Source organism: Sulfitobacter sp. 1A12056, assembly GCF_043558125.1.
GTDB classification, from domain to species: domain Bacteria; phylum Pseudomonadota; class Alphaproteobacteria; order Rhodobacterales; family Rhodobacteraceae; genus Sulfitobacter; species Sulfitobacter faviae.
Map to the genome: position 1 here is coordinate 222,043 of NZ_JBIFFY010000001.1, position 57,421 is coordinate 279,463.

Below are 57,421 nucleotides of genomic sequence, written 5' to 3' on the forward strand. Positions count from 1 at the left end.
CGCGCGCAGCAGGATCATCTCGCCGCGCACGGCACGCAAACCGGGCAGAGCGTCGCGGGCCACCATGCCGCGGCAGTCGATCACCGGGCCTGTGACCTCCGAAGGGGTGAGGGCCGTGGTCTTAACCGTCACGCCCTCGGCGGCCAGCGCATGGGTCAGGTCTTGCAGCGCTTGGCGCGGGTTCAGATGCGCTTCCTCGGCAAAGAACAACCCGCGGCGATGGCGCCCGGCGAGGTCCGGCTCACAGGCCGCGATGGCTTCGGCGTCGCAGGGGCTGTGGCTTTCGGTGCGGGCGGCGAAACGCTGCAATTCCGCGCGGTCCCGTTCGGGGGCGAGGACCAGCGTGCCCCGATGGGTGACTTCCGTGATCTCCCCCCATAGCGCCGCGGCACGCCGCCCATGGGTTACCACCGCAGGCTCGCTCAGCGCGCCTTCGCAAAAGGGGGCGAGCATGCCGCCCGCCCACCACGAACAGCCATGCGGCCCGGGCGGGCCTTTGCGGTCAACGAGCCGGGGCCGCAGCCCCTGCGCCAGACAGGCCCGCGCGGCCCAAAGCCCTGCCACGCCCGCGCCGATGATGGTGACATCACTCATGGGGCCAAACGCCGTGAAAATGATGGACCGGCCCGTGGCCATGGCCGATGTTGAGGGCGTCCGCCGCGGCAATGGCGCGTTGCAGATAGCTATGAGCGGCTCCCACCGCCTGCGGCAGAGGCAGGCCCCGCGCCAGACCGGCGGCAATGGCGGCAGAGAGCGTGCAGCCGGTGCCATGGGTGTTCGCCGTCTGCTGGCGGGGCGCGGAAAGGCGCAGGGTGTCGGTCTTGGAAATCAGCAGATCGACACAGGTCTCGCCCTTGCCATGGCCGCCCTTCATCAGCACCGCGCGCGGACCGAGCGACAGCAGCGCGCGGCCCTGCGCGAGCATCGTGGCCTCGTCGGTGGCTTCTTCTGTGTCCAGTAGCCGTGCGGCCTCGGGCAGGTTCGGCGTCAGCACATGGGCGCGGGGCAGCATCCGGGCGCGCAGGGTTTTGACCGCTTCGGCAGAGAGCAGCGCATCGCCGGATTTCGCCACCATCACCGGGTCGAGCACAATGGGCGCGGGGCAGTCGGCCAGCCCCTCGGCCACGGCGGAGATCGTGGCCGGATCGCCCAACATGCCGATCTTGATCGCGCCGATGGCCAGATCGTCAAAGACCGCCGCCATCTGCGCGCGGATCATCGCAGGCGCGATCATGGCGACCGCGGCGACGGCGCGGGTGTTCTGGGCGGTGACGGCGGTGAGCACGCTGGCCCCATAGACGCCAAGCGCGCTAAAGGTCTTGAGATCGGCCTGAATCCCCGCCCCGCCGCTGCTGTCGGACCCCGCAATCGTCAGTGCTTGAAACGCCATTCGGCCCCCCATTCGTTAGATGGGCCGAGGGCATGGAGATACGGGGTAAACGACCGCCCGGATGGGGCTGATGCTTGCTTCCGTTCCCTACGCCGGTACGACCCGGATCAGGTTCGATGGGTCGGTTTTCACCTCTCAGCCTTGCGGCACCCCAACGGATTTCCGGCAGGCTAGCGAGGGGCGTTCAGAGGGTCAACAGGGGATCGGTTATTTATTTGTTTACTTTTTATATCAAGTAGTTGTGGTTCGTACCTCATGCATTGCATGAGGATTCGTTAATGAAAATCCCGCGATTTGGGGATCACCTTGGCATCGCGCGGGTGGCCGTGCATGGCCACCTGACCGGGCAGCGGATGGGTCGGGTGATCGCCGCGCGTCGTGATGCCGGGCATCGGTGCTTCCGATAGTGCTGCCAGCCGGTCGGAGCGGTTCTCGAGCCGGTCTGCCACGACATGGATCACCCGCCCGTCGGTCTGCACGCGCCCCTCCACGACCAGAAGCCTCGCCGACATGATCGTGGGGCGGTAGAGCTTGAACATGTTTGGCCAGATCACGAGGTTGGCGACGCCAAACTCATCCTCCAGCGTGATGAAACAGACCCCCTTGGCGCTGCCGGGTTTCTGGCGCACCAGCACAAGCCCCGCCAGTTTCACCCGCCGCCCGTGGCCCATGCGTGAAAGGTCCCGCGCTGAGGAGAACCCCTGCGCGGCAAGGCTGGCGCGGTAGAAGGACATCGGATGCGCCTTCAGCGACAGGCGCAGCGTCTGGTAATCGGCCACGACCTGTTCCGCCTTCGGCATCACCGGCAGATGCACCTCTGGTTCCGGGCCGCGGGCCGAGGCTTCGGCATGATCGAAGATCGGCAAGGCGGGCGCGTCGCGCAGCCCTTGGGCCTGCCAGAGCGCTTGGCGCCGGTCGACCCCCATGCTGCGCATCGTGTCGGCGGCGGCGAGCTGGCGGATCGCCTTGGCATCGAGACCCGCGCGGGTCTTGAGGTCTTCGACATCGGCGTAAGGCGCGTCGCGCCGGTCCATGATCCGCGCGCCGGCCTTTTCCTGCAGCCCGTCTACCATGCGCAGCCCCAGCCGCAGGGCAAAGCCATCGCCGCAGGGCTCCAGCGTGCAGTTCCAGTCCGAGAGGTTCACGTCGACGCCGCGCACCTCGACCTGATGCTCGCGCGCGTCGCGCACGATCTGGGCGGGCGCGTAAAACCCCATCGGCTGGGAGTTCAAAAGCGCACAGGCAAAGGCCGCCGGGTAGTGGCATTTCATCCATGACGAGACATAGACCAGCTTGGCGAAGCTCGCCGCATGGCTTTCGGGAAAGCCGTATTCGCCAAAGCCCTTGATCTGGTCGAAACAGCGCTGCGCGAAGACCGGATCGTAGCCGCGTTTGGTCATCCGGCCCACCATCTTGTCCTGCAGCTTTTCGATGGTCCCGCGCGAGCGGAAGGTGGCCATGGCCTTGCGCAGCTCGTTGGCCTCGGCGGGCGAGAACCGCGCCGCGTCGATGGAGATTTTCATCGCCTGTTCTTGAAAGATCGGCACGCCCAATGTTCGGCTGAGGATGCTGAACAGCTCGTCCTGCGGATAGGCCGGGCCGGGGGCGGGGTAGACGACGCTTTCCAGCCCCTGACGGCGGCGCAGGTAGGGGTGCACCATGTCGCCCTGAATGGGGCCGGGGCGGACGATGGCGACCTCGATCACCAGATCGTAGAAGACGCGCGGGCGCAGTTTCGGCAGCATCGCCATCTGCGCCCGGCTTTCGACCTGAAACACGCCAAGGCTGTCGCCCCGGCAGAGCATGTCGTAGGTGGGCCGCCCGGTGGCATCGTCCTCGTGATCCTCCACCGGGACCGTGGCCAGTTCCAGCGGGCGGTCGTAATGCGCCTCGATTAGGTCGAAACATTTGGCGATACAGGTCAGCATGCCGAGGGCGAGGATATCGACCTTGAAGATTTGCAGCGCGTCGATGTCGTCCTTGTCCCATTCGATGAAGCTGCGCTCGGGCATGGCGCCATTGCCGATGGGGACGATCTCGGTCAGGGGGCGTTCGGTGAGGATAAAGCCGCCGACGTGTTGGCTCAGGTGCCGCGGCATACCGATCATCTGGGAGGCGAGTTTCAGCACCATGCGGAGGTAGGGGTCCGACAGGTCCAGCCCCGCCTCGCGGGCGCGGGCGTCGTCCATCTCGCCCTCGAAACTGCCCCAGATCGTGCCCGCGAGTTTCGAGGTCACGTCTTCGGAAAGCCCCATCGCCTTGCCGACCTCGCGAATGGCCGAGCGCGGGCGGTAGTGGATCACCGTGGCGCAGAGCCCGGCGCGGTGGCGGCCGTATTTGCCGTACATGTACTGGATCACCTCCTCGCGCCGCTCATGCTCGAAATCGACGTCGATGTCGGGCGGCTCGTCGCGTTCCTCGCTGAGGAAGCGCTCGAAGAGCAGGTCATGCACCGCCGGGTCGACCGAGGTGATGCCGAGACAGAAGCAGACGGCGGAATTGGCCGCCGAGCCGCGCCCCTGGCAGAGGATCGGCGGCTCGGCCTCCTCGCGGGCGAAGCGGACGATGTCATAGATGGTCAGGAAATAACGCGCGATCTTCTTGGAGGAGATCAGCGCGAATTCCTTCTCGATGGTCTTTTTCACCGCCTCGGGCACGCCTTCGGGGTAGCGCCGGGCGGCGCCTTCCCATGTGAGGCGCGCCAGTTCCTCCATCGGGCTGCCGCCCTCGGGGACGATCTCATGGGGGTATTCATAGGCCAGATCTGTGAGGCGAAATTCGATCCGGTCGGCAAGGCGGCGCGTCTCGGCGATGGCATGGGGCCAGTCGGCGAAGAGGCGCATCATCGCCTCGGGGGATTTCAAGTGGCGTTCGGCATTGGCGGCCAGAAGATAGCCCGCCTTGGGCACGATCACCCCCTCGCGGATCGCCACCATCACGTCCTGCAACGGGCGGCGGTGGCGGGCGTGGTAAAGCACATCGTTGGTGGCAAGCAGCCTCAGCCCATGGGCACGGGCCAGCGCATCCAGCCGGTTGATCCGCGCCCGGTCGTCGCCCCGGTAGAGAAAGCTCGCGCCGATGTGGCGCATCCCCGGCAGCGCTTTCAGCAGCCGCGGCAGGCCCGCGGCGAAGAGGTCGAGGTTCTCGGGCGGCATGACGATGAGGTGCAGCCCTTCGGCATGGCCCTGCAGCATCTCCAGCGTCAGATGGGTCTCGCCCTTTTGCTGCCACTCGCCGTCGACCGATTGCATCTTGCCCGCCGACAGAAGCGTCGAGAGCCGGGCATAGGCGGCGCGGTCTTGCGGGTAGGCGAGGATCTCGGTCCCGCAGAGCAGCACCAGACGCGCGCCGATCAGGGGCCGGATATGCGCCTTTTCGGCCTCTACATGCAGCCGCACCACGCCCGCCAGCGTGTTGTGATCCGCGATGCCGAGGCTGTCGTAGCCGTGGTGATGCGCCGTCTGGACCAGATCGACGGCGTCGGAGGCAGCGCGCAGGAAGGAAAAGCAACTGGCCAGCCCGAACTCCACATATTCTGCGCGGGCGGGGGCGGCGAAACCGTCCTCGCCTAAGGTGCGGCGTTTATGTCCCTCCTGCTGCGGCATCAGGCGAACATCCCGTGCAGGAACCAGCGCGGCTCGGCCCCGCGTCCGTCGTGGATCACGCCCTCGCGGTAGAGCCAGAAGCGCTGGCCGCCCGCGACCTCCACTTTATAGTAATCGCGCAGCCGGGTGCCGGGGCGGTCGCGCCACCATTCCGGCGCGATGCGCTCAGGCCCCGCGTGGCGGGTGGTCTTGTAGGTGACGCGGCGCCAGTTGAACTGCGAGGGCGGGCCTTCGGGCACGGCGTAGATCACGCGCACCTCCTCGGGCGGGGTGAGCAGACGCAGTGGGCGTTCGCGCAGCAGCGCGGGGGCGGCTGTGGGGCTGGCCTGCAGGGCCGGGGCGCGTTCCTCTACCGCCTCGGGCTTGTGGGTCTCGCGCCACTGCGGCCAACTCACCTTTTCGGGGCCGAGCTTGGCGACCAGACGGTCCAAGAGCCCGGCCACGTCCGCCGAAGGATCGCGCTTGCCGTCGAGGTGGTCCTGCATCAGCGGCAGCGGCTCGCTGTCGGTGGCCTCCAGCGTCAGCAGATCGAAACCAAAGCCGCTGTCGATATTCTCCAGCTTGCCATCGAAAAGCCTGCGCAGATGCGCCGGGTCGCGGCTGGCCCGCGCTGTGGCGACCCCGAGGGTGCGCCAATCGCCGTCGATGCGGTAGACCGTCAGCCGCAGCCGTCGCGCGCCGAGCTCGGCCCGGGCCAGTTGTGTGCAGAGGTCTTCCACCAGCGCGGGCAGATGCGGGGCGGGGTCGAGCACCGGCTCAGCCAGGCGGCTGCGGGCCATGAAATGGCGATGGTCGGGCGGGGCGTTCAGCGGATCGGCGGCCTTGCCGAGCGCTTTGTCGAGCAGGATCAGCGGGTTGCGCTCGGGCTTCAGGCTGGCGAAGCGGCGCATCAGCGCGGCGCGGGGCAGATCGCTGAGCGCGCCGATGGCCTTGAGGCCAAGCCGGTCCAGCAGCCGCGTGGTCTGGGCATCGAGCCGCAGGGCGGCGACGGGCAGGGGGGCAAGGGCGGCACCCACGTCCTCGGCACCGCAGATCTGCGCGCCGGAGCCGAAACGCGCCAGCGCCTGCGCGGCACCGGGGGTGGGGGCCATGGCGCAGCGCGCGGTCAGCCCCTGCAGGGCAAAGCGGCTGCGGATGTCGCGCAACATCGCCGCCTCGCCGCCAAACAGATGCGTGCAGCCGGTCACGTCGAGCAGCAGGCCGTGGTCCTGATCCCGCGCCGTCCAGGGGCACCAGCGCCGGGCCCAATGCACCAGCCGTTTGACCAGCGCGGTGTCGCCGTCGAGATCGGCGGGCTCGACATGCAGATCGGGGTGGATCGCCTGCACATCGACCACCCGCGCGCCCACCTCGATGCCGCGGGCGCGGGCGGCGGCGCTCAGCCCATGGACCACCGGCCCGTGCGTCCCGTCACGCGACAGGACCACCGGCACCTCATCCCCCGGAACGCTGCGGTATTGGCTGATCACCCGGCGCCAGCGCTCCATCGTCAGATCGGGGAACCAGACGGAGACGATCCGCGGCGCGGGGGCTGTGGCGTTTGTCGGGCTCATAATCGGCCACCCATCGGCCGGGCGCATGGCCGCGCGCGCGAAACAGTTCCAGATCCCAGCGGGCCGCGCCCGGGGCCTGCGGATCGTCGGGATGCGCCTGCGCGGGCAGGGAGGCGATACGCCAACGCATTCGCGCCGCACTCAGGCCCCCGGGGTCGCCACTGCGGATGAGGTAGAGCGGCACGCCCGAAGCCTCGGCCCGCAGCGATAGCCGCTTGGTGACGGTGAAATCCAGCACCTCCGGCCCGCCATGCACCTCGCCCACCACGGCGGAAAGACCCGCGCAGGCGGCCCCTTCCTCCATCGCCCAAAGCACGTCGCGCGGATGGCTGGCGGTGACCAGCAGCACCGGCTGTTCCAGCCCGAAGGCCGCGAGGCTCGGGGTATAGGGCGCGCCGTTTTCGCGCCGCGACAGGAAGTCCTGCACCCAGAGCACCGGCCCCTTGCCGCGCGGCAAGAGCGACAGCACGAAGCCACTCGCCGAAGCACTGGCGAAGGCCCCGGGAAAGACATCCGTCAGCGGCGCATGCGTGGCCAGAACCCCCGGCTCGGGCGGTGTCGACGGCCGTCGCCGCGGCAGGGTAAGGACCTGCCCATATGTAGAATCGGTTGTCATGCACGACTCCATATGTTCACATTTTGTTCTATTCATAAACGATGAACTGCGCTGCTGTCAAAATTTTGAGCGGCACCGCGAAGCCCTTGTCGGGGCGCGGAAAACCCGCATTTACTGGGCCAAGGGCTGCGACAGGAGGCGACCGATGTGCAATCTTTACTCCCTCACCAAGGGGCAAGACGCGATCCGCGGCTGGTTCGACGGGATCGACGACCAGGCGGGCAATCTGCCGCCGATGCCCGGCATTTACCCCGACTACCCGGCCCCGGTGGTGCGCAGTAGCGACGGCGGCCCGATCTTGCAGATGATGCGGTGGGGGATGCCGTCCCCGGCCTTTGCGCTCAAGGGCAAGAAGACCGACCGCGGCGTCACGAACATCCGCAACATCGCCTCACCGCATTGGCGGCGATGGCTGGGGCCTGCGCATCGCTGCGTGGTGCCCTTCACCGCCTTTTCCGAGCCGCTGAACCGCCCCGGAGAGCGTTCGCGCCCGATCTGGTTCGCGCTTGGCGAGGACCGCCCGCTGGGGTTTTTTGCTGGGGTCTGGACGAACTGGACGAGCGTGCGAAAACTGAAAGACGAGGAGACGACCGACGACCTCTTCGGCTTTCTAACCACCGAGCCCAATGTTGAGGTCGGTGCCGTGCACCCCAAGGCCATGCCGGTGATCCTGACCACGCCCGACGAGGTGCAGACGTGGCTCAGCGCCGAGACCGCCGAGCTTGCGGCGTTGCAGCGCCCGTTGCCCGACGGTGCCCTGCAGGTGATCGACCCCGAGGACTAGGCCGCCTCGGCCATCATCCGCGCCGCCATCGCGAGGTCCGAGCGGAACTGCGCCTCCGCCTCCTCGCGCAATGCGGGGTCGGGGACGCGCAAGAGGTAGGAGGGGTGCAGGGTGATCAGCACCGGAATGCCCTCCGGCCCCGCCTCGATCGTGCCGCGGCGTTTCAGGATGCCCGCGCCCTTGCCGGTCAGGCTTTGCGCCGCCGTGGCGCCCATGGCGAGGATGAGTTTCGGTTGAACCTGCGCCACCTCGGCGTTCATCCACCAGCGGCACTGGTCGATCTCCGGCGTCTCGGGGCGCTGGTGAATGCGGCGTTTGCCGCGGGCGGTGAACTTGAAGTGTTTGACCGCATTGGTGACGAAGGCAGCGTCTCGGTCCAGCCCCGCTTCGCCGGCGATGCGGTCGAACATCTGCCCCGCCGGCCCGACGAAGGGGCGGCCCGCGAGGTCTTCTTGATCGCCGGGCTGTTCGCCCACGACCATGAGATCGGCATGCCTCGACCCTTCACCCGGCACGGCCTGCGTGGCGTGGCAATGCAGCGGACAGCGGGCGCAGGCGCGGATCGCGGCGGGAAGCTCTTCCATTGGACCGTCCCAAGCAGATGAGAAGGCCGAAAGCTGCGCCTGCACCCGGTCCATGCGCGCGGGCGGCAGGGTGGGGGCGGCCTCGGCCATGGCCCGGGCGCGGGCCGGGGCCTCGGCGATCATCTGGGGAATGAAGGCGGCCTCGGGCATGTTCTTCCAGTATTTCTTGGGCATCTCCGACTGCATCGCCTTCACCATCAGGCGGGCGGGGTTGAAGATGTTCTGGAAGTAGGTGATCCACAACTGCTCGCCCGCGTCCTCGGGCAGGTCAGGCTTGGCGTGGCCTTCTTGAAAGCTGAGCTTGCCGCCCTCGAAGATGGCCGAGACGTCGGGCGTGAGAATGCGCCAGTCCATGTCGGAAAACCGCCGCACGAAGAAATCCGCCGTGGGCTCAACCGTGTGATGCGTGGGCTCGAACCACGCGGCGAAGCTGCGGCGCGGGGCGTTCGGATCGCCAATCTCGCGGAAGCGGACGAAGGCCTTCATCTTATGCTGGCAGCGGCGGACGTTCTTCTCCATCCCGCGCAAGACGGCGAGGTCGGCATCGCCCCGGTCGGCCATTAGATGCGGCGCGTCCTTCACGCGCCAGAGGAAGGCATAAAGCCGCGCGAAACGCTCCGGGTCGCTGTGCCAGACCGCCGTCTCGGCCATCGACACGAAGCTGCGCGGCACCGCGACGTGGCCCGTGGCCACGGGCGCGGACTCCCCGCCGAAAAGGTCGGGAGCCGCGGCATGATCGCCCCAGAGGATCTGCTCGGGCGGCACGCCCGCGGCCAGAAAGCCGCGCGCAGCCTCGCGCCATGCCTTGGCGGTGCCGATCGGGGGCAGGGAGACGCGGTGCATCAGAACAGGGTCAACTGCTCGGGCGGCGGCGCGAAGCGCGCGCGCAGGTCGGCGCTGTCGGTGAGGCCGCCGGGGGTCCAGCCCCCCGCGGTGACGAAGGCGCGGGCCTTTTTCATCGAAGCGCCCATGCGGGTGAGGTCCTCGTAGCGCAAGCTGCGATGCCGACGGGCGGCGAGAATGCGGTTCACGGTCTTCACCCCAAACCCCGGCACCCGCAGCAGCATCTCGCGGCTGGCGCGGTTGACGTCGAGCGGGAAGTGTTCGCGGTGCACCAGCGCCCAGGCGAGCTTGGGGTCGACCTCAAGATCAAGGTTGCCGTCGCGGGTGACGGAGGTGATCTCATCCAGTTGAAAGTCGTAGAACCGCAGCAGCCAGTCGGCCTGATAAAGCCGGTGCTCACGTTGCAGGGGCGGGCGGATCAGCGGCAGTTTCGAGGAACTGTCGGGAATGGGCGAGAAGGCGGAGTAATAGACCCGCTTGAGCTTGTAGCTGGAATAAAGCCGCGTCGATTGCCCCAGCACGGTAGCGTCGTTCGACCCATCCGCGCCGATAATCATCTGCGTCGACTGGCCCGCGGGGGCGAAACGGGGCGGGCGCTTGCCGGAGAAGGACTTTTCTTTGCTCGCCTCCTTGGTCATCCGCACGTTGGCCATGGCGCGGCGGATCTGCTCGGGCTTTTTCTCGGGCGCATATTGCTGCACCGCCGTGTCGGTGGGCAGTTCCACGTTGATTGACAGTCGGTCCGCCAGACGGCCCGCTTCCTCGATCAACTCAGGGGAGGCGTCGGGGATCGTCTTGAGGTGGATGTAGCCGCGAAAATTCTCCTCGTGGCGCAGCTTGCGGGCGATCTGCACCATGTCGGACATCGTGGCATCGGGCGAGCGGATCACGCCCGAGGAGAGGAACAGCCCTTCGATGTAATTGCGGCGGTAGAACTCGATGGTGAGCTTGACCACCTCGTCCACGCTGAAGCGCGCGCGCTCCACGTTCGAGGAGACGCGGTTGATGCAATAGCTGCAATCGTAGATGCAGAAATTCGTCATCAGGATCTTGAGCAGGCTGATGCACCGCCCGTCCGGGGCATAGGCGTGGCAGATGCCGCTGCCTTCGTTGGAGCCCAGCCCCTTGCCGTCGCGCGAATCGCGCTTGGTGGAGCCCGAGGAGGCGCAGGAGGCGTCGTATTTCGCCGCGTCGCTGAGAATCGCCAGTTTCTGATCGAGGGTTTGTCTTGCCATGCGTTCTATATATGTTCTCAACGGGGCGGCGTCATTAATCTATCTTAATGCCGCGACAATTTGCGCGGGGGCAGGCAAGGGGGGCGGGGTGGCCCCGTGGCGCCGAGATTAAATTGACGTAGGGAAATCTAGTCGCTACCAATTACATGCAGATACATATTATGCATTTGCATGCGAGAGCACCGGGGCAAAGATCGCGGGCTTTTGATCACAACTGGGAGACGACCATGAAAACAACAACCACGCTTAGCGCGGCGGTCTTTGCCGTCAGCACATTTGCCACCGGCAGCATCGCTCAGGCCGAAGAAGTGACCCTGCGCGCCGTTTCGGCCTTTACCCTTGGCACCGCCTTTAGCCGCGAGTTTGAGTCCTTTGTCGAGTGGATCAACGAGAACGGCAAAGGGGTCGTGCAGATCAATCTGGTCGGCGGTCCTGAGGCCGTGCCGCCTTTTGAACTGGGCAATGCGGTGCAGTCCGGTGTCGTCGACATCGCTAATAACACCACGGCCTATTACCCCAACCTGCTGCCCACCGGCGACGCACTGCATCTGGCCGAGAACACCATTCAGGACCAGCGCGCCAATGGCTGCTATGAACTGGTCGACCGTATCCATCAAGAGCAGATGAACGTGAAATACCTCGCCCATGCGGGCGACGGGATCGGCTATCACCTTTATCTCACCAAACCGGTCGAGGGGCCGGATCTGAGCGGTCTGACCATCCGCACCACGCCGGTTTACCAAGCGATGTTTACGCAGCTTGGTGCCAACCTCGTGCGGACCGCGCCGGGCGAGGTCTACAGCGCGCTGGAGCGTGGGGCGATTGACGGCTACGGCTGGCCCTCGCAGGGGGTGCTGGACCTTGGTTGGGACGAGCAGACGAAGTACCGTGTCGACCCGAGCTTTTACAACGTCGACGTCAACGTTCTGGTGAACCTTGATACTTGGAACGGGCTAACGGAGCAGCAGCGCGCCAAGCTGGCCGAAGGTGCCGCTTGGATGGAAGAGCTGAACAACGACAACGCGGATCGGAACGCCTCGGAATATGCGGCGCAGGCCGAGGCGGGTATCGAGACGATCACCTTTGGCGAGGCCGATGCCGAGACTTGGATCGCTGCCGCCCGCGATGCCGGTTGGGCCGCGGTGGAAGAGGTCGATGCCGATCTTGCGCAGCAGATGCGCGCCTGCATGACCAAGTGATCCTCCAATGATCTCTAGAATGTTTGACCGGACACTCCGGGGGCTGGCCGTCTTTTCGGCTAGTATCCTCGGGGTGATCGCGGTGTTCATCGCTCTCAATGTTGTGCTGCGCAATCTTGGCCTGCCGGTGGTCTATGGCGCGCTGGATGCGATCCAATACGCGCTGATGATCGCCACCTTCCTTGGCGCGCCTTGGGTGCTGTCGATCGGTGGCCATGTGAAGGTCGATCTGATCACCAGCAATCTTGCGCCACGCACGGCCCATGTGCTCACCCGTCTTACCAGCGCCATCGGCGCTGTCACGGCGGGGGTGTTGGGGTGGTACGGATTGCAAGCGGTGCTGGCGTCGGCCGCGCGGGGGTCGATGATCCGCACGTCATTCGTCATCCCGGAATGGTGGATGCTGGCCTTTGTGCCGCTGTCATTGGCGCTTTGCACGATTATTTTTATCCGCCGCCTTTTCTATCCGGAAACGGCCGAGCGTAGTCTGAGTGGTCTTTGAGATGGATTGGGCTTTGATCCTGACGCTCATGCTGGGCAGCCTCGCGGTGCTTTTGCTGATCGGCTTGCCGGTCGCCTTTGCCTTTATCGCCGTGACCACCGTGGGCGCATACTTCGTGCTGGGTGGCGAACGTGGCATTCTGCAACTGGCGCGCAACTCTGCGCAGTCGGTGGCGAATTTCCAGCTTGCCCCGATACCCCTGTTCATCCTGATGGGGGAGATCCTCTTCCAGACCGGGGTGGCGCACCGCGCCATCGACGCCATTGAGCGGGTGGTGACCCGCATCCCGGGCCGCATGTCAGTGGTGACGATCTTCGGCGGCACGATCTTTGCGGCACTCTCCGGCTCGACCATCGCCAATACCGCGATGCTGGGCGGCACGCTGCTTCCGGGGATGCTGAAACGGGGCTACCACCCGTCGATGGCCATGGGGCCGATCATGGCTTCGGGGGCGATTGCGATGCTGATCCCGCCTTCGGCGCTGGCGGTGCTGGTGGGCTCGCTCGCCGGTATTTCCATCGCGGGGCTGCTGATCGCGGGGGTACTTCCGGCCCTGCTGCTGGCGGTGCTTTTCGTGGCCTATGTGGTGGGGCGCAGTGTATTGGACCCAAAGGTCGCGCCGCCCGATGTTTACGAGGATATGTCGCTGCGCGAACGGTGGACGCCCTTTGCGATCTATGTCTTGCCGCTGACGGTACTTTTCGCGGTGGTAATCGGCTCTTTGCTGGCAGGGATCGCCACACCCACGGAGAGCGCTGCGCTGGGCAGTATCACGGCGGTGATCATCGGGGCAGCCTATCGGGCCTTGAGTTGGGAGAAGATGGGCCGTGCTCTGATGGAGACGCTGAAACTGTCGGTGATGATCCTGTTCATCATTGCGGCCAGCCAGTCCTTTGCGCAGGTGCTGAGCTTTTCGGGCGCGACCAACGGGTTGATCAATGCGATCAACGCGGTCGATCCGACGCCCTTGATGGTGCTTTTGGGGATGATCGCGATCCTGCTGTTTCTGGGGTGTTTCATCGATCAAGTGTCGATGTTGATGGTGACGGTCCCGGTTTTCGTGCCCTTGGCGGGCGCGATGGAGATCAACGAGCTGACCCTCGGCGTGGTTTACCTGTTGACCATGGAGATCGGTCTGCTGACACCGCCCTTCGGGCTGCTTCTCTTCGTCATGCGGGGCGTGGCGCCCGAAGAGATCCGGATGCCGCAAATCTATGCCTCGGTGATGCCCTTTTTGTTAATCAAGCTCTTCGTGCTGGCGCTGGTCGTCTGGCTGCCGGGCATCGGTACGTGGTTGCCGGGCTTGATGGGCCGCTAATCCGCAGGGCGACGCGTCCGAGCGTCGCCCTACAAGCTATTGCCTCGGTTCAACATTTCCCCTCACCGCAGCCGCACGCAGCCCTCCGCCTGCTTGCATTACCCTGCGTAATACGGTTGTAATTCCGCGAGGAGCCAATCGGCTTTCCCAAGAACAACACGTGAGGAGCACCGTGATGGCAAACCCCCTTTATGACACTCTGTTTGGCCGTCACGCGGGCAAGACGACCGCCTTTTTGCACCTCGACGGCGGGGTGACGCTGACCCATGCGGGCTTTCTGAGCCGGGCGGGCCGCTTTGCCAATGTGCTAACCGAGCTGGGGGTGAAGCCGGGTCACCGGCTGGCGGTGCAGATCGACAAATCCGCGGATGCTCTGGCGCTCTATGCCGCTTGCGTGCAGGCGGGGGTGATCTTTCTGCCGCTGAACCCGGCCTATACGGCGGATGAGGTGCGCTATTTCGTGACCGACAGCGGGGCGGCGGCTTTCGTCTGCCAGCCTGCGCGGCGCAATGAGATGGCGCCGCTGGCCAAGGACACGGGCTGCCAGCTTGAGACGCTGGGCACCGAAAACGATGGCAGTTTTGCGGACCGCGCAGCCTCGGCCCCCGATCAGTTCGAGACCGTCGCGCGTGAGGCTGATGATCTGGCGGCATTCCTCTATACCTCCGGCACGACGGGGCGCTCAAAGGGGGCAATGCTAACGCAGGCGAACCTTTTGTCCAACGCGCAGACGCTGGCCGATCTGTGGCGTTTTACCAATGCAGACGTGCTGCTCCATGCGCTGCCGATCTTCCATACCCACGGGCTGTTCGTGGCGACCAATGTGACGCTGGTGGCGGGGGGCGCGATGATCTTTATGCCCAAGCTCGACATCGACCGACTGATCGACCGGATGCCCCATGCCACCGCGATGATGGGGGTGCCCACCTTCTACACCCGGCTGTTGGACGACGCGCGTTTTACCAGTGAGACGGCGGCGAATATGCGGCTGTTCATCTCGGGCTCCGCCCCGCTGCTGGCGGAAACCCATGTGGATTTCGAGACCCGGACCGGCCACCGTATCCTTGAGCGTTACGGCATGACCGAGACCAATATGAACACCAGTAACCCCTATGAGGGCGAGCGCCGCGCCGGCACTGTGGGCCTGCCGCTGCCGGATGTGGAGTTGAAGATCACCGACCCCGAAACCGGCGCGACCCTGCCGGATGGCGAGATTGGCAGCATCGAAGTGCGGGGGCCGAATGTCTTCAAGGGCTATTGGCAAATGCCCGAGAAGACTGCCGCCGAATTGCGCGAAGACGGGTTTTTCATCACCGGCGATCTGGGGCGGCGCGATGCGGATGGCTATGTCACCATCGTGGGCCGCGACAAGGATCTGATCATCTCGGGCGGTTATAACATCTACCCCAAAGAGGTCGAACTGCTGCTCGACGACCAACCGGGCGTGTTGGAAAGCGCGGTGATCGGCGTGCCGCACCCCGATTTCGGCGAAAGCGTGGTGGCGGTGCTGGTGGCGCGCAGGGGGGTGGAGCTGGACGTGGAGCAGATCGCTGAGGGCGTGGCCGGATCGCTGGCCAAGTTCAAACAGCCCCAGAAGTTGATCGTGCTGCCGGAACTGCCGCGCAACACGATGGGTAAGGTGCAAAAGAACGTGCTGCGCGAAAACTACCGGAACCTCTTCCAGCCGGGGTGACGCGGCCCGAGGGGGACTGTCGGACGGGCAAAGGCACGGGCATCTCCCTCCCACGGGGTAGGGCGGGGGCGTAACCTGCGACAATCTGGCGTTTAATGCCCGGTTTCGCTTGAGGTGCCGGGAAAATTTCTACAGAACGTGGTGACCTTTCAGTCCGCTAGATCAGGAGTTCGCGTGTCCCTCTTCCTTATCGTTGCCTTGCCTTTCCTTGGTGCGTTGCTACCCGGACTGATGAATTCCGCAGGGCGCCAAGCCTGCGCCGGGGTCACCTTCATGGTTACCCTCGTGGCCTTTGTCGGCCTGCTCACCCATCTGCCCGCCGTATTGGCCGGAGAGGTGCTGACCGCGCGGGTTGACTGGATCCCGCAGCTTGGTCTGAACCTGACCTTGATGCTCGACAGTCTTGGCTTTTTCTTTGCCTGCCTGATCCTTGGCATCGGTCTGCTCATCATCGCCTATGCGCGCTCTTACCTGTCGCGCGACGATCATATGGGTGAGTTTTTCACCTATCTATTGCTCTTCCAAGGCGCGATGGTCGGCATCGTTCTGAGTGATAACGTACTGATCTTGCTGATCTTCTGGGAGCTGACCTCGCTGTCGTCCTTCCTGTTGATCGGCTATTGGAAGCATCTCCCCGAAGGCCGCCAAGGGGCGCGGATGGCGCTGACCGTGACGGGCATGGGCGGGCTTGCGATGATCGGTGGCATGTTGCTGCTGGGGCAGATCGTCGGCAGCTATGACCTGAGCGTGATCTTGGAAAACCGCGAGGCGATCCAAGCCTCGCCGCTCTATCTGCCTGCGCTGATCCTGATCCTTCTAGGCTGTTTCACCAAATCGGCGCAGTTCCCATTCCACTTCTGGCTGCCCCACGCCATGGCCGCGCCCACGCCGGTCTCGGCCTATCTGCACTCCGCCACGATGGTGAAGGCGGGGATCTTCTTGATGGCGCGGATGTGGCCGGTGCTCTCGGGCACGCCGGAGTGGTTCGTCATCGTCACCACGGCGGGGCTGATCACCATGGTGCTGGGCGCGGTGATCGCGCTGTTCAAACATGATCTGAAGGCGCTTTTGGCTTTCTCGACCGTCAGTCACCTTGGTCTGATCACCATGCTTCTGGGCACTGGCACGGCCTTTGGCGCGCTGGCGGCGGTGTTTCACATCCTGAACCACGCGACCTTCAAGGCCGCGCTCTTCATGTCAGCGGGGATTGTGGATCACGCGGTGCATACGCGCGATATCCGCCGTTTGGGCGGGCTGCGGCATCTGATGCCGGTAACCTTCGTGATCGCCACGCTGGCATCGCTTTCGATGGCGGGGATCCCGCTGTTCAATGGCTTCCTGTCGAAAGAGATGATGCTGGAAGAGACGCTGCACACTACGCTTTTCGATCTGCCGTGGCTGGTGCCTGCGCTGGCGACCTTTGGCGCGCTCTTCTCGGCAGCCTATAGTTTCCGGCTGATCGGCCACACCTTCCTTGGCAAAGAGCGCGACGACTATCCCGACCATCCGCATGACCCCAAGCCCGGCCTCTGGCTGCCGCCGGCGCTGTTGATCATCCCCGTGGTGGTGATCGGCCTCGCGCCGTTTCTGGCCGAGCCTTTCGTCAAGCTGGTGACCGCCTCTGTCCTTGGCGACGCGGCCGAGATGTCTTCTGCGCATTTCAAAATCTGGCACGGGCTGGGTCCGGCGCTTTATATGTCGATCATCGCGGTCGTGGGCGGGCTGATCCTGCTGGCGCTCTTCCCCCCGTTGCTGCGCGTCTGGGATGCCGCACCACGGCCCGAGGCCAAGCGTATCTTTGACCGGATCATCGCGGCCTCTGTCGGCCTGTCGCAGGCGGTATCGCTGCGGCTGCACAATGGGGCCTTCTCGCGCTATGCCGCCGTGATGGCGGTGACCGTCGTGGGCGTGGGCTATTACGCTTGGGCCACCGGCACGGTGGGCGCGGCGAGCCGCGCGCTGCAACCGACGAATGCCGTGCAGATCGCGGGCTGGCTGATGCTGGTCGCGGCGGCCTGCGGCCTTGTCTTCCTGCACCGCAACCGCCTGTTGTCGCTGATCCTGATCGGCATCGTCGGGCTGATCGTCTCGGCTGGTTTCGTCTTCTTCAGCGCGCCTGACTTGGCGATGACCCAGCTGACGGTCGAGGTGGTGACGATCATCCTGCTGCTTTTGGCGCTGAACTTCCTGCCCAACCGCACACCGATCGAAAGCAGCGTGCTGCGTCGGACGCGGGACGTTGTCGTCTCCCTCGCGGCGGGGGCGGCGACCATGGCGCTGTCCTATCACTATCTGCTGCGCGACACCGTCGCGCCGAGCATTTCCGAATTCCACCTTGCCAACTCCTACAAGGGTGGCGGCGGTACCAATGTGGTGAACGTGATCCTCGTCGATTTCCGGGGCTTCGATACCTATGGTGAGATCATCGTGCTGGGCATTGCCGCCCTGCTGATCTACGCGCTGACCGAGACGCTGCTCTCGGGCCCGGTGCGGGCGCGTTTGCTGAACCGCAAGCCCGACCAGCCGCGCGCGGGCGACCGGCATCCGATGATGATGGTAGTGATGACCCGCGTCATCATGCCCGTCGTGCTGATGGTGGGTTTCTACATCTTCCTGCGCGGTCATAACGAGCCGGGGGGCGGTTTCATCGCCGGTCTGATCGTCTCCATCGCCGTGGTGATGCAATATATGGCCAGTGGCTTTGCCTGGGCCTCGGCGCGGCTGCGTTATCCCTATCATGGGATCATCGGCACCGGCGTCTTGATCGCGGGGCTGACGGGGATCGGATCGTGGCTCTTTGCCAAACCCTTCCTCACGTCGGACTTCACCTATGTGCGCATCCCGCCCTTCGACAAGTTCGAACTGGCGACGGCGGCGCTGTTCGATCTGGGCGTGTTCCTTGCCGTGGTCGGGGCGGTGATGCTGTCGCTTGAAAGCTTCTCGCGGCTGGCGCGCCGGGCGCATGTGCCCGAGGCCGATCATCCGATGGACATCGACCCATCGCGCGAAGACAACACCAAGGCGGAGGCATAAACATGGAACTTCTCGTCGCGTCCGCCATCGGCATCCTGACGGCCTCTGGCCTCTACCTCGTGCTGCGCTTGCGGAGCTTTCCGGTCATCATGGGCACGTCGCTGCTGACCTATGCGGTGAACGTCTTTCTCTTTGCTTCTGGCCGTTTGACCGTGGGCGCGCCGCCGATCCTGAGCGATGCCGCGCGCTATACCGATCCGCTGCCCCAAGCGCTGGTGCTGACCGCCATCGTGATTTCCTTTGGCATGACCGCCGTGGTGGTGATGATCGCCCTCGGGGCCTATCTGGGCAATAAGGATGATCATGTGGACGAGCCGCTGACCGATACCAAGGCGGAGGACTGCACATGACCCATTGGCTGATCCTGCCCATCGTGCTGCCCGCGTTTATCGCGCCTTTCATCATTCTGGCCGCACGCTATCACATCACCATCCAGCGGGTGCTGTCGCTGTTTGGCGCGCTGGCGCTGGTCGTCGTGGGCCTTGGCCTCTCGGTCGAGGCGGCGAGCGGCAATGTCATGCTCTACCGTCTCAGCGATTGGGCCGCGCCCTTTGGCATCGTGCTGGTCGGCGACCGCCTGTCGACGCTGATGGTGACGCTGACGGCGGTGCTGGCGCTGTTTGTGCTGCTCTACGTCATCGGGTCGAAATGGGACGAACGCGGGCGGCATTTTCATGCGCTGTTCCAGTTCCAGCTGATGGGGATCATGGGCGCCTTTCTGACGGGCGACCTTTTCAACCTCTTCGTCTTTTTCGAAGTGCTGCTGATCGCCTCCTACGGGTTGATGATCCACGCCGGTGGCACGCCGCGTCTGCGGGCAGGGGTGCAATATGTGCTCTATAACCTGCTGGGCTCGACGCTGTTCCTCTTTGCGCTTGGTGCCATCTATGCCGAGACGGGAACGCTCAACATGGCCGATCTGGCGCAGCGCGTTGCCCTGATCGACGCAGGCGCGACCGTGGGTATCCGCATCGCGGCGGTGCTGCTCTTGATGGTCTTTGCGGTCAAAGCCGCCGTGGTGCCGCTGCATTTCTGGCTCCCGTCGAGCTATGCCGAAGCGCCCGGCCCGGTGGCGGCGCTTTTCGCCATCATGACCAAGGTCGGCGCCTATGCGATCATCCGCGTCTATACGCTGATCTTCCCGCCCGAACTGGCCGTGACGGCGGATCTGCACACCACATGGCTGCTTCCTGCCGCGCTGCTGTCGCTGGCGCTTGGCATGATCGGCGTGCTGGCGGCCAAGCAGTTGGACCGTATGGTGGCCTTCTCCGTCATCGGCTCCATGGGCATGGTGATGATCTCGATCGCGCTGTTCACGCCCGAGGGGATCGCCGCGGCGCTTTACTATATCGTGCATTCGACACTGGCCGCGGGCGCGCTGTTCCTGATTGCCGATCTGGCGCGGGCCGGGCGCGACAATCTTGATCTGACGGCGCAGCCGCAGGTGGCGGGGGCCAAGCTGACCTCGGCCCTGTTCTTTGTTGCCGCTATCGCCATGGTCGGCGTGCCGCCGCTTTCCGGCTTTCTGGGCAAGCTGCTGATCATGGATGCCGCCGCCGCCAGCGATGCTTGGGTCTGGATCTGGGCCGTGATCTTGGGCGCGAGCCTTTTGAGCCTCGTGGGCTTTGGCCGCGCGGGCAGCGTGGTCTTCTGGAAGGCGCGCAGCGTCACCCCGGAGGAGGGGGCGACCCCGGCCGAGCGCCCCTCGGCGCTGAGCTATGTCGCGGTGGGCGGGCTCTTGGCCCTGCTGGTGGCACATACCCTGCTGGCCGGACCGGCCACCCAATATGCCACCGCGATTTCAAAGCAATTGTTCGGGCCGGAACGTTACCTGACCACCGTGTTGGAGACCCCCGGCAAACTGTCGGACGGCAAAGAGGAGGCCCATTGACATGATGCGACCGATCCGTTGGCTTTTGCCGCACCCGTTTCTGACCCTGCTGCTGACGGCGGTGTGGATCCTGCTGCAAAACAAGTTCAGCGCCGGCATGCTGGTCTTTGGCCTGATCCTTGGCGTCGTGATCCCGATCTTGACCGCGCGTTGGTGGACCGACCGTGCGCAGGGCATCCGCCCGCTGCGGACGTTGGCCTATGTGCTTTTGGTGATCTGGGATATCGTCATCGCCAATATTCAAGTGGCTTGGATCATCCTGACCAAATCCAACGCCAGCATGTCGCCCGCTTGGGTCGTCGTGCCGCTGGACCTGAAAGAACCCGAGGCGATCACGATCCTGATGGGCACCATCACACTGACCCCCGGCACCGTCTCGGCGGACCTGTCGGACAACGGGCGCTACCTTTTGGTACACGCGCTGGACGCGAGCGACCCCGACGCCGTGCGTGATGAGATCAAAGACCGCTACGAACGCCGCTTGAAGGAGATTTTCGTATGACCCAAGCGACCGACCTTTTGACGCTGGCACTTTATGGGGCGCTGACCCTCGTCGCCATCGCGCAGTTCATGGCGATGATCCGTCTGTGGATCGGCCCCGGCACCGGGGACCGTATTCTGGCGCTGGACACGATGTTCATCAACGCCATCGGCATCATCGTACTTTTGGGCGTTTTGCAAGGCACGCAGATCTACTTTGAGGCCGCGCTGATCATCGCCATGCTTGGTTTCGTCTCGACCGTGGCCTATGCCCGTTTCGTCCTGCGCGGAGATATCATCGAATGAGCCCTGAGATCATCGCCACTTACTTCGTTATCGCGCTGCTGGTGATCGGCAGTTTCTTCGTGCTTGTTGCCGGGATTGGCTTGCTCAAGCTGAACGACCCGATGACGCGTCTGCACGCGCCGACCAAGGCCGCGACGCTGGGGATCGGGGCCTATCTGCTGGCCGCCGTGGTGAACTCCTTCGTCTCTGGCGCGGGGTCGCTGCATGAGCTGCTGATCATGGCATTCATCTTTGTCACCGCGCCGGTCTCGGCCAATTTCATGGCCAAGGCGAATATCCACCGCCGCGATTGCCTGCCAAACCCGCCGGAGCTGCCGGATGGCGATACTTGGGCCACGCTGAACGTGCCTGAAGAAGACCGCGAGATCGAAGAGACTTCGCCCAACGCCTGAGGCGCGGGGCCAAGGTCGGATTCATTTCAAACTGTTACGATGGTGGAAACCTTTTCCTGCCAGCATAGGTTAATGGGCGGCGCTGCCCAACCGAAGCTGACCGAAAGGATCCTGCCATATGCGTCTGACCGCGCTTCTGCTGATGTTGTTCCTGCCCTTCGCCGCGGCAGCGCAAGACCGTGTGGCGATGGTCATCGGGAACTCCGCCTATGAGGATGCCGCCACGCTCGACGGCCCGCGCGCGGATGCGGCGCGGCTGACCAAGGCGCTGGACGGGCAGGGCTTCGACGTCACCACGCTGATCGACGCCGAGAGCGCAGCGTTCAAACAAGCGCTATCCGACTTTGCCTTTCAGGCCGAAACGGCGGACATCGCCCTGATTTACTACGCAGGCCGCCGTGTCGCCTCCGGCGGGCAGAGCTACCTGATCCCGGTCGACGCGCCCTTGGCCCCAGCCTCGGCGCTGCGGCGCGAGGGGGTGGCCCTGCCTGCGCTGCTGCGTGCGGCGGGCAAGGCGCGGCAGATACGGCTTGTTCTGCTCGACAACTGTCACGCCGCCCCGCAGCAAGCCACCGCGCCCTTGCCACCGCCTGAGCCACGCCTTGGCACGTTGGTCGTGACTTCTGGCGAGGTGGGCGCTTGTGATGAGGGTGGTGAAAACGCGGGCCTTTTCGCCGCAACGCTGGCCGAGGTTTTGGCCCAGCCGGAGGTCGAAGTCGGGGCCATGCTGGATGATTTCCGCGCGGCTTTGCGCAGCCGCAGCGGTGGCAGCCTCTCGGCGCGGCGCTATGGGCGGCTGAACCCCATGCCATTCTTCCTCGGCAGCGGTGACGGGGAGGCGGCCCCGGGGGGCTGGGCCGATTTGAACGAGACGCAGGGCCAGCGTTTGGCCGAATTGGCGGGGCAGGGCGATACCCGCTCGCAACTCGGCCTCGCCGCCCTGCAAAGCGATCCCGACGATCCGCGCTATGATCCGCAGAATGCGGCGGCGCAGCTCATGCGCGCGATTGAGACCGGCTCAGCCGAAGCGCGCTATCAACTGGCCCAGCTCTACGAAGAGGGCCGGGGCGTGGAGCAGGACGAGGCCCGCGCGATGCAGCTTTATCGCGACGCTGCCGAGCGGGGCCATGCCGGGGCGTTGAACGATCTGGGCTTCATCCATTTGCAGGGCGAATTGGGGCAAAAGGCCGACCCCGAACTGGCGCTTGATTACTTCCGCCGCGCAGCCGACAGGCGACACCCTGCTGCGATGTTCAACTTTGCCGCGATGATCGACGATGACAAAGTGCCGGGGCGCGGGGCTGCGGATGCCGCGCTCTACCTCTATCGCGCGCTGCGGGCAGGGGATGGCACCTTGCTGGGGCTGATGCAGGAAGAGCCGCGTTTGTTCGACAGCGACACCCGCAAAGCGCTGCAACGCAAGCTGTCGGATTTCGGGTTTTATGACGGTGCGATCGACGGGCTTTATGGCGATGGCACCCAAGCCGCGATCCGCGCGGCGTTTGGGATGGAGGCGGGCGCGCTTCCGGGTGAAGCCACTGAAACAATTGAGGAAACGGCGGAGGGCGAGACGTCGGAAACGTCTCCGATAGAATCCGAGACGCCGCAGGAGGAGCCTGACCAAGAGACGACAACCCAAACCGAAGACGCCCCCGAAATCGATGCCGAGCCAGAGCCCGGCGCGGGTGAAAATGTCACCCCGGTTCTACGCCCCAAACAGGCCGCGCGGGAGTGAGTTTTGAAACAAGTAGTATTGCATTTTGCCCTCCAGTAGGTTGGCAAAATTAATCCGGTTGCAATATCGCGGCCGATGGCTTTTGATTGGCGCATCAGTCAATAAAAACTTCTCTGGGGAGAACACCAATGAAAAAACTGCTTATGACATCCGTTCTGGCGACGGTCGCCGCGACCTCGCTGGCCGCTGCCGAGTGTAGCGAAGTCACCTTCTCCGACGTCGGCTGGACCGACATCACCGCCACCACCGCCGCTGCCTCTGTTGTGCTCGACGCGCTCGGCTATGACACCGAGACCAAAATTCTCGCCGTGCCGGTGACCTATACCTCCATGGCGTCCGGCGACATCGACGTGTTCTTGGGCAACTGGATGCCCACCATGGAAGGCGATATCGCGAAATACCGTGAAGAGGGCAGCGTTGACACCGTGCGCGCGAACCTTGAAGGCGCGAAATACACGCTGGCCGTTAACAAGGCCGCCGCCGATATGGGCATCATGACCTTCGCCGACATCGCTGCCAATGCCGACGCACTCGAAGGCAAGATCTACGGCATCGAGCCGGGCAATGACGGCAACCGCCTGATCCAGTCGATGATCGACGAGAATGCCTTTGAACTGGGCGATTTCGAGGTCGTCGAATCCTCCGAACAGGGGATGCTCGCTCAGGTACAGCGCGCCAGCCGCAAGGAAGAGCCTGTTGTCTTCCTTGGTTGGGAGCCGCATCCGATGAACGCCAACTTCGACCTGACCTATCTTGAAGGTGGTGACGATTACTTTGGCCCCGATCTGGGCGGTGCGACGGTTTACACCAACACCCGCGCCGGTTTCGTCGAAGAATGTCCGAACCTTGGCAAATTCCTCCAAAACCTCGAATTCAGCCTTGAGATGGAGAATGAGATCATGGGCGCGATCCTCGATGACGGCGAAAAGCCGGAAGAGGCCGCCGCCGCTTGGATCAAGGCGAACGCCGACGTGCTCGACACATGGCTGGACGGTGTGACCACCGTCGATGGCGGCGATGCGATGGAAGCTGTCGCTTCGCTGAAGTGATCCTCACGCTATGATGGACAAGACCCGCTCCAGATCGATGGGGCGGGTCATTCTCATGCGCAATTCTCCAATCCTGAAGGACTGACATGGACTGGCTGACAGAAAACAAGATCCCCGTGGCCGATGTGGCCGAAGACGCGCTGGATTGGTTGCAAACGAACGGGGCGTGGTTCTTTGACGGGCTGTCGGACCTGATGGAACGGCTGATTGAGGCGATCCTCTGGGTGCTGCAAACCCCGCATCCGCTGATCCTGATCGCCGTCTTTGCCGCGATCACCTGGGCCATTCAGCGCAACTGGAAAACCGTGGCCTTTGTGGTGCTGGGCTTTCTGTTCATTCTGAACCAAGATTACTGGGAAGAGACGATGGAGAGCCTGACGCTCGTGCTCTCGGCCTGTGTGGTCTGCATGGGCGTGGGCGTGCCGATTGGCATCGCCGTGGCGCATCGGCCCCGGCTTTACGCATGGGTGGCCCCGGTCTTGGACCTGATGCAAACGCTGCCGACCTTCGTCTATCTGATCCCCGCGATTGTCTTTTTCGGCATCGGCATGGTGCCCGGGTTGATCGCTACGGTGATCTTCGTTTTGCCCGCCCCGATCCGGCTGACGCAGCTTGGCATCTCCTCGACCCCCAAGGCGCTTCTAGAGGCCGCGCAGGCTTTCGGCGCCAAGCCGCGCCAGACACTGTGGAAGATCGAGCTGCCCTATGCGTTGCCGCAGATCATGACGGGTCTGAACCAGACCATCATGCTGTCGCTGTCGATGGTGGTGATCGCGGCATTGGTGGGTGCAGACGGTTTGGGCGTGCCGGTGGTGCGTGCCCTGAACCAAGTCAACACAGGCTTGGGATTTGAATCCGGGTTGGTGATCGTTGTCGTGGCGATCATGCTCGACCGTATCCTGCGGGTGGGACGGAAATGACGAAAGCAGTAGAATTCGATAACGTATCCATCGTCTTTGGCGACAAGCCGGAGAAGGCGCTGCCGCTGATGGACGAAGGCCAAAGCCGCGCCGAGATCGAAGCGGCGACTGGGCAGGTGCTGGGCGTGCATGATTGCTCGCTCACCGTTGAGAATGGTGAGATCCTTGTGCTGATGGGCCTGTCGGGCTCGGGCAAATCAACGCTGTTGCGGGCGGTGAACGGGCTGAACCCGATGGTGCGCGGCACCGTGCGGGTCCATGCCGAGGGCTGGTCCTGCGATGTGCATGAGAGCAACGCGGCAGAGCTGCGCCGGGTGCGCCGTGAAGGCGTGTCGATGGTGTTCCAGCAGTTCGGCCTGCTGCCATGGCGCACGGTGCGCGACAATGTGGCGCTTGGGCTGGAGCTGTCCAATGTGCCCAAGGGCGAGCGGTTGGAGCGGGCCGAGCGGCAGTTGAAGCTGGTGGGGCTCAGCGATTGGGCTGACCGCAAGGTGGGGGAGCTTTCGGGCGGGATGCAGCAGCGTGTGGGCCTTGCCCGTGCCTTTGCCACCGAAGCGCCGATCCTGCTGATGGATGAGCCTTTTTCGGCGCTCGACCCGCTGATCCGTACGCGCTTGCAGGATGAGCTGTTGGACCTGCAACGCGATCTTAACCGCACGATCATTTTCGTCAGCCATGACCTTGATGAGGCGTTCAAACTGGGCGGGCGTATTGCCATCATGGAAGGGGGACGTATCGTGCAGATCGGCACCCCGCGCGAAATTTTCTCGAACCCCGCTTCGGACTATGTGGCGGAATTCGTGGCCAATATGAACCCGCTGGAGGTTCTGACCGCGCGCGACGTGATGGGCGCGGATGATGGTGCTGCCACCCAAGGCGAGACCACAGCCGAGACCCCGGTGCGCGAATTGATGGACCGTCTGCGTGGGGCCGATGCCGCGATTGCCGTTATGGAAGACGGCGCTCAGATCGGGACCGTCACCGCGCATAGTATCGTGGACCGTCTCAAAGCCTAGGCTTTGCTCTGACTTGAACGCAAAAGGCGCCGCCCGGCTTGGCTGGGCGGCGCCCTTTGCTATTGAAAGCGGTGGTTATATGGCCGCTGCGGTGCCCAAGGTCTTTAGGATCGGACAATCTGGCCGGTCATCGCCCGCACAATCGCGGATCAGCGTGCTGAGCGTGTCGCGCATCTCTTGCAGGCCGCTGATCTTGGCCTCGATCTGCGCCAGATGGTCCTTGGCGATGGCGCGCACATCGGCGCTGGCGCGGTTTTTGTCCTCCCAAAGCGCCAGAAGGTTGCGGCAATCTTCGATGCTGAACCCCAGCGTCCGGGCCCGGCCCAGAAAGGCGAGCTTGTGCATCTCGCTTTCGCGGAAGGCACGGTAGCCATTGGCGTCGCGCAGCGGTTTGACCAGCCCGATATCCTCGTAATAGCGGATGGTTTTGGGCGGCAGTCCGGTGCGTTGTGAGACTTCTCCGATGTTCATGGGACGATCCTATTCTGCGGCTACGTCTGCGGCCACGGGGGCGGCGGCCCGGGGGCCGAGGGATGGGGTGGCGCTCTCATTCAGAGGGGCGGCGATCCAGCGCAGGCGCAGGGCGTTGCTGAGAACGAAAACGCTCGACAAAGCCATCGCCCCGGCGGCCAGCGCGGGTGACAAGAGCCAACCGGTCAGCGGGTAGAAGGCGCCAGCGGCCACGGGGATCAGCAGGACGTTATAGCCGAAGGCCCAGAAGAGGTTTTGCCGGATATTCGCCATGCTGCGCTGGCTTACGTCGATGGCATTGACCACGCCGCGCAGATCGCCCGACATCAGCACCACATCCGCCGCTTCGATCGCCACATCGGTCCCGGTGCCGATGGCCAACCCGACATCGGCCTGCGCAAGCGCGGGCGCGTCGTTGATCCCGTCACCGACGTAGGCGATGCGGTTGTCGCCTTTTCTCAGGTCGTCGATGGCGGCCACTTTGCCATCGGGCAGTATCTCGGCGACGACGCGGTCGATGCCCAGTTGCGCTGCGATGGCCTCTGCCGTGCCGCGGTTGTCGCCGGTGATCATCGCCACTTCGAGGTTGAGGTCGTGCAGCCGCGCGATGGCCTCGGGCGTGCCAGGCTTGATCGGGTCCGCCACGGCGATGACCGCCGCTAATTTGCCGTCGATCGCGGCGAACAGCGGGGTTTTTCCCGCCTTGGCCAGATCCGCACTGATCCGCTGGGCATTGCCCAGATCAATCCCCTCGCGGGTCATCAGCCGGTCCGCGCCCAGCGTGACACGGCGGCCCGCCACCAATGCGCTGACGCCGTAGCCGGTATGGGATTGGAAGTCGCTCACCTCGCGCGGCACGGGGCCAGCCGCTTCGGCCCGGCGCAGGATGGCTTGGGCGATAGGATGTTCCGAGCGCGCCTCGACCGCGCCGATCAGCGGCAGCAGCCTCTCCTCGGTCATGTCGTTCATCAGCACGAGGTCGGTAAGTTCGGGGGTGCCCTTGGTCAGCGTGCCGGTCTTGTCCAAGGCAACGGTCGTGACGCCTTGTAGGCTTTGCAGCGCATCGCCTTGCCGGAATAGCACGCCCAATTGCGCCGCCCGCCCGGTGCCGACCATGATCGACGTGGGCGTGGCCAGCCCCATCGCACAGGGGCAGGCAATGATCAGCACCGCCACTGCCGCCACCAACGCGTGGCTGAGCGAGGGGCCAAAGGCCAGCCAGCCGCCAAAGGTCACCAGCGCCACGGCGATCACCGCGGGGACGAACCACAGGGTGATGCGGTTGACCAAGTCCTGAATGGGCAGTTTCGCGCCTTGGGCCTCTTCGACCATGCGGATGATCTGCGCCAGAACCGTGTCACCGCCCACCTTGGTGGCGCGATAGGTCAGGCTGCCGGTGCCATTGACCGTGCCGCCGACGAGAGCCGCACCGCCGGTCTTCTCCACCGGCACAGGCTCACCGGTGATCATGCTTTCATCGACGTAGGATTGCCCTTCGACGACGATGCCGTCGGTGGCGATCTTCTCGCCGGGGCGGAGGTAGATGATGTCGCCGGTTTCGATCTTTTCCAAGGGCAGTTCGATGACGGCGCCGTCCCGCTCCACCCGTGCGCTGGTACCGCGCAGGCCCATGAGCTTGGCAATCGCGGCCCCGGTGCGCCCCTTGGCGCGGGCCTCAAGATAGCGGCCCAGCAGGATCAGCGTGACGATCACGGCGGCGGCTTCGAAATAGACCACGCGGCTGCCTGCGGGCAGTAGCCCCGGCGCGAAGAGCGCGGTGACCGAGTAGAGCCACGCCGCTCCTGATCCGAGTGCCACGAGAGAGTTCATATCCGGCGCGCCCTTCGCCAGCGCAGGCAGGCCGTTGCTATAAAAATGCCGCCCCGGCCATGCCAGCACGAGGGTGGTGAGAATGAATTGGATGAGCCAGCTTGTCTCGATCCCGATGGTCGTCGCGATCCAATGGTGGAAAGCGGGCACCAGATGGCCACCCATCTCAAGCACGAAGACGGGTAGGGTGAGCGCGGCGGCCAGCAGGGTCATCCGTTTGAGGTGGATGGCCTCCGCTTCCTTGCGAGTCGCGGCCTCGGGGGTGCCCGCCTCGGGCGTGTCGACGCTGGCGGGATAGCCCGCCTTTGCCGCCGCATCGCGCAGGGCGGGCAAAAGATCGGCGTCTTCCAAGATTTCGACCCGCGCCTCTTCGCTGGCGAGGTTCACCGAGGCTGAGAGCACCCCCGGCACCGCAAGCAGCGCGCGTTCCACACGGCCCACGCAGGAGGCGCAGCTCATGTTCGAAAGCCGCAAACGGTGGGTGGTCTTGCGCGCCGGGTAGCCCGCCTGCGCCAAGGCGGCATCGAGCTCGCCCGCGTTAAACGCGGGGTGTGCCGTCACGCGCACGGTTTCTGCCGCAAGGTTCACCCGGGCCTCGTCGACCCCCTCCAGCGCGTTTAGCGCTTTTTCAACCCGCCCCACACAGGACGCGCAGCTCATGTTCTGCACGCCAAAAGTGAGTGTTTCCGCTTTACCCATTTCACGCCCTCTATTCGTCTGGGGCTGAATATGGGGCTTCCAGTCGCTGGAGGGTCAATAGGTCATTTTCGGAAAATTGATTTGGTAGCGCGGCGGCACAGGCGCGGCAGTTTTGCCTGCCCGCTAGGGCACAGAGGCATATGCACAAGAGCGACCACCACCTATCCCTTCACCGCCCCTATAACCGGAAGCATATCTTAATACCTTTCTGCGTAAGTCCCCAGAACCCGCTTCGTCGCTAGGCTGTGTCTTAAAAGGTTGTGAGCAAAGATATGCATTTTTACACTTATTTTCTCGGCACGTTCACGGCGCAGCACTTGCGCCGCCTTTCGGCCTTGGCAGGGCAGGGGCCTTGGCTTCGGATGATCGCGGCATCGTTTTGGACATTGTTCTTGCTGGCTTTGCTGACCAGAGCCGCCTTGGCGCAGCAGCTCATTCTCAATCCCGTCGCCGCGCCCACCGTGGTCGGGGCCGGCGTGGGGGAGCGGGCCTTGTGGCGCAACGCGGGCACGGTTGGCGGGGTGTCGGTCGATATCGTCGGTGAAATGGCCGTTGCCGGGCGGGATCATATTTTCGCCTCGGGCAATGGGCAAATCCAGATTACCTCGACCGGGCAAGACCCGCATTTCATGGATTTCTACCTCTATGAGGCAGGCACCCATAACATCACGACCAATACTGGCGGGGTGCCGGTGGTGGCGGATGTTTTCTTTCAGATTAATGACATCGACGGTCCGTTGAATGAGCAGGTCTATGTGAACGTCTGCGACGGCACGGTCGAATATGTCCGCATTGACCGCAGCGCGACGACCTATCGGGGCTATATCGAAGGGCCGGATGCAAACCTCGGGACAGAGGTGTTCTATCTTGCCGGGGACCGCAACTATAGCAACCAGCCGGTATCGGGGCTTGAAATCTTCTACCCGCAGACCTCGACCTTTCGCTTTGGTCGGACCGCCAACAGTGGCTTCCTCGTCCGGCTCGCCAATCCGACCTATGACGAAGCGCAGACCTATGACCTGCAATGCGGTGACTTCAAAGCACCCGTTTTGCAGGACGATCTGAAAGAACAGGTGCTGAGCGAGCCTGTGGTGGTCAACATCCTGTTCAACGACAGTCTCGCGACGGAAAACAACAATGCGCCGGCCAATAATTCGGGCCAGCCTAGCGAATATGCGAAACAGGCTGTCGATCTGATCCCCCCTGCTGGGGCGCAGAACATCGTGACCGATTCCGAGGGCCACCGGGTGGGTTTCGACATTCTGGGGGAGGGCACATGGAGCTATGACGACCTGACCGGGGAGCTGACCTTTACCCCCTTCGTCGCCTTCTTTGCCGCGCCGACGCCAATCAGCTACCGCTATCAATCGCCCATCATCCTGCCGAATGAGCCGCGGGCCTATTCCGCGCCCGCGCAGGTCTCGATCGATGTGGGCTCTGTCGGTCTGTTGAAACTGGCGCAATTGGTCGATACCAACCTCAACGGCTATGCCGATCCGGGTGAGACGATCGCCTATGTCTTTACCGCTGAGAACTTCGGCAACGTCGATCTGACCAATGTGCAGCTTGCCGAGACGCAGTTCAGCGGCAAAGGCGTGCCCCCGGTGATCACCTTTCAGGCCGCCACGTCGCTGTCGCCCGAAGGCACGCTGTTGGTCGGGGAGAAGGCCGTCTATACGGCGACCTACACGCTGGTGCCTGAGGATCTGGACACCACGATCAGCAACCAAGCGCAGGTCACGGCTGAGACACCGGGGGGGACAGCAGTCTCGGACCTGTCGGATTCCGAGAACCCCGGGGACGGGGATGGCGTGGCGTCGAACGGGCCGGGCGAAGGGCGTGATGATCCCACGACGATCTACGCAGGCTCCGGCCCCGACCGGGGGGATGCGCCGGTCACCTATGGCGATCCGCAGCACGCGGACACCGCGCAATATTGGATCGGCGCGCTCAACGGTGACGGCGATGGCTCGGCGCAGCATTCCGTCGATGGCACCGGCGATGACCTCGACGGTAAGGATGACGAAAGCGAAGAGAGCTTTCCCCAGCTCTATGGCGATCTGACCCGCACGGTGACCGTGGTGGTCAACGAACCCACCCCCGGCACCGGCTATCTGCAGGCTTTCGTCGATTTCGGCGGCGATGGCCTCTTCCTTGGCGATCAGGTTGCGACGGATATCCAAGACGGCGGGGCGCAAGACCTCGACGGGGTGGTGAATGGTGAGATTTCATTCCCCGTCAGCGTGCCGGTTACCGCCGTTCTGACCCCGACCTTCGTCCGGCTGCGCTGGTCTTCGACCGCGGGGCTCGATGCGATCACCCCCGCCCCGGATGGGGAGGTCGAAGACTATGGCATCACCATCAAGACACCGCCCGACGCCGACCGGGGCGATGCCCCGGCGAGCTATGGCGATCCGCAGCATATCATCGAAGGCCCGGGCGCACCTGAGGTCTATCTGGGCAGCACACCGCCGGATATCGATCTGCTGACGCAGAACTCCATCGGGGCCACGGGGGATGATACCGACGGGTCGGATGATGAGGACGGGGTGATCCTGCCGCAATTCTACCGTGGTGGTCTGGCCGAGATCACGGTGACAGTCAGCGATCTGATCGCCGCGCCGGGGTCGTCCTATCTGCAGGCCTTTATCGACTTCGATGGCGATGGCACCTTCAACCAAGCCGGGGAGCAGGTGGCGGTGAACCTGCAAGACGGCGGCCCGCAGGACAAGGACGGCCTCAGCAATGGTACGATCCTTTTCGAAGTGGCTGTGCCCGCGGGGGCTACGACACTGCCCACCTATGCCCGCTTTCGCTGGTCGACCGACAGCACCGGCCTTGTCACAGCCTTTGAGGGGGAGGTGGAGGACTATACGCTCACCATCTCAAGCGATCCGCCGCCGCTGGTCTGCGATGCTTCGCTCTATGCCATCATCGACAGCCCCTCAGCGCTGAGGCGTATGACCTTCCGCGATGGTGGGGGGAGCTATGCCACGACGGTTGAGACCTCGGGCAGCACCGGACAGAACCGCGACGGCGCCTGGGGCTATAACGCGCTGGACGGCTATATCTACGGCGTGGATGAGAACAGTCGGCGGCTCTACCGGATCGACGGGGCGGGCGACATCACGGATTTCGGCAGTATCCCCGGCGCGGGGGATGCGTTGAACGCGGGGGATATCCTGCCGAATGGGCGGCTGATCTACGAAGTGGATCTGAATACATGGCAGATCATCGATCTGAGCAATCCCGCCACGCCGATCGCCTTGGGCGAGATCAGCCTCTCCATCGGCGTCAATCCCGAAGACCTCGCCTTCAACCCCGTGGATGGCATCATGTACGGGATCGACAGAAACTCGGGCTTCCTGTTCCGCGCAGCGGTCAACAACGGCACCCCGGGGAGCGTGACACCCCAAGCGATCGGCCCTGCCGTCTATGCGGGCATGTTCGACGCGCTGTGGTTCGACCGTGACGGCAGGCTCTATGGCTATTCCAACACCACCAACAACCTCTTTGTCATCTCAACGGCGACAGGTGTGCCGCAACTGGTATCCGGCATTCCGGTCGATGAAGGCGGGCGCAGCGATGGCATCTCCTGCCGGGGGCCTGCGCCGATCCCACTGGGGGGCATCTCGGGCAACATCTATGAAGACGCGGATGCCTCGGACGTGAAAGACAATGGGGAGACCAATTTCGGCGCGGGCGTGGGCATTTCGGTCTATGCCGACAATGGCACCCCGGCCAATACCGCCGATGACATCTTTCTAGTAACCACGGATACCTTGGCCGATGGCACCTATGCGGTTGGGGAGTTGATGGTGAACACGACCTACCGTGTCGCATTGGACGAGGCGGACCCCGATCTGCCTTCGGGGCTGACCATTGGCACCTCCAACCCGCTGCTTGGTGTTCCTGTCTCCGGCAATAGCGTGACAAGTGACCAAGACTTTGGCTTCGATCCGGCTGGCAGTGACCTCGAACTCAGCAAAATCGCCGCCGCTACCGGGACGACGACGCCGATCACCAATGTATCGGAGGGGGATACCATCGATTGGATCATCACCATCACCAATGTCAGCGGCGGCTCGCCCTCGGGGGTCAAGGTGATCGACCAGATCCCAAGCGGTTTCGCCTATGTCTCGGACGATGCGCCCGCGACGGGGGATACCTATGACCCCGACACGGGCTTGTGGTTCGTGGATGAACTGCTCAGCGGAGAGAGCGAGACCCTGAGGATCACCACCACGGTGCTGGGCAGCGGTGATTTCACCAATCAGGCCGAGATCATCTATAGCTCTCTGCCCGATCCCGACAGCGATCCCAGCACGGGCCCGCTGACCGATGACCTGTTCGACCAACTGCCCGACGATGACGAAGCCTCCTATTCCGTGACCCTCGTCACCGGAGAGCGGATTTTGACGGGCCGTGTCTTCATCGACAATGGTGCAGATGGCGGCACCGCCCATGACGCTCTGCGCAATGGCAGCGAAGGGGGGGCATCCTCGGCGGTGTTGGAGATCCTCGACAGTGGCGGTGCAGTGCTGGCGACCCCCGGTCTCGCGACCGATGGCACTTGGAGCTATGGGCTTTCTGGCAGCTACAGCGGGCCGATCACGATCCGCGCGATCCCGGCGAATAACTACCGGGCGATCTCGGAAGCGACGACCGGCCTGCCCGATTTGGTTGACACCAACCCGCATGACGGTGAATTCACCTTCACGCCCGAGGCTTTTGGCAATCGCATGGGGCTGGATATTGGACTGCTGCAACTGCCCAGTCTGACCAACGACCGGACCACGACCGTCGCGCAGGGGCAGGTTGCGACCCTGCCGCATATCTATACCGCCACCTCAGACGGGCAGGTGACCTTCTCCTACGCCGGTGCCACCTCGACCCCCACCGGCGCGTTCAGCGCGGCCCTGTTCCAAGATATCGGCTGTGACGATAGCGTCGACGGGCCGATCACCGGCCCCATCGCCGTCACCACGGGGCAGACCATCTGTATCGTCTCACGGGTGTCAGCCGGTTCGGGCGCTGGGCAGGGCAGTACCTACGTCTATCAGGTGCTGGCGACCACGGCATTCGCCCGGACCACGGTGACCAGTTCGGCCAGCAATACAGATGAGGTCTCGGTCGGGGGGCGTTCGACCCAGATTGAACTGCGCAAAACGGTCGAGAATGAGACCCAAGGCACTGGGGAGGGCACCACCAACCTCGGCAGTGTGAACGATATCCTTCTTTACCGCATCTATCTGCAAAACAACGCGACCACGCAGGCGTCCAACGTCAAGATTTACGATAGAACCCCGCCCTATACGCAGCTGTCGGAGCCTATCGTCGATCCGCAACAGGTCTCGCCCAACCTCAGCTGTGATCTGGTGGTGCCGGCAAGCAATGTGGCCAGCTATGCCGGGACGATCGAGTGGAATTGCACGGGCCAGATGTTGCCGGGGGAGACCGGGGCCGTGCAATTCAGGGTCGGCATTCAATAGGTCGATAGTGCTTGTCGGAGTGGCGGTGCATTTTGATGCGCCGCCGACCGTTTTTTGGCGGATGATCAACATTGATGCGCATAGGAAAACGGCACCTAGGCAGGGCTGTCGATCTTGGCATGGGCGACCCCCGTCATACGCGCGCTATCGCTTGCCTTCCCCCGCGGAGCCTGCAAACGGTGAGGCAAGTTAAACAGATCCTTCCGCCCCCCGACAAAAGCCCTCAAGGACCGCCCATGACCAAGTTCTGCCTGACCGTGACCTGCCCCTCGCAACGCGGGATTGTCGCCGCCATCGCCAATTACATCGCCGAAACCGGCTGCAACATCACCGACAGCGCGCAGTTCGACGACACCGAAAACGGCCAGTTCTTCATGCGCATCAGCGCCGAGGCCGAAACCGGTGCCACGCTCGAAAGCCTGCGCGAAGGGTTCACAGCGGTCGCGGAACCCTTTGGCATGACCTATGAATTTCACGACCAAGACACCACGATGAAGGTCGTGGTCATGGTCTCGCGCTTTGGCCACTGCCTGAACGATCTGCTCTACCGTGTGCGCATCGGCGCGCTCCCGATTGAGATCGTCGCCGTGATCTCAAACCATATGGATTACCAAAAGGTCGTGGCGAACCACGACATTCCATTTCACTGCATCAAGGTGACGAAGGAGAACAAACCGCAGGCCGAAGCGCGGATCATGGAAGTGGTCGAGGAAACCGGCGCGGAGCTGATCGTGCTGGCGCGCTACATGCAGATCTTGTCTGACGCCATGTGCCAAAAGATGTCGGGGCGGATCATCAACATTCACCATTCCTTTCTGCCGTCCTTCAAGGGGGCGAACCCTTACAAGCAGGCCTATGAACGGGGCGTGAAATTGATCGGTGCCACCTCGCATTACGTCACCGCCGATCTGGACGAGGGGCCGATCATCGAACAGGACACCGTGCGCATTACCCATGCGCAAAGCGCATCGGATTATGTCTCGCTCGGTCGCGATGTGGAGGCGAGCGTCTTGGCGCGCGCGATTCACGCCCATGCCCACCACCGGGTCTTTCTGAATGGCAATAAAACCGTGGTCTTTCCCGCATCGCCCGGCAGTTACAGCTCCAAGCGGATGGGCTAGGGGCCACGGCCCCGCGTCTGCCGAATGCGGCGGGGGCGCGGGGCCATCGGGCGGCTTGGTCGCGCCTGTAGGCAGGCGTGCACTAGCACGCAACGGCAGCGGATCAGCGTATGATTTAAAGAGATAAGTGGTGCCCCCACACGGACTCGAACCGCGGACCTACTGATTACAAATCAGTTGCTCTACCAGCTGAGCTATAGGGGCACTGAGGGCTCATTTAGAGAAAGGAGCCGGGGGGTGCAAGAGGGGAAATGCGAGATTCTTTCGGATTTTACACGCGCGCCGGGACGGGCTATTCAACGCCGAGATTTTCAAGGGTAAGCAGAGTATCATGCAGCTCGTTTTGCACACAGGTGTCCATTTCACGGAAGACGAGCGGCTGCTGAAATGCCTGCTGCGCAATCAGGACGATTTCGCCAAGACGGGCGTCAAAGTGCCCGGCCCCAGCACCTATCGCAACCTGTTCCGTGACACGCTCAACGCGATGCATAAGGCGGAGCCGTCGGAGGTGGCGCGGGATGTTCTGCTGGACGCGATCCTCGATGATGGGACAGCCAGCCGGGTGATCCTGTCGGATGCGAATTTCTTCCGCTCCCCTGTCACGGCCCTGCAAGAAGGCGTGCTCTATCCCGCCGCCGCCGTGCGCATGCTGCGCATGGCACAGCTTTTCCCCGAAGATGAGATGCGCCTCTTTATGGCGATCCGCAATCCCGCCTCCCTCGTGCCGGTGCTTTACGAGAAAGCGGCGGATAAAACCTCGGCGGCGTTCTGGGGGCAACGGGGGCCGGAGGACCTGCGTTGGTCCGAGACGATCGGCCAACTGCGCGAGGCCGCGCCGGGGATTCCCATCACCCTGTGGTGCAATGAAGACGCGCCGCTTATCTGGGCGCAGATCATTCGCGAGATGGCGGGGCTGGCGCCCGAGACCAAGATCAAGGGCGGTTTCGATCTTTTGCAGACGATCATGTCGGAGGAGGGGATGAAGCGCTTTCGCGGCTATCTCGACACCCACCCCGATATGTCTGAGGCGCAGAAGCGCCGCGTGATCACCGCGTTCCTCGACAAATACGCGCTGGAGGAAGAGATCGAAGAAGAGCTCGATATGCCCGGCTGGACCGAGGAATTGGTCGAGCGGATGACGGCGATCTATGACGCGGATGTTGAGGTCATCCGCGCCATGCCGGACGTCACCCTGATCGCGCCTTAGGCCGCGGCCAGTTCGGTGATCACATCATAGGCCATGGCCACATCTTCGGCCGTGGCGGTGAAAGCACCTGCCTGAAAGCGGATCACGAATGCCCCGTCGATCCGGGTCTGAGTCAGGTAAATGCGCCCATCGTCGTTGATCCGGTTCAGCAGGTCTTGGTTATGGGCATCTAGATCTTCGGCACCGAGATGGCGGAAGGTGAAGAGCGAGAGCATCGGCTGGGTCACGATCTCGAACCCCTCCGTCGCGTCCAGCCGCGCGGCCAAGTCCTGCGCCCATGTCACATGGTTGCGGATCATCTCGCGTAGCCCCTCCAGCCCATGGGCGCGGATCAGGAACCACAGTTTGAGCGCGCGGAAACGGCGGCCCAGCGGCACGGACCATTCGGAATAGTTCACCACGCCATCGGCGCCATGGGTCTTCAGATACTCCGGCTGAATTGCCAAGGTGCGCACCAGATCGTCGGGATTGCGCAGGAAATGCGTGGTGCAGTCAAACTGCGCCCCCAGCCATTTATGCGGGTTCATCACCACCGAGTCGGCCCGTTCGACCCCGGCCCAAAGGGCGCGGAATTCAGGACAGATCATCGCCGATCCGGCCCAAGCGGCGTCGACATGGGTGTAGAGCCCTTCGGCCTCGGCCACATCCATCACGGCGGCAATGTCATCGCTGGCCCCTGCGCTGGTGCCCCCGGTGCAGGCGATGATGCCCGCAGGCAGATGCCCCGCCGCGCGGTCGGCGGCAATGACGGCGCGCAGGGCATCCGCGTCCATCGCACGGGTCGGGCCTTGGGTCGGAATACGGACAAGGTTCTCTTCGCCCAGCCCCGCGATCCAGATGGCCCGGTCGACCGAGGTATGCACCTCGTCCGAGCAATAGACCCGTAGGCGCGGCTGGCCCGACAGCCCCGCGCGGTTGCCCTGCCAATCAAGCGCGCGTTCGCGCATTGTCAGCACGGCGCAGAGCGTGGCGGAACTGGCGCTGTCTTGGATCACCCCGGTAAAGCCATCCGGCAAGCCGATCGCCTGACGCATCCAATCGCAAACGCGGGTCTCCAGCTCCGTCGCGGCCGGAGAGGTCTGCCACAGCATGCATTGCGCCGCGATGGCCGAGACGAAATATTCCGCCAGCACCGAGACCGGCGCGGCATTGGCGGGAAAATAGGCAAAGAAGCGGGGATGCTGCCAATGGGTCATGCCGGGCATGAGCGTCTGTTCGAAATCGTCGAAGATCGCCTGCATCGCCTCGGCCCCTTCGGGCGGGGCATCGGGCAGGACGGAAAGCACCGCGCCGGGGGCCACCTGCGCGCGCACCGGGCGGTTGCGCAGACCCGCGTGGTAATCGGCAGCCCAGTCGGCGGCGCGGCGGCCCCAAGCTCGGAAATCCTCCCAATTCATGCGCCGCTCCCTTGCTGTGGAATTCTGGTTGTCATCCGCATTTCCTGCCCCATGTTGTTGTATTGTCTCACTGTTGTTCCGCTGGGCTTGACCTCTTCAAGAATGTTGTCGCAGCGGCTATGGTGGTCGTCACGCCCTTTTGGGCGGTCTTTGACTTGGTAAGTAGCGATCAGGAAACCGTCAAGAATGGCCCCAATGCCCCCCCTGCGCCGCACTGCCCGCTCCCTTCCGATTGCGCTTTTGCGCGCGCGGGAAAGGGTGATGGGGCCGATCCGCGAGATCTTGAACGAAAGCGGCATCTCGGAACAGAAATTCCGCGTGCTGCGCGTGGTCGAGGAATCCGGCCCGATGGAGCAGACCGCACTGGCGCAGCAGGCCTGTCTGCTGCTGCCGAGCCTGACCCGCATGCTGCGCGCGATGGAGGAGGAGGGGCTGCTCAGCCGTGCCAGCGATCCCGATGACGGGCGCAAATCCATCGTCACCATCACCGATCAGGGCCGTCAGGTGATCCAAGACCACGCGGGTGATGCGGCGGCGCTGTTCTCTGACTTCGAGGCGCGTTTCGGCAAGCAGCGGATGGAAGACCTGCTCGATATGCTCGAAGATCTCGTCAATCTGGACATGCAGAAAAAGACCGACGGGCAAAAGAAAGACTGACGGGAAAGGTGTTGGCGGGCAGGGGGTTAGCCCCCTTGCGCCATCCGCCGTACCGCGCAGATCCCCGCCAGCGCCATGCGGCTGCCATCGGCCTCGGTCGCCAGTGCGCCCTGTTGCGACAGCGCCCGCAGATAAAGCGGTACAGCCCCGCCCGTGCCGATCACCGCCAGCGTTTGCCCCAGCCAATAGGCCCGCGCCGCCGCCAGTTCCGCCCCGATCAAAGTACCCGCCAGCCGCGCCTCTGCGGTGGGTGGCGGGATGTCTTGCAAGGCCAGTTCGGCCCGGATGGAAGCCAGCCGCCCCGCCATACGCTCAGGCCGCGACAGCCCATCGCTAAGCGCATCGTCAAAGGCCGTGTCGTCCAGCGCCGTGCCCTCGGCAGGGGTGCCATCGCCTAAGAGGGCCAGCAATTCCCCGGTCAGGAAGGTCTGAAAACTCACCACCTCGCCCGCGCTGATCTGCGCCCAGACCGACGTGGCTCCGGGCAGGCAGATCACCCCGTCCCAGTCTTTGTTGAGGCTCAGAAACCCCGCGATGCGCGTTTCGGCCCCTTGCAGCAGACCGCTGGGGGTCTGCTGGCGCAGGGGTGGGATGACCTGAAGGTCGAAGTTTTCGGTGGCGACAGCCGTTGTGCGTTCAGCCGTGGCGGAGCAGGGCACCATGCGCGGCGCGGCATAGGTCCTGCCTGCGGGCATGCCAGCGACGAAAACCAGCAGGCGAGGCAGCTGCCACGGCGCGGTCAGCTTAGCGAGCGCGGCGTCGAAGGCCGCGAGGCCGTCGGGTTCGGCAGTCTCGCTCTCGCTCGTGGCGCTCTCAAGCGCTGATCCGCCCTGCATGGCCCAGACCTGCAAACGCGCCTTGTGAACCTCTACCGCCAGCCAATCTGCATTGCTCAAACCCGTCATCGCGCTGCCCTCGTCGTGGAATGTCTCAACGGCATAGGCCCTATGGCCTGCGGGTTCAACGCGTCCGCTGCGCGCAGACAGACGAACCGCCGATTTGTTTCAAGCCTAAAATATTTATTCTTGAACGAAAAAGCGACTCGCCCTAGGCTCCCTTCCAAAGCGAACCAGAGGGGAATTTCGATGCGTGCAATCTGTCTTGGCGGCGGTCCTGCGGGGCTTTACTTCGCGATCTCTCTCAAGCTGCGCCAGCCCGAGGCCGATGTCACCGTGCTGGAGCGCAACCGGCCCGACGACACCTTCGGCTGGGGCGTCGTGCTCTCGGACGAGACGCTCGACAATCTGGAGGTCAACGACCCCGTCTCGGCCAAGGAAATCCGCAGCCACTTCGCCTATTGGGACGACATCGCGCTGCACCACAAGGGCAACACGATCCTCAGCTCCGGCCACGGTTTCTGCGGCATCGGGCGCAAGCGGCTGCTGCTCATTTTGCAGGAGCGGGCCCGCGAATTGGGTGTGAACCTGCAGTTCGAGACCGAGGTGAAGGCCGCATCGGAATACATGGACGACTACGATCTGGTTGTCGCCTCGGACGGTCTGAACTCCAAGACCCGAATGGAGTTCGAGGACACCTTCAAGCCCGACATCGACGTGCGCCGCTGCCCCTTCGTTTGGCTCGGCACGCATCAGAAATTCGACAACGCCTTCACCTTCATGTTTGAGAAGACCGACAAGGGCTGGATCTGGGTCCACGCCTACCAGTTCGACAAGGACACGGCGACTTTCATCGTCGAATGCAGCCAAGAGACCTTCGACGCCTACGGTTTCGGCGAGAAGTCGCAGGAAGAGACCATCGCGATCTGCGAGGAGATCTTCAAAGACCATCTTGACGGCCACAAGCTGATGACCAACGCCAGCCACATCCGCGGCTCGGCTTGGATCAAGTTCCCCCGCGTGCTTTGCGAAAAGTGGAGCCACGAGAACGTCGTGCTGCTGGGCGATGCCTCGGCCACGGCGCATTTCTCGATCGGCTCGGGCACGAAACTGGCGCTGGAATCGGCGATCTCGCTCGCGAAACACGTCACCGACGACGCCGATCTGCCCACCGCTTTCGAGAAATACGAGGAGGCCCGCCGCCTTGAGGTGCTGCGCCTGCAATCGGCGGCGCGCAACTCGGTCGAATGGTTCGAGGACGTGGAGCGTTACCTCGACCTCGATCCGGTGCAGTTGAACTACTCCATGCTGACCCGCAGCCAGCGGATCAGCCACGAGAACCTGCGCGAGCGGGATCCCAAGTGGCTGGAGGGAGCCGAAAAATGGTTCCTCGAACAGGCGGGCGCCGACACCAACGGCCCGATCCGCGCGCCCATGTTCGCGCCGTTTCAACTGCGCAACATGAAGCTCAACAACCGTATCGTCGTCTCGCCCATGGCGCAGTACAAGGCCGTGGACGGCTGCCCGACGGACTGGCATTTCGTGCATTACGCCGAACGGGCCAAGGGCGGGGCAGGGCTGGTCTATACCGAGATGACCTGCGTCTCCCCCGAGGGTCGGATCACGCCGGGATGCCCCGGCCTCTACGCGCCCGAGCACGAGGCGGCGTGGAAGCGGCTCACGGATTTCGTCCATGCCGAGACCGACGCCAAGATCTGCTGCCAGATCGGCCACTCAGGTCGCAAAGGCTCGACCCAGCTGGGCTGGGAGGAGATGGACGCGCCGCTGAAAGCGGGCAATTGGGAGATCATCTCGGCCTCGCCGATCCCGTGGTCGGAAAACAACGCCGTGCCGAAGGAAGCGACACGCGCGGATATGGACCAGATCCGCGACGAATTTGTTGAGGCTGCCCGCATGGCGGAGCGCGCCAATTTCGACATGATCGAACTGCACGCGGCCCACGGCTACCTGATCTCGTCGTTCATCTCGCCCCTGTCGAACCAGCGCGAAGATGAATACGGCGGCAGCCTTGAGAACCGCATGCGCTACCCGCTCGAAGTCTTCCGCGCCATGCGCGACGCATGGCCCGAGGAAAAGCCGATGGCGGTGCGCATCTCGGCCAATGACTGGGTTGAGGAAGACGGCGTCACGCCCGAAGAAGCGGTCGAGATCGCGCGCATGTTCAGTGAGGCCGGGGCCGACATCATCGACGTCTCGGCGGGCCAGACCTCGAAACAGGCCAAGCCGGTCTATGGCCGCATGTTCCAGACCCCCTTCAGCGACCGCATCCGCAACGACGGCGGGATCAAGACCATGGCCGTGGGCAATATCTACGAGGCCGACCACGTCAATTCGATCCTGATGGCGGGCCGCGCCGATCTCGTCTGCCTCGCCCGGCCGCACTTGGCCGATCCCTATTGGACCCTGCACGCCGCCGCCGCCATCGGCGACCGCCATGCCGACTGGCCGCTGCCCTACGGCCCCGGCCGCGATCAGGCATGGCGTCTGGCGGACCGCGCGGCGGAGATGGAGAAGGTATGAATCATATCGTCATCACCGGCGGCGGCACCGGCGTGGGCGCGGAGATTGCCCATGCGGTCGCCAAGAGCGGGGCGAAGGTCACCATCATGGGCCGCCGCGAAGCACCCTTGCGCGAACAGGGGCTGCCGTTTCAAAGCTGCGACGTGACCGATACAGATGCCGTGCAAGCGGCCTTCGCCGCCGCGCGTAAAGAGAACGGCCCCATCACCGGCGTCATCGCCAACGCCGGTGCAGCCCATTCCGCGCCTTTCCACAAGATCACCGCGCAAGACATGAGCGACATGATGGCGGTCAATGTCACCGGCGTCTTCAATGTCTGGCAGGCGGCACTAGCAGAGATGAAGGAGGCCGGGCAGGGGCGGCTGATCGCCGTGGCCTCCACCGCGGGCCTCAAGGGTTACCCATATGTCGCGGGCTATGTCGCGGCCAAACACGGTGTCGTCGGCCTCACCCGGGCGCTGGCACTGGAACTGGCGCGCACGGGCATTACCGTGAACGCGATCTGCCCCGGCTTTATCGACACGCCGCTGCTGGAGCGGTCGGTCGAGAACATCACCTCCACCACGGGCAAGAACGCCGAGGAGGCCCGCGCCCTGCTGAAACGCGCCAGCCCGCAGAACCGCTTCGTCGAAACTTCTGAGGTCGCCGGCGCCGTGCTCTATCTGCTCTCAGACGCCGCGGCTTCGGTCAACGGCCATGCGCTGTCGCTGTCGGGGGGCGAGGTATGAGCAACGCGGCCAAGGATCGCGTGCGCCTCTGGCTGCGGCTGCTGAAAGTGGTACGCGGGTTGGAACAGGAACTCCGCGACACACTTCGGCGCGAACATAACACCACGCTGCCACGTTTCGACGTGATGTCGGCCCTCTCGCGCCATCCGGAGGGGCTGAAGATGAGCCAGCTTTCCGGCGTGCTGCGGGTGTCCAACGGCAATGTCACTGGCATCGCCGACCGCCTCAGCGAAGAGGGGCTGGTGGAGCGCATCCCCGTGCCGGGCGACCGGCGCGCGATGATGCTGCGGCTGACGCCTGAGGGGGCGGCGCAATTCGCCCGCCAAGCGCAGGCGCATGAAGACTGGATCAACGAAAAACTGCGCGGAATCTCCTCCGAGGAAGCCCGCGCCATGGCGGCCCGCCTACAAGCCTTCGCCGCCCAAACGGAAGAAGAGGAAAAAGCCAATGCGTAGTGATGTGACGCATTTTCAATGCGAGATCAAAGACCGGATCGCCACCGTGCGGCTCGACCGGCCCGACCGCAAGAACCCGCTGACCTTCGACAGCTACGCCGAGCTGCGCGACTGGTTCCGCGATCTGGTCTATGCCGATGACGTCGACGTGGTGATCTTCGGCTCCAACGGGGGTAACTTTAGCTCCGGCGGGGATGTACACGATATCATTGGCCCTTTGACTAAGATGAATATGAAGGAGCTGCTGCAATTCACCCGCATGACCGGCGATCTGGTCAAGGCCATCGTGAACTGCGGCAAGCCGGTGATCGCCGCCGTCGACGGTGTCTGTGTCGGCGCGGGCGCGATCATCGCTATGGCCTCAGACCTGCGGCTGGCGACGGCGGAGGCCAAGACGGCCTTCCTCTTCACCCGCGTGGGCCTCGCGGGTTGCGACATGGGCGCCTGCGCGATCCTGCCGCGCATCATCGGCCAGACGCGGGCCGCGGAACTGCTCTACACAGGCCGCTCGATGTCGGCAGAAGAGGGCGAACGCTGGGGCTTCTACAACCGTCTGGTGACGGGCGAGACGCTGGAAGAGGAGGCCATGGCAATGGCCAAGAAAATCCAGGGCGGCCCCAATTTCGCGCATATGATGACCAAGACGATGCTGGCCCAAGAATGGGCCATGTCGATCGAACAGGCGATTGAGGCCGAGGCGCAGGCGCAGGCGATCTGCATGCAAACGGGTGATTTCGAGCGCGCCTACAACGCCTTCGTCGCCAAGGAGCGCCCGGTCTTCGAAGGGGATTGAGCCGAATACGAAAGCCAAAAGATAACACGTGGGGAGGCGTAACCATGGCTGACACAAGTTTTCTCGACTGGCCCTTTTTCGAGCCGCGCCACAAGGAACTGGCGCTGAAGCTCGACGACTGGGCCAAGCGCGAACTGAAAAACGTGGATCACGGCGACACAGACGGGGCTTGCCGCGATCTGGTGACGATGATGGGGCAGGACGGCTGGCTGCGCCACAGCGGTGCGGAAGGCGGCGAGGTACTCGACGTTCGCACCCTCTGCCTGATCCGCGAAACACTGGCCCGCCACGACGGGCTGGCGGATTTCTCCTTTGCGATGCAGGGACTTGGCACCGGGGCAATCTCGCTCTTCGGGACCGATGAGCAGAAGGCCGAATGGCTGCCTAAGACCCGCTCGGGACAGGCGATTTCGGCCTTCGCGCTGACCGAACCGCAATCGGGCTCGGACGTGGCCAATTCCACCATGACGGCCAAGGCGGAGGGCAATGGCTACGTCCTTGACGGGCGCAAGACGTGGATCTCCAACGGCGGCATCGCGGATGTCTACACCGTTTTTGCCCGCACCGGGGAGGCGCCGGGCGCCAAGGGGCTTTCGGCCTTCATCGTGCCCGCCGACACGCCGGGGCTGAAGGTCGAGGAACGGCTCGAGGTCATGGCCCCGCACCCGCTGGCGACGCTGCATTTCGACGGCGTGAAACTGCCCGGCTCGGCGCTTCTGGGCGAGGCGGGACGCGGCTTCGCCATCGCCATGTCGGTACTCGACGTCTTCCGTTCCACCGTGGCCGCCGCCGCCCTTGGCTTTGCCCGCCGCGCGTTGGATGAGGCGCTCACCCGCGTGACCAGCCGTCAGGTGCAGGGCGCGCCCTTGAGTGAGTTGCAGATGGTGCAGGGCCATATCGCGGACATGGCGCTCGACGTCGATGCCGCGGCGCTGCTGGTCTACCGCGCTGCATGGACCAAGGACAGCGGCGCACCGCGCGTCACCCGCGAGGCCGCGATGGCGAAGCTCTTTGCCACCGATCAGGCGCAAGAGGTCATCGACAAGGCCGTTCAATTGCACGGCGGCGATGGTGTGCGTAATGGCGAGGCAGTCGAGCGACTTTACCGTGAAATCAGGGCCTTGCGCATTTACGAGGGCGCGTCGGACGTGCAACGTGTTGTCATCGCGCGACAGACTTTGGGAGCCATGTCATGAAGCTGCATCCGACCGGACATGAAGATACATTCGCCCGCGACAACCTGCCGCCTTTCGACCAGTGGCCGGACCTGTTGCTGGAGCGTTTCGACTATCCCGAACTCCTGAACGTCGGCGTAGAACTCACTGATAAAATGGTGGAAAGAGGGTTCGGCGACCATACCGCGCTGATCGGCAACGGGCGGCGGCGGACCTATAAGGAGTTGTCGGACTGGACCAACCGTCTGGCCGCGGCGCTGGTTGAGGACTTGGGCGTGAAGCCGGGCAACCGGGTTCTGATCCGTTCGGCCAACAACCCCGCCATGGTGGCCTGCTGGCTGGCGGCGACCAAGGCAGGTGCGGTGGTCGTGAACACCATGCCGATGCTGCGCGCGGGCGAGCTTTCGGCCATCGTCGACAAGGCCGAAATCACCCATGCGCTTTGCGACACGCGGCTGATGGATGAGATGACGGCCTGTGCCGAGACCTCGAAGTTCCTCAAGACCGTCGCGGGCTTCGACGGTACCAGCAACCACGATGCCGAGCTGGACCGTCTGGCGCTGGAAAAGCCGGTTCATTTTGAGGCGGTGGACACCGCGCAGGATGATGTGGCGCTGCTCGGGTTTACATCAGGAACCACCGGTAACCCCAAGGCCACAATGCATTTTCATCGCGATCTTCTGATCATCGCGGACGGCTATGCGCGCGAGGTGCTCAGCGTCACCCCCGAGGACGTCTTTGTGGGCTCGCCACCCTTGGCCTTCACCTTTGGACTTGGCGGCCTTGCCGTCTTCCCGCTGCGCTTCGGTGCCGCGGCGACGCTTTTGGAAACCGCCAGCCCGCCCAACATGATCGAGATCATCGAGAAGTACAAAGCCACCGTCTGTTTCACCGCGCCGACCGCCTACCGCGCCATGCTGCAGGCGATGGAGGAGGGCGCGGACCTCAGCAGCCTGCGCGCCGCCGTATCCGCCGGAGAAACGCTGCCCGCGCCAGTCTACCACGAATGGCAGGAAAAAACCGGCAAGCCCATGCTCGACGGGATCGGGGCGACGGAGATGCTGCATATCTTCATCTCCAACCGCTTCGACGATCACCGCGCGGCCTGTACCGGCAAGCCGGTGACGGGCTACGAGGCGAAGGTGATCGACGCGGAGGGCAAGGAGGTGCCGCGCGGAGAGGTGGGGCGTCTTGCGGTGCGCGGGCCGATCGGTTGCCGCTATCTGGGCGACAAGCGGCAGGCCGATTACGTCAAGGACGGCTGGAACATCACCGGCGACAGCTTCATCATGGACGAAGACGGCTACCTGCATTTCGCCGCCCGCAACGACGACATGATCATCAGTTCGGGCTACAATATCGCTGGGCCGGAGGTCGAAGCCGCACTTCTGAGTCACCCTTGGGTCAGCGAATGCGGCGTGGTCGCCGCCCCCGACGAAGCCCGCGGCTCCATCGTGCAGGCGCATGTGGTTCTGGTCGAGGGTGCGCCAGAAGATGCTAACACCATCAAGACCTTGCAGGACCATGTTAAAGCGACGATCGCGCCTTACAAATACCCACGCGACATCCGTTTCATCAAGGAACTGCCCAAGACCGCGACCGGCAAGATTCAGCGCTTCGCGTTGAGAGAGGACAAATGAGCACTTTCGACGAAGCCTCCCGTGGCGCCAAGATGGATTTCGCCAAGGACAAGTCCTATGGCGACTACCTCGGGCTGGACCAGATCCTGACCACCGAGAACCCGCTCGACATGGCGCATGACGGGCTGCTGTTCATCATCCAGCACCAGACGTCCGAGCTTTGGATGAAGCTTGCCATCCACGAGCTGACGGCCTGTCGGCAGGCCCTGCAGGTTGGTGATTTGCGCCCCAGTTTCAAGATGTTGACCCGCGTGGCACGGATCTTTGAACAGCTTAACTCCGCCTGGGATGTGCTGCGCACCATGACGCCCAGCGAATACACGCAGTTCCGCCCCTACCTTGGCGCGTCCTCGGGCTTCCAGTCCTATCAGTATCGCTTGATCGAATATCTTCTGGGCAACCGCATCGCCGCGCTGACCAAGCTGCACGAACATACGCCCGAGCCGCACGCGGCGCTTGTGGCGGAGATGCAGCAGCCGAGCCTTTATCAGGTGGCGGTGGATCTGCTTTGTGACCGGATGGGGGTGCCCTCGCTCGCCGGCCAGCCCGAACCGCGCGCGTGGGAGGCCAAGCAAGAGGTGCAAGTTCTCTGGCAAAAGGTTTATGAAGACCCGGCAACCCATTGGGAACTCTACGAATTGGCCGAGAAATTCGTCGATCTCGAGGATTACTTCCGCCGCTGGCGGTTCAACCACGTCACCACCGTGGAACGCATCATTGGATTCAAGCGCGGCACGGGCGGCACCACGGGTGTGACGTATCTGCGCAAAATGCTCGAGGTGGAGCTCTTCCCCGAGCTTTGGCACGTGAGAGGAGCACTGTAAGTGTCTGTTTTGAAAAAAGATCAGTTTGTCCTGCCCGAGGGCGTCATCTACCTCGACGGCAACTCCCTGGGGCCGCTGCCGAAGGCCGCCGCGGCGCGGGTCCAGGAAATGATCACGGACGAATGGGGCGAGATGCTGATCCGCGGCTGGAACAAGGCCGCTTGGATGGAACAGCCCGCCCGCGTCGGCAATATGGTGGCCGGGATCGTCGGCGCGCCCGAGGGTTCGGTTGTCATGGGCGACACGCTCTCGATCAAGGTGTTTCAGGCGCTGGCCTCGGCGCTGAAGCTGCGGCCCGGGCGCAAGGTGATCCTGTCGGACAACGGCAACTTCCCGTCGGACCTCTACATGGCCGAGGGGCTGGTGGGGCTGTTGGAGCAGGGCTATGAGCTGCGCACCGTGGCGCCCGAGGAGGTGACGGAGGCCATTGGCGAGGATATCGCCGCCGTGATGCTCACGGAGGTCGATTACCGCACCGGGCGCAAACACGACATGAAGGCGATCACCGAACTGGCCCATGCCAATGGCGCGGTGATGATCTGGGATCTGGCGCATTCCGCGGGGGCGCTGCCGGTGGATTTGGCGAGTAGCAATTGCGAATTCGCCGTGGGCTGCACCTACAAGTACCTCAATGGCGGGCCGGGCGCACCGGGCTTCATCTACGTCCGCCCCGATCTGGCAGACGCGGTGCAGCCGGCGCTCGCGGGCTGGCTGGGCCACCGCCAGCCCTTTGCCTTTGAACAGAATTACCAGCCCGGGCAGGGGATCGAGCGGATGCGCGTCGGCACGCCGCCGGTCATTCAGCTCACGGCGCTGGAAGTGGCAATGGAGCTTTGGGCCGATGTCGACATGCAGGCACTGCGCGAGGCCTCGGTGGCGTTGCAGGAGCAGTTCATCGAAGAGATCGAGCGCGACGTGCCGCAGCTGACGCTGGCGAGCCCGCGCAACAGCGCCGAACGGGGCAGTCAGGTCTCCTTCCGGTTCGAGGAAGGCTATGCCGCGATGCAGGCGGTGATCGACCGCGGCGTGATTGGCGACTTCCGCGCGCCCGACATCATGCGCTTCGGCTTCACGCCACTTTATCTGGACGCCGAGGATGTCTTCAAGGCGGTCGCGATCATCCGCGACGTGATGGAGAACCGCCTCTGGGACAACGAAAAATACAAGACCCGCGCGCGGGTGACCTGACAGTATCAGGCGCAGGCGCTAAGCTGGCAAAACGATCCAACAAAACGGGCCCGGCAAAGAGGCCCAAACCAACCAAGGGAGACTGAAATGAAGATTAAATCACTGGTGATGGCGGCCTCGGTCGCGGCATTGGCGGCAGGCGGCGCATGGGCCGAAGAGGGCAAGGTGAAGGTCGGCATGATCACCACGCTTTCAGGCGGCGGCGCGGGCCTTGGCATTGACGTGCGCGACGGGTTCCTGCTGGCCACCAAGATGGCCGGGAACGAGAACCTTGAGGTTGTGGTCGAGGACGACCAGCGCAAGCCCGAGATCGCGGTTCAGCTAGCCGACAAGATGATCCAGTCCGAAAAGGTCGACGTCATGACCGGCATCATCTGGTCCAACCTCGCCATGGCCGTGGTGCCGGCGGCGACCGCGCAGGGCAAGTTCTACCTTTCGCCCAATGCTGGCCCTTCGGCGCTGGCGGGCAAGGGCTGCAACCCGCTTTACTTCAACGTGGCATGGCAGAACGACAACCTGCACGAAGCGGCTGGGGCCTATGCCAATGACGCAGGCTACGCGAATACCTTCATGCTGGCCCCGAACTATCCGGCGGGCAAGGACGCGCTGACCGGCTACAAACGCACCTATGAGGGCGAGGCGGCGGGCGAGGTCTATACCGATCTGGGCCAGACCGACTACGCCGCCGAGATCGCGCAGATCCGCGCCTCGGGTGCGGACAGCGTTTTCTTCTTCCTGCCCGGTGGGATGGGAATTTCCTTCCTCAAGCAGTACGCCAACTCTGGCGTGGAACTGCCCGTCGTCGGCCCGGCCTTCAGCTTTGATCAGGGCATTCTGCAGGCCGTGGGCGAGGCCGCTGTCGGGATCAAGAACACCAGCCAGTGGAACAAGGACCTCGATAACGCGGCGAACAAAGAGTTCGTGACTGCTTTCCAAGAGGAATACGACCGTCTACCGTCGCTCTACGCCAGCCAAGGCTATGACACCGCGAACCTGTTGTTAAGCGCGATGGTGAAGGCCGATGTGTCGGATCAGGACGCTTTCCAAGCGGCGCTGAAAGAGGCCGATTTCGACAGCGTGCGCGGCAAGTTCTCCTTTGGTAACAACAACCACCCGATCCAAGACTACTACGTGCGCGAAGTGGTCAAGGAGGGCGATGTCTATACTAACAAGCTCATCGGCCCCTCGCTGACCGATCACGCTGACGCCTACGCGGCCGACTGCAAGATGTAATCCCGCGCGGCCCCGGCGCTGATTTCGGTCACGCCGGGGCCGACAAACTAACGCTTTCACGCCGGGCTTCGTCCGGCGCGCCGGGAGGCTTTGCCAAATGTCATTCATCCTGCTCGTCGAACAGGTGCTGAACGGGGTCCAATCCGGGGTCATGTTGTTTCTCATGGCCGCCGGGCTCACGCTCATCTTCGGGGTCATGGGGTTGATCAATCTCGCCCATGGTTCGCTCTACATGGTTGGCGCCTTTGCCGCCGCGGCGGTGGCGGCGGCCACTGGGTCTTTCCTTCTGGCGCTGGTGGCCGCGCTTGCCGCTGCCGCCTTGGCGGGCTGCCTGATCGAGATGACGGTGATCCGTCGCCTTTATGACCGAGACCACCTCGATCAGGTTCTGGCGACCTTCGCGATGATCCTGATTTTCTCCGAGGGTACGCGCTTCTTTTTTGGCTCCTTCCCGCTGTTTCTCGACATTCCCGCCGCGCTGGCGGGGCCGGTGACGCTGCCGGGCGGCATCCAGTATCCGCTTTACCGCCTTGTCATCATCGGCGTGGGGCTTGCCATCGCCACCGGTCTCTTCCTGCTGATCGCCCGCACCCGCATCGGCATCCAGATCCGCGCGGGCGAGGCCGACCGCGAGATGATCGCGGCGCTCGGCGTCGACATCGCCAAGCTCTACACGCTGGTCTTCGCACTCGGCGCCGCCCTTGCGGGGCTCGCCGGGGCGTTGGTGGGCGCGATCCAGTCGGTGCAGGTGGGCATGGGCGAGCCGGTGCTGATCCTTGCCTTCGTGGTCATCGTCATCGGTGGCATCGGCTCGATCAAGGGCGCGCTGATCGGCGCGCTGCTGGTGGGGCTGACGGACACGCTGGGCTCGGTCCTGCTGCCGCTCATTTTTGCCAATTTCATGGAGGCCTCGGCGGCCACCTCCGTCGGCTCCTCGCTCGCCTCCATGTCAATCTACATTCTCATGGCGGGGGTTTTGCTGTTCAAGCCCACCGGCCTGTTCGGGGAGGCCTGAGCCATGATGCGCGAACAACTCGTAAACATCTTTCTCTTCCTGCTCCTGCCGGTCACGGCGCTGGCGGCTTTCGCACTGGATGAGCCCTTCATCATCACGCTGGCGACCAAGGCCGCGATCCTCGCGCTGGCCGGCGTAGGTCTTAACATCGCGCTCGGGTTGGGCGGGCTGGTGAGCTTCGGTCACGCGGCATTCTTCGGGCTTGGCGGCTATGCCATGGGCATCCTTGCCGCCCATGCGCAGAGCTACACGCCGATCATGGAGAGCCCCTTCCTGATCGAGGGCACCAAGTCGATGCCCATCATCTGGCTGGTGGCGATCGTGGTCTCGGCGCTGGCCGCGCTGTTAATTGGCGCGCTGTCTTTGCGCACCTCGGGCGTCTATTTCATCATGGTTACGCTGGCCTTCGGACAGATGCTCTTCTACTTCTCGATCTCCTGGCCGGCCTATGGCGGCGAGGACGGGCTGTCGATCTATGTGCGCAATGGCTTTCCGGGGCTGAACACGCTGGACCCGCTGACCTTTTTCGCCATCGCCTTTGCCGTGCTGGCGCTGGTGCTGCTCTTCGCGGGCCGTCTGGCGCGCGCGCCCTTTGGCCTTGCCCTGTCGGCGGCACGGCAGAACGCCGAGCGGGTCGAGAGCGTGGGCCTCGCGCCCTGCCGGCTGCGGCTGGTGGCCTTTGTCATCTCGGGCGCGGTCACCGGGCTTGCGGGCGCGCTGTTCGCCGATCTCAATCGTTTCGTGAGCCCGACGATGTTCTCGTGGCAGACCTCGGGCGAGATCATGATTTTCGTGATCCTCGGCGGGGTGGGGCGGCTGTTTGGCCCGGTGGCCGGGGCGGCGCTGTTTATCCTGTTGGAGCATGTCTTGGGCGGGTTGTCGGAGTTCTGGCACATCTACCTTGGCTTCCTGCTGCTGATGGTGGTGCTCTTTGCCCGGGGCGGCATGATCGGCCTCATCGCCGGACGGGAGGTGGCCCATGACTGAGCAGATGACTGATGCGCTTTTGGACGTGCGCAACCTGCACAAGAGCTTCGGCGCCTTGAAGGCCACGGATGATGTCTCCATCACCCTGCGCCCGGGCGAGATCCACGCGCTGATCGGCCCCAACGGGGCGGGCAAGTCGACGCTAATCAAGCAGATCGCGGGCGGGCTGCGCTCGGACAGTGGCTCGGTGCATTTCGCAGGGCAGGACGTGACGCCGCTCAGCACCGTGCAGCGGGCGCGGGCAGGGTTGGGGCGGACTTTCCAGATATCTTCGCTGGCGATGGAATACACGGTGCTGCAGAATGCGGTGCTGGGCGCGCTCGGTCAATCGGGCCGGGTGATGCGTTTCTTCGCCCCGGTGATGCGGCAGGCGGCGTTGCGGGCCGAGGCGATGCGCGCGCTGGAACTGGTGGGGCTGGCCGATCACGCGGCCAAGCGCACCTCGGACCTGTCGCACGGCCAACGGCGCCAGCTTGAGGTCGCCGTGGCGCTGACGCTGCGGCCCAAGGTCTTCCTGATGGACGAACCGATGGCCGGGCTTGGCGCAAGTGGGTCGCGCGAGATGACCGGCTTTCTCGATGGCCTTAGGGCCGAGGCGCCGATCCTGCTGGTAGAGCATGACATGGACGCGGTCTTTGCACTCGCCGACCGTATCTCGGTGCTGGTCTACGGGCGCATCATCGCCAGCGGCACGGCGGCCGAGATCAAGGCCGATCCACAGGTCCGCGTGGCCTATTTGGGTGAGGAGGACGCGGCATGAGCCTGCTGGAACTGAAGGACATCACCGCCTCCTACGGGCCGACGCAGGCGCTTTTCGGCGTCGATCTGGCGCTGGAGGCGGGCGAGGTCTGTGCGCTGATGGGGCGCAATGGGATGGGCAAATCCTCCACCATCAAGGTGATCTGCCGGATGCTGAAACACGATAGCGGCAGCCTGCGTCTGAACGGGCGCGACATCGCGGGGCTGCCGTCGTTTCGCGCTGCACAGGCCGGCGTGGGGCTGGTGCCCGAGGGGCGGCGCTGTTTCGCGACGCTGACGGTGCATGAAAACCTCATCGCCGCCGCGCGCCCCGGCCCGTGGGACGAGGCGCGGGTGGTCAAGCTCTTCCCCCGCTTGGGCGAACGGCGGGATCAGGCGGCAGGCTCACTCTCGGGTGGGGAGCAGCAGATGCTGGCGATTGGCCGCGCGCTGATGACCAACCCGCAACTCCTGCTGTTGGATGAGGCGACCGAGGGGCTGGCCCCGGTGGTGCGCCAAGAGATCTGGGCCGCCGTGGCCGAGTTGAAGCGCGACAGCGGTCTGGCGCTTCTGGTGGTGGACAAATCCCTCGCCGAGCTGCGGCGCGTGGCCGATCACGCCGTCATCCTCGAACGGGGCCGCTCGGTCTGGTCCGGTCCGATGCCCGCGCTCGATACTCAAATCGCCGACCAATTCCTCGGCGTGTGACTGTTAACAAAAAGGAACACGACATGTCGCATCAAATCATTCAGCCCGAAGGCTGGGCCCCCGCGAAAGGCTATGCAAACGGCGTGCTGAGCGCGGATGGTCATCTGTTCGTCGGCGGTCAGATCGGCTGGACCGCCGAGCAGAAGTTCGAATGCCACGATTTCATCGGCCAGATGAAACAGGCGCTGCAAAACATCCGCGAGGTGGTCGAAGCCGCAGGCGGCACGCCCGAGGATATCACCCGGCTGACGTGGTATGTGACAGATAAGAAAGAATATCTCGCTGCGCAAAAGGACGTGGGCCGCGCCTATCGTGAGGTGATGGGCAAGCATTTCCCGGCCATGGCGATGGTGGTCGTCGCCGGTCTGGTCGAGGATGAGGCCAAGCTTGAGATCGAAGCCGAGGCGGTGATCACGCGCTGAGCCAAGCCGCCGTCGGGGTCATCCCCGGCGGCGCAACGCCGGAAGGGCCGCCGAAAAGGCCGAGGAAAGCGCGAAGAGACCTGCCGCGATGCTGACGATGCTGGGCCCTGTCGGCGTGTCGAACTCAAGCGAGGCCATCAGCCCCCCGAGCGCCGCAACCGCGCCCAGTCCCATGGCCCAAAAGGCCATGGTTTCCGGCGTGCGGGCAAAGGGGCGGGCGGTGGCGGCGGGGATGATCAGCATCGCCGCGATCAGCAACGCGCCGACCACTTTGATCGCCACCGCGACCATGATCGCCAGCGCCAGCGTCAGGATCAACTGCTCGCGCCGTGGATTGCCGCCTGCGGCCTGTGCCAGATCGGGGTTCAGCGTCGCCGCCAACAGCGCCGACCAGCGCCACGCCAGCAACAGCGCCACCGCGACGGCTCCGCCCCAGATCACGCCAAGGTCAAAGCGCGTGACGGCAAGGATCTCACCAAAAAGGTAAGACGACAGATCGACCCGCTGCCCCGGCAGCAGGGACACGGCCACCAAACCAAGCGCCAGCGCGGAATGGGCCATCACGCCCAAAAGCGCGTCGGCGCTGACATTGCGGCCCGAAAGCGTACTGATCACCAGCGCCATGACAAGGGCCACCAGAAGCACGCCTGCGGTGATCGGCAGGTCGGTCGCCAGCGCCAGCGCCACGCCCAGTAGGGCCGCATGGCTGGTGGCATCGCCGAAATAGGCCATGCGCCGCCAGATCACGAAACAGCCCAAAGGGGCGGCGGCCAGCGCTACGCCAAGGCCCGCGAGGGCGGCGCGCAGAATGAAATCGTCAAGCATTCTCAATCTCTTGGTGGTGGCCGTCACAGGCGGCGCCGTGATGGTGGTGGTGATGGTCGTGATCGTGACGGTAAAGCGCCAGCGCGCCTTGGGTGCCGCTGCCAAAGAGGGCGCGGTATTCGGGCGCTTCGGAGACGGTCTCGGGCGTGCCTTCGCAGCAGACATGGCCGTTGAGGCAGAGCACACGGTCGCTCGCCGCCATGACGACGTGCAGATCATGGCTGACCATCAGCACGGCGCAACCGAGGTCTTGGCGCACAGCTTCGATCTGGCGGTAAAAGGCGGCGGAGCCGGGCTGGTCCAGCCCCTGCGTCGCCTCGTCGAGGATCAGCAGATCGGGCTTTTCCAGCAGCGCACGGGCCAGCAATACGCGCTGGAACTGCCCGCCCGAGAGGTCGACCATTTGCCGCTCGGCCAGTTCCGGCACGCCGGCGGTGGCCAGCGCGTCGCGGATCGCCTCGGGCTTTTGGCGACGCGGCAGGTTGATGAAACGGCGCACGGTGAGCGGCAGGGTCGCGTCGATCTGCAATTTTTGCGGCACATAGCCGATGCGCAGTCCGGGCTTGCGGGTGATCTTGCCCGCCGCCGGTTTCAGCGCGCCGATCAGCGCGCGCAGCAGGCTGGATTTGCCCGACCCGTTGGGGCCGACGATGGTGACGATCTCACCAGCGTCGATATTGAAGTTCACGTCGCGCAGGGCGATCTGACCGTCGTGGCGCAGGGTCAGGCCGCGCGTATTGATCAGGCTCATGCACCGGGCTCCTGACAAGCGGGGCAGAGGCCCTCGGCCTCAACCACGCTGCGCTCGATGCGGAACCCGGCGGCGCGGGCGGCATCGCCAAGGCGGCTTTTGTTCGGGGTGGTGTCGGCCTCCGCCACCGAGCGGCAGCTGCGACAGATCAGAAAGGCGGGCGCGTGATCCTCGCCCGGGTGCACGCAGCCGACATAGGCATTAAGCGCTTCGATCTTATGGGCAAGCCCGGCTTTCACCAGAAAATCCAAGGCGCGATAGGCCACGGGGGGCTGCGCGCCCAGCCCCTCGGCCGACAGGCGGGCGAGCAGGTCATAGGCGCCCAAGGCGCGGTGTTCCGACAGCAGGATCTCAAGCGCGCGGCGGCGCACCGGGGTCAGCCGCAGGCCGCGTTCGGCGCATTGCGCTTCGGCCACCTGCATGGTGCTCCGCACGCAGGCGGCGTGGTCATGATCACTGAATCCTATGGGGCGCATGGGGAACCTCAATTCGTTTCGGTATTGATATGTTATAACGGCGGTGTTAGCAAGGTGATACTATAACATTTTGAAGGTCTGCCATGTATCGTTTCACGCTCCCCGCCGCCGTTCTCGCCGCTGCCGCGTCGCCGCTTTGGGCGGATGTCCCCGCCGTTGCGACAGATATCGCCCCGGTGCATGGGCTGGTGTCGCAGGTGATGGAAGGGGTCGGCACGCCCGACCTCATCGTGCCGCCGCGCAGCTCGCCCCATGGCTATGCCATGCGCCCCTCCGAGGCGCGCGCGCTGAGCGGGGCCGATTTGGTCGTTTGGGTCGGCCCGTCGCTGACCCCATGGCTGGCCGATCCGCTGCAATCACTGGCGAGCAGCGCCAGCCATCTGGCCTTGATGGAGCAGCCCGGCACGCGGGTTCTGGCCTTCCGCGAAGGGGCGACCTTTGAGCCGCATAGCCACGGTGACGAGGGGCATGAGGGTCACGAGGGCCATGATCACGCCGAGGAAGGGCATGACCACGACGCGCATGGGCATGATGACCACGGTCATGACCACGAGGAACATGACCACGAAGAGCATGACCACGGCGACCACGATCACGAGGAGCATGACCACGACGACCACGATCACGAGGCGCATGACCACGAAGGACATGACCACGGGGATCATGACAATCCTGGCCATGGCGAGAAGGATCACGACGATCACGGTCACGACGACCACGGCCATGAAGGTCACGATCACACCCATGACGGCGACGATCCCCACGTCTGGCTCGACCCGCGCAACGGGCAGCTTTGGCTGGGCCAGATCGCCGAGGCGCTGGCGGAGCTAGACCCTGAGAACGCCGTGCAATATCGTGAGAACGCCGAGGCCGCTCAAGCCGAGCTTGCGGTCTTGGAGGAAGACATCGCCGAGACTCTCGCCCCGGTCAAAGACCGCCCCTTCATCGTCTTCCATGACGCCTACCACTATTTCGAAGCGCGTTTCGACATCGAAGCCCGCGGCGCCATCAGTGAGAACGATGCCCGTGCTCCGGGGGCGGCGCGCGTGGCTGAACTGCGTGACCTGG

The 57,421-nt window shown here is 64.0% G+C and carries 48 protein-coding genes, 1 tRNA gene and 1 riboswitch (2 of these 50 running past the window's edge); of the genes, 34 read left to right on the forward strand and 15 right to left on the reverse strand.

All coding sequences use genetic code 11. The features are described 5' to 3' along the window. The 5 genes from ACGYLD_RS01100 to ACGYLD_RS01120 form a co-directional block, all read right to left on the reverse strand. Positions 1-594: the 5' portion of an FAD-dependent oxidoreductase gene (locus ACGYLD_RS01100; protein ID WP_271691611.1), read on the reverse strand. 387 nt of this gene lie to the left of the window's left edge; only the first 594 of its 981 coding nucleotides appear in the window; its start codon is at positions 592-594; the stop codon falls past the left edge of the window. Then, positions 587-1,390, reverse strand: coding sequence for a bifunctional hydroxymethylpyrimidine kinase/phosphomethylpyrimidine kinase (gene thiD / locus ACGYLD_RS01105; RefSeq protein WP_271691609.1), 804 nt, complete (start codon positions 1,388-1,390; stop codon positions 587-589). The genes ACGYLD_RS01100 and thiD overlap by 8 nt, the downstream gene beginning before the upstream one ends. A 67-nt stretch (positions 1,391-1,457) precedes the next feature. Beyond that, positions 1,458-1,554, reverse strand: a riboswitch (TPP riboswitch). A gap of 111 nt (positions 1,555-1,665) precedes the next feature. Beyond that, positions 1,666-4,995 carry an error-prone DNA polymerase gene (locus ACGYLD_RS01110; RefSeq protein WP_271691608.1) on the reverse strand — a complete coding sequence of 1,110 codons (3,330 nt, stop codon included), beginning with the start codon at positions 4,993-4,995 and terminating at the stop codon, positions 1,666-1,668. Next, on the reverse strand, positions 4,995-6,482 hold the full coding sequence (locus ACGYLD_RS01115; RefSeq protein ID WP_271693833.1) for a DNA polymerase Y family protein: 1,488 nt from the start codon (positions 6,480-6,482) through the stop codon (positions 4,995-4,997). Before ACGYLD_RS01115 ends, ACGYLD_RS01110 begins: the two co-directional genes overlap by 1 nt. Further along, positions 6,430-7,164: an ImuA family protein gene (locus ACGYLD_RS01120; RefSeq protein ID WP_271691607.1), complete on the reverse strand. Its 735-nt coding sequence runs from the start codon at positions 7,162-7,164 to the stop codon at positions 6,430-6,432. Before ACGYLD_RS01120 ends, ACGYLD_RS01115 begins: the two co-directional genes overlap by 53 nt. 145 nt (positions 7,165-7,309) lie before the next feature. Here ACGYLD_RS01120 and ACGYLD_RS01125 point away from each other — a divergent pair, with 145 nt between their 5' ends. Further along, positions 7,310-7,948 carry an SOS response-associated peptidase gene (locus ACGYLD_RS01125; protein ID WP_276153904.1) on the forward strand — a complete coding sequence of 213 codons (639 nt, stop codon included), beginning with the start codon at positions 7,310-7,312 and terminating at the stop codon, positions 7,946-7,948. On the opposite strand, the gene ACGYLD_RS01130 is transcribed toward ACGYLD_RS01125, so the two are convergent. Beyond that, complete coding sequence (locus ACGYLD_RS01130) at positions 7,945-9,375, reverse strand: UdgX family uracil-DNA binding protein (protein WP_271691604.1); 1,431 nt, start codon at positions 9,373-9,375, stop codon at positions 7,945-7,947. The genes ACGYLD_RS01125 and ACGYLD_RS01130 overlap by 4 nt on opposite strands. Further along, positions 9,375-10,610 carry a putative DNA modification/repair radical SAM protein gene (locus tag ACGYLD_RS01135; protein WP_394400690.1) on the reverse strand — a complete coding sequence of 412 codons (1,236 nt, stop codon included), beginning with the start codon at positions 10,608-10,610 and terminating at the stop codon, positions 9,375-9,377. Before ACGYLD_RS01135 ends, ACGYLD_RS01130 begins: the two co-directional genes overlap by 1 nt. 227 nt (positions 10,611-10,837) lie before the next feature. On the opposite strand from ACGYLD_RS01135, the gene dctP reads away from it, so the two are divergent. From dctP to choV, 14 genes are all read left to right on the forward strand, one after another. Continuing rightward, positions 10,838-11,809 (forward strand): TRAP transporter substrate-binding protein DctP, encoded by a 972-nt coding sequence (gene dctP / locus ACGYLD_RS01140; RefSeq protein ID WP_271691602.1) that lies wholly within the window; start codon positions 10,838-10,840, stop codon positions 11,807-11,809. Positions 11,810-11,828: 19 nt separating this feature from the next. Next, positions 11,829-12,311, forward strand: coding sequence for a TRAP transporter small permease (locus ACGYLD_RS01145; RefSeq protein ID WP_394400693.1), 483 nt, complete (start codon positions 11,829-11,831; stop codon positions 12,309-12,311). A 1-nt stretch (position 12,312) separates the two neighbouring features. Continuing rightward, on the forward strand, positions 12,313-13,629 hold the full coding sequence (locus ACGYLD_RS01150) for a TRAP transporter large permease (RefSeq protein ID WP_271691599.1): 1,317 nt from the start codon (positions 12,313-12,315) through the stop codon (positions 13,627-13,629). A gap of 175 nt (positions 13,630-13,804) precedes the next feature. Next, complete coding sequence (locus ACGYLD_RS01155; protein ID WP_394400696.1) at positions 13,805-15,322, forward strand: malonyl-CoA synthase; 1,518 nt, start codon at positions 13,805-13,807, stop codon at positions 15,320-15,322. A 174-nt stretch (positions 15,323-15,496) separates the two neighbouring features. Continuing rightward, on the forward strand, positions 15,497-18,355 hold the full coding sequence (locus ACGYLD_RS01160) for a monovalent cation/H+ antiporter subunit A (RefSeq protein ID WP_394400699.1): 2,859 nt from the start codon (positions 15,497-15,499) through the stop codon (positions 18,353-18,355). A 2-nt stretch (positions 18,356-18,357) separates the two neighbouring features. Beyond that, positions 18,358-18,705, forward strand: a complete 348-nt coding sequence (locus ACGYLD_RS01165) for a Na+/H+ antiporter subunit C (protein ID WP_271691596.1) — start codon at positions 18,358-18,360, stop codon at positions 18,703-18,705. After that, on the forward strand, positions 18,702-20,246 hold the full coding sequence (locus ACGYLD_RS01170; RefSeq protein WP_067260933.1) for a monovalent cation/H+ antiporter subunit D: 1,545 nt from the start codon (positions 18,702-18,704) through the stop codon (positions 20,244-20,246). Before ACGYLD_RS01165 ends, ACGYLD_RS01170 begins: the two co-directional genes overlap by 4 nt. Before the next feature lies 1 nt (position 20,247). Continuing rightward, positions 20,248-20,748: a Na+/H+ antiporter subunit E gene (locus tag ACGYLD_RS01175; RefSeq protein WP_067260934.1), complete on the forward strand. Its 501-nt coding sequence runs from the start codon at positions 20,248-20,250 to the stop codon at positions 20,746-20,748. Continuing rightward, the gene (locus ACGYLD_RS01180) at positions 20,745-21,032 is read left to right on the forward strand and encodes a K+/H+ antiporter subunit F (protein WP_067260936.1); all 288 of its coding nucleotides are present in this window, start codon (positions 20,745-20,747) and stop codon (positions 21,030-21,032) included. The genes ACGYLD_RS01175 and ACGYLD_RS01180 overlap by 4 nt, the downstream gene beginning before the upstream one ends. After that, complete coding sequence (gene mnhG / locus ACGYLD_RS01185) at positions 21,029-21,424, forward strand: monovalent cation/H(+) antiporter subunit G (RefSeq protein ID WP_271691594.1); 396 nt, start codon at positions 21,029-21,031, stop codon at positions 21,422-21,424. Before ACGYLD_RS01180 ends, mnhG begins: the two co-directional genes overlap by 4 nt. A gap of 118 nt (positions 21,425-21,542) precedes the next feature. After that, complete coding sequence (locus ACGYLD_RS01190; protein ID WP_271691592.1) at positions 21,543-23,159, forward strand: caspase family protein; 1,617 nt, start codon at positions 21,543-21,545, stop codon at positions 23,157-23,159. A gap of 128 nt (positions 23,160-23,287) precedes the next feature. Continuing rightward, on the forward strand, positions 23,288-24,208 hold the full coding sequence (gene choX / locus ACGYLD_RS01195) for a choline ABC transporter substrate-binding protein (RefSeq protein ID WP_394400704.1): 921 nt from the start codon (positions 23,288-23,290) through the stop codon (positions 24,206-24,208). A gap of 86 nt (positions 24,209-24,294) precedes the next feature. Then, on the forward strand, positions 24,295-25,128 hold the full coding sequence (gene choW, locus ACGYLD_RS01200) for a choline ABC transporter permease subunit (RefSeq protein ID WP_067260944.1): 834 nt from the start codon (positions 24,295-24,297) through the stop codon (positions 25,126-25,128). After that, positions 25,125-26,144 carry a choline ABC transporter ATP-binding protein gene (choV, locus tag ACGYLD_RS01205; RefSeq protein ID WP_394400707.1) on the forward strand — a complete coding sequence of 340 codons (1,020 nt, stop codon included), beginning with the start codon at positions 25,125-25,127 and terminating at the stop codon, positions 26,142-26,144. The genes choW and choV overlap by 4 nt, the downstream gene beginning before the upstream one ends. A 75-nt stretch (positions 26,145-26,219) precedes the next feature. Here choV and cueR read toward each other — a convergent pair whose 3' ends face one another. Beyond that, complete coding sequence (gene cueR / locus ACGYLD_RS01210; protein WP_394400710.1) at positions 26,220-26,615, reverse strand: Cu(I)-responsive transcriptional regulator; 396 nt, start codon at positions 26,613-26,615, stop codon at positions 26,220-26,222. Positions 26,616-26,624: 9 nt separating this feature from the next. Next, a complete protein-coding gene (locus tag ACGYLD_RS01215) occupies positions 26,625-29,144 on the reverse strand; it encodes a heavy metal translocating P-type ATPase (RefSeq protein ID WP_394400713.1) in 2,520 nt (839 codons plus the stop codon). A 272-nt stretch (positions 29,145-29,416) separates the two neighbouring features. On the opposite strand from ACGYLD_RS01215, the gene ACGYLD_RS01220 reads away from it, so the two are divergent. Both ACGYLD_RS01220 and purU read left to right on the forward strand, forming a co-directional pair. Next, entirely contained in the window at positions 29,417-34,636 is a 5,220-nt protein-coding gene (locus ACGYLD_RS01220; protein ID WP_394400716.1) for a GEVED domain-containing protein, read from the forward strand. A gap of 236 nt (positions 34,637-34,872) precedes the next feature. Next, positions 34,873-35,757: a formyltetrahydrofolate deformylase gene (purU, locus tag ACGYLD_RS01225; protein WP_394400719.1), complete on the forward strand. Its 885-nt coding sequence runs from the start codon at positions 34,873-34,875 to the stop codon at positions 35,755-35,757. 128 nt (positions 35,758-35,885) lie between these two features. On the opposite strand, the gene ACGYLD_RS01230 is transcribed toward purU, so the two are convergent. Then, positions 35,886-35,961, reverse strand: a tRNA-Thr gene (locus ACGYLD_RS01230). Positions 35,962-36,088: 127 nt separating this feature from the next. Between ACGYLD_RS01230 and ACGYLD_RS01235 the strand changes: the two genes are divergently transcribed. Further along, positions 36,089-36,964 carry a hypothetical protein gene (locus ACGYLD_RS01235; RefSeq protein ID WP_394400722.1) on the forward strand — a complete coding sequence of 292 codons (876 nt, stop codon included), beginning with the start codon at positions 36,089-36,091 and terminating at the stop codon, positions 36,962-36,964. Here the strand turns inward: ACGYLD_RS01235 and ACGYLD_RS01240 are convergent. Continuing rightward, the gene (locus tag ACGYLD_RS01240; RefSeq protein WP_394400725.1) at positions 36,961-38,361 is read right to left on the reverse strand and encodes a pyridoxal phosphate-dependent decarboxylase family protein; all 1,401 of its coding nucleotides are present in this window, start codon (positions 38,359-38,361) and stop codon (positions 36,961-36,963) included. The two genes, ACGYLD_RS01235 and ACGYLD_RS01240, sit on opposite strands and share 4 nt — an antisense overlap. Before the next feature lie 186 nt (positions 38,362-38,547). Between ACGYLD_RS01240 and hpaR the strand changes: the two genes are divergently transcribed. Next, positions 38,548-39,018 (forward strand): homoprotocatechuate degradation operon regulator HpaR, encoded by a 471-nt coding sequence (gene hpaR, locus ACGYLD_RS01245; RefSeq protein WP_331710992.1) that lies wholly within the window; start codon positions 38,548-38,550, stop codon positions 39,016-39,018. Between the two features lie 26 nt (positions 39,019-39,044). On the opposite strand, the gene ACGYLD_RS01250 is transcribed toward hpaR, so the two are convergent. Further along, the gene (locus ACGYLD_RS01250; RefSeq protein WP_271691582.1) at positions 39,045-39,923 is read right to left on the reverse strand and encodes a 2-dehydro-3-deoxygalactonokinase; all 879 of its coding nucleotides are present in this window, start codon (positions 39,921-39,923) and stop codon (positions 39,045-39,047) included. A gap of 180 nt (positions 39,924-40,103) precedes the next feature. On the opposite strand from ACGYLD_RS01250, the gene ACGYLD_RS01255 reads away from it, so the two are divergent. The 14 genes from ACGYLD_RS01255 (at position 40,104) to ACGYLD_RS01320 (ending at position 54,301) form a co-directional block, all read left to right on the forward strand. Then, positions 40,104-42,395, forward strand: a complete 2,292-nt coding sequence (locus ACGYLD_RS01255) for a bifunctional salicylyl-CoA 5-hydroxylase/oxidoreductase (protein WP_271691581.1) — start codon at positions 40,104-40,106, stop codon at positions 42,393-42,395. Continuing rightward, entirely contained in the window at positions 42,392-43,123 is a 732-nt protein-coding gene (locus tag ACGYLD_RS01260; protein WP_271691580.1) for an SDR family NAD(P)-dependent oxidoreductase, read from the forward strand. Before ACGYLD_RS01255 ends, ACGYLD_RS01260 begins: the two co-directional genes overlap by 4 nt. Further along, positions 43,120-43,578 (forward strand): MarR family winged helix-turn-helix transcriptional regulator, encoded by a 459-nt coding sequence (locus ACGYLD_RS01265; protein ID WP_271691578.1) that lies wholly within the window; start codon positions 43,120-43,122, stop codon positions 43,576-43,578. The genes ACGYLD_RS01260 and ACGYLD_RS01265 overlap by 4 nt, the downstream gene beginning before the upstream one ends. Continuing rightward, a complete protein-coding gene (locus tag ACGYLD_RS01270; protein ID WP_271691577.1) occupies positions 43,571-44,371 on the forward strand; it encodes an enoyl-CoA hydratase family protein in 801 nt (266 codons plus the stop codon). The genes ACGYLD_RS01265 and ACGYLD_RS01270 overlap by 8 nt, the downstream gene beginning before the upstream one ends. A gap of 44 nt (positions 44,372-44,415) precedes the next feature. Beyond that, complete coding sequence (locus ACGYLD_RS01275; protein ID WP_271691574.1) at positions 44,416-45,567, forward strand: acyl-CoA dehydrogenase family protein; 1,152 nt, start codon at positions 44,416-44,418, stop codon at positions 45,565-45,567. Further along, a complete protein-coding gene (locus tag ACGYLD_RS01280; protein ID WP_276153903.1) occupies positions 45,564-47,186 on the forward strand; it encodes an AMP-binding protein in 1,623 nt (540 codons plus the stop codon). Before ACGYLD_RS01275 ends, ACGYLD_RS01280 begins: the two co-directional genes overlap by 4 nt. After that, on the forward strand, positions 47,183-48,010 hold the full coding sequence (locus ACGYLD_RS01285) for a tryptophan 2,3-dioxygenase (RefSeq protein WP_271691572.1): 828 nt from the start codon (positions 47,183-47,185) through the stop codon (positions 48,008-48,010). The genes ACGYLD_RS01280 and ACGYLD_RS01285 overlap by 4 nt, the downstream gene beginning before the upstream one ends. Continuing rightward, a complete protein-coding gene (kynU, locus tag ACGYLD_RS01290; protein WP_394400731.1) occupies positions 48,011-49,198 on the forward strand; it encodes a kynureninase in 1,188 nt (395 codons plus the stop codon). It abuts the gene before it with no gap. 87 nt (positions 49,199-49,285) lie between these two features. Then, on the forward strand, positions 49,286-50,431 hold the full coding sequence (locus ACGYLD_RS01295; RefSeq protein WP_394400734.1) for an ABC transporter substrate-binding protein: 1,146 nt from the start codon (positions 49,286-49,288) through the stop codon (positions 50,429-50,431). 97 nt (positions 50,432-50,528) lie between these two features. Next, on the forward strand, positions 50,529-51,446 hold the full coding sequence (locus tag ACGYLD_RS01300) for a branched-chain amino acid ABC transporter permease (protein ID WP_394400737.1): 918 nt from the start codon (positions 50,529-50,531) through the stop codon (positions 51,444-51,446). A gap of 3 nt (positions 51,447-51,449) precedes the next feature. Next, on the forward strand, positions 51,450-52,433 hold the full coding sequence (locus ACGYLD_RS01305) for a branched-chain amino acid ABC transporter permease (RefSeq protein WP_394400740.1): 984 nt from the start codon (positions 51,450-51,452) through the stop codon (positions 52,431-52,433). A 4-nt stretch (positions 52,434-52,437) separates the two neighbouring features. Beyond that, positions 52,438-53,193: an ABC transporter ATP-binding protein gene (locus ACGYLD_RS01310; protein WP_394401322.1), complete on the forward strand. Its 756-nt coding sequence runs from the start codon at positions 52,438-52,440 to the stop codon at positions 53,191-53,193. Beyond that, positions 53,190-53,879 (forward strand): ABC transporter ATP-binding protein, encoded by a 690-nt coding sequence (locus ACGYLD_RS01315; RefSeq protein WP_271691568.1) that lies wholly within the window; start codon positions 53,190-53,192, stop codon positions 53,877-53,879. Before ACGYLD_RS01310 ends, ACGYLD_RS01315 begins: the two co-directional genes overlap by 4 nt. 23 nt (positions 53,880-53,902) lie before the next feature. Next, on the forward strand, positions 53,903-54,301 hold the full coding sequence (locus ACGYLD_RS01320) for a RidA family protein (RefSeq protein WP_271691567.1): 399 nt from the start codon (positions 53,903-53,905) through the stop codon (positions 54,299-54,301). 18 nt (positions 54,302-54,319) lie between these two features. On the opposite strand, the gene ACGYLD_RS01325 is transcribed toward ACGYLD_RS01320, so the two are convergent. From ACGYLD_RS01325 to ACGYLD_RS01335, 3 genes are read right to left on the reverse strand one after another with little or no spacing between them, the layout of a single operon-like run. Then, positions 54,320-55,126 carry a metal ABC transporter permease gene (locus ACGYLD_RS01325; RefSeq protein WP_271691566.1) on the reverse strand — a complete coding sequence of 269 codons (807 nt, stop codon included), beginning with the start codon at positions 55,124-55,126 and terminating at the stop codon, positions 54,320-54,322. Then, positions 55,119-55,877, reverse strand: a complete 759-nt coding sequence (locus ACGYLD_RS01330; protein WP_271691565.1) for a metal ABC transporter ATP-binding protein — start codon at positions 55,875-55,877, stop codon at positions 55,119-55,121. Before ACGYLD_RS01330 ends, ACGYLD_RS01325 begins: the two co-directional genes overlap by 8 nt. Next, positions 55,874-56,353, reverse strand: a complete 480-nt coding sequence (locus ACGYLD_RS01335; RefSeq protein WP_067267520.1) for a Fur family transcriptional regulator — start codon at positions 56,351-56,353, stop codon at positions 55,874-55,876. The genes ACGYLD_RS01330 and ACGYLD_RS01335 overlap by 4 nt, the downstream gene beginning before the upstream one ends. Positions 56,354-56,436: 83 nt before the next feature. On the opposite strand from ACGYLD_RS01335, the gene ACGYLD_RS01340 reads away from it, so the two are divergent. Further along, positions 56,437-57,421: the 5' portion of a zinc ABC transporter substrate-binding protein gene (locus tag ACGYLD_RS01340; RefSeq protein ID WP_271691564.1), read on the forward strand. Its footprint extends 197 nt past the window's final position; 985 of the gene's 1,182 nt are visible here — the first part of the coding sequence; it begins with the start codon at positions 56,437-56,439; the stop codon falls past the right edge of the window.

Excerpts from the sequence above, each read along its gene's own strand:
- ACGYLD_RS01330 (WP_271691565.1), bottom strand. The coding sequence starts at position 55,877 with ATGAGCCTGATCAATACGCGCGGCCTGACCCTGCGCCACGACGGTCAG.
- dctP (WP_271691602.1), top strand. The coding sequence starts at position 10,838 with ATGAAAACAACAACCACGCTTAGCGCGGCGGTCTTTGCCGTCAGCACA.
- ACGYLD_RS01190 (WP_271691592.1), top strand. The coding sequence starts at position 21,543 with ATGCGTCTGACCGCGCTTCTGCTGATGTTGTTCCTGCCCTTCGCCGCG.
- ACGYLD_RS01270 (WP_271691577.1), top strand. The coding sequence starts at position 43,571 with ATGCGTAGTGATGTGACGCATTTTCAATGCGAGATCAAAGACCGGATC.
- thiD (WP_271691609.1), bottom strand. The coding sequence starts at position 1,390 with ATGGCGTTTCAAGCACTGACGATTGCGGGGTCCGACAGCAGCGGCGGG.
- ACGYLD_RS01170 (WP_067260933.1), top strand. The coding sequence starts at position 18,702 with ATGACCCATTGGCTGATCCTGCCCATCGTGCTGCCCGCGTTTATCGCG.
- ACGYLD_RS01110 (WP_271691608.1), bottom strand. The coding sequence starts at position 4,995 with ATGCCGCAGCAGGAGGGACATAAACGCCGCACCTTAGGCGAGGACGGT.
- ACGYLD_RS01220 (WP_394400716.1), top strand. The coding sequence starts at position 29,417 with ATGCATTTTTACACTTATTTTCTCGGCACGTTCACGGCGCAGCACTTG.
- mnhG (WP_271691594.1), top strand. The coding sequence starts at position 21,029 with ATGAGCCCTGAGATCATCGCCACTTACTTCGTTATCGCGCTGCTGGTG.
- ACGYLD_RS01125 (WP_276153904.1), top strand. The coding sequence starts at position 7,310 with ATGTGCAATCTTTACTCCCTCACCAAGGGGCAAGACGCGATCCGCGGC.
- ACGYLD_RS01180 (WP_067260936.1), top strand. The coding sequence starts at position 20,745 with ATGACCCAAGCGACCGACCTTTTGACGCTGGCACTTTATGGGGCGCTG.
- ACGYLD_RS01235 (WP_394400722.1), top strand. The coding sequence starts at position 36,089 with ATGCAGCTCGTTTTGCACACAGGTGTCCATTTCACGGAAGACGAGCGG.
- ACGYLD_RS01115 (WP_271693833.1), bottom strand. The coding sequence starts at position 6,482 with ATGGAGCGCTGGCGCCGGGTGATCAGCCAATACCGCAGCGTTCCGGGG.
- ACGYLD_RS01240 (WP_394400725.1), bottom strand. The coding sequence starts at position 38,361 with ATGAATTGGGAGGATTTCCGAGCTTGGGGCCGCCGCGCCGCCGACTGG.
- ACGYLD_RS01335 (WP_067267520.1), bottom strand. The coding sequence starts at position 56,353 with ATGCGCCCCATAGGATTCAGTGATCATGACCACGCCGCCTGCGTGCGG.
- ACGYLD_RS01325 (WP_271691566.1), bottom strand. The coding sequence starts at position 55,126 with ATGCTTGACGATTTCATTCTGCGCGCCGCCCTCGCGGGCCTTGGCGTA.
- cueR (WP_394400710.1), bottom strand. The coding sequence starts at position 26,615 with ATGAACATCGGAGAAGTCTCACAACGCACCGGACTGCCGCCCAAAACC.
- purU (WP_394400719.1), top strand. The coding sequence starts at position 34,873 with ATGACCAAGTTCTGCCTGACCGTGACCTGCCCCTCGCAACGCGGGATT.
- ACGYLD_RS01130 (WP_271691604.1), bottom strand. The coding sequence starts at position 9,375 with ATGCACCGCGTCTCCCTGCCCCCGATCGGCACCGCCAAGGCATGGCGC.
- ACGYLD_RS01155 (WP_394400696.1), top strand. The coding sequence starts at position 13,805 with ATGGCAAACCCCCTTTATGACACTCTGTTTGGCCGTCACGCGGGCAAG.
- ACGYLD_RS01310 (WP_394401322.1), top strand. The coding sequence starts at position 52,438 with ATGACTGATGCGCTTTTGGACGTGCGCAACCTGCACAAGAGCTTCGGC.
- ACGYLD_RS01300 (WP_394400737.1), top strand. The coding sequence starts at position 50,529 with ATGTCATTCATCCTGCTCGTCGAACAGGTGCTGAACGGGGTCCAATCC.
- ACGYLD_RS01175 (WP_067260934.1), top strand. The coding sequence starts at position 20,248 with ATGATGCGACCGATCCGTTGGCTTTTGCCGCACCCGTTTCTGACCCTG.
- ACGYLD_RS01165 (WP_271691596.1), top strand. The coding sequence starts at position 18,358 with ATGGAACTTCTCGTCGCGTCCGCCATCGGCATCCTGACGGCCTCTGGC.
- ACGYLD_RS01135 (WP_394400690.1), bottom strand. The coding sequence starts at position 10,610 with ATGGCAAGACAAACCCTCGATCAGAAACTGGCGATTCTCAGCGACGCG.
- ACGYLD_RS01255 (WP_271691581.1), top strand. The coding sequence starts at position 40,104 with ATGCGTGCAATCTGTCTTGGCGGCGGTCCTGCGGGGCTTTACTTCGCG.
- ACGYLD_RS01315 (WP_271691568.1), top strand. The coding sequence starts at position 53,190 with ATGAGCCTGCTGGAACTGAAGGACATCACCGCCTCCTACGGGCCGACG.
- hpaR (WP_331710992.1), top strand. The coding sequence starts at position 38,548 with ATGGCCCCAATGCCCCCCCTGCGCCGCACTGCCCGCTCCCTTCCGATT.
- ACGYLD_RS01275 (WP_271691574.1), top strand. The coding sequence starts at position 44,416 with ATGGCTGACACAAGTTTTCTCGACTGGCCCTTTTTCGAGCCGCGCCAC.
- ACGYLD_RS01295 (WP_394400734.1), top strand. The coding sequence starts at position 49,286 with ATGAAGATTAAATCACTGGTGATGGCGGCCTCGGTCGCGGCATTGGCG.
- ACGYLD_RS01150 (WP_271691599.1), top strand. The coding sequence starts at position 12,313 with ATGGATTGGGCTTTGATCCTGACGCTCATGCTGGGCAGCCTCGCGGTG.
- ACGYLD_RS01215 (WP_394400713.1), bottom strand. The coding sequence starts at position 29,144 with ATGGGTAAAGCGGAAACACTCACTTTTGGCGTGCAGAACATGAGCTGC.
- ACGYLD_RS01120 (WP_271691607.1), bottom strand. The coding sequence starts at position 7,164 with ATGACAACCGATTCTACATATGGGCAGGTCCTTACCCTGCCGCGGCGA.
- ACGYLD_RS01145 (WP_394400693.1), top strand. The coding sequence starts at position 11,829 with ATGTTTGACCGGACACTCCGGGGGCTGGCCGTCTTTTCGGCTAGTATC.
- ACGYLD_RS01265 (WP_271691578.1), top strand. The coding sequence starts at position 43,120 with ATGAGCAACGCGGCCAAGGATCGCGTGCGCCTCTGGCTGCGGCTGCTG.
- ACGYLD_RS01280 (WP_276153903.1), top strand. The coding sequence starts at position 45,564 with ATGAAGCTGCATCCGACCGGACATGAAGATACATTCGCCCGCGACAAC.
- ACGYLD_RS01305 (WP_394400740.1), top strand. The coding sequence starts at position 51,450 with ATGATGCGCGAACAACTCGTAAACATCTTTCTCTTCCTGCTCCTGCCG.
- choX (WP_394400704.1), top strand. The coding sequence starts at position 23,288 with ATGAAAAAACTGCTTATGACATCCGTTCTGGCGACGGTCGCCGCGACC.
- ACGYLD_RS01320 (WP_271691567.1), top strand. The coding sequence starts at position 53,903 with ATGTCGCATCAAATCATTCAGCCCGAAGGCTGGGCCCCCGCGAAAGGC.
- choW (WP_067260944.1), top strand. The coding sequence starts at position 24,295 with ATGGACTGGCTGACAGAAAACAAGATCCCCGTGGCCGATGTGGCCGAA.
- ACGYLD_RS01285 (WP_271691572.1), top strand. The coding sequence starts at position 47,183 with ATGAGCACTTTCGACGAAGCCTCCCGTGGCGCCAAGATGGATTTCGCC.
- ACGYLD_RS01250 (WP_271691582.1), bottom strand. The coding sequence starts at position 39,923 with ATGACGGGTTTGAGCAATGCAGATTGGCTGGCGGTAGAGGTTCACAAG.
- choV (WP_394400707.1), top strand. The coding sequence starts at position 25,125 with ATGACGAAAGCAGTAGAATTCGATAACGTATCCATCGTCTTTGGCGAC.
- ACGYLD_RS01260 (WP_271691580.1), top strand. The coding sequence starts at position 42,392 with ATGAATCATATCGTCATCACCGGCGGCGGCACCGGCGTGGGCGCGGAG.